The following is a 57,671-nucleotide window of genomic DNA, read 5'->3' on the forward strand; positions in this document are numbered from 1 at the left end:
CTATGGCCCTGGTACGAGCGCTGAACAAAATGACGAAAGCAGGTATGCCTGAAAGCGTGCGTATTGCCTGAAAACACAACCCGCTACGGGGGAGACTTACCCGAAATCTGATTTATTCAACAAAGCCGCTGTATCCCACATTGAGCGAGAACATTACCTTCAAAATATTTACTTCCGATTTGCATTGCCTCATCAAAAACAACGGCTGTAACATTATAAATGAGACCACTGTTCAGTACTTGCAAAAGAGCCTGTTCGAGACATCTCAAAGCCATCATTGTGGCCCCATAATTTTTCAAGGGTTTCAATGAGTGTTGATATCTGATATATGCTTTTGCAAAATCGAGAAAATCTTCATGCATTACATCTTTGGAGTTAAATGTTTTATGTCCAACCCCTATCTTTCTAAAGGTAACATACCCTTTCCAGACATATTGTTCCCAATCCTGAGTTTGGGTTAGTCCGGACAGTTGATAGCGACAAAATTTTATGAACTCATTATAATTTTCTTCTACAAGAATATGTTTTTTTGATTTGAACAAAATAATATTATTCATAGTTGATTCACCTCACTGCGATCAATCGGAATAAAAAACATACATTGATTGCAAGGAAATCCTGAATTCTGACTCTGGCATCTACTTGAAGAAAAAAATTTGAAATGACTACTCTTTTTCGATTTGATTCCGTTCATAAAAATATCAGCGACAAATGACAATTGTTCTGAAACAGCGGAATCAATCCTTTCAACACTGTCAGCATGATTTTTAATATAAATCCCCGCACTTGAAGTAGATGAATGATCCAATAATTCAGCTATAGTATTAACATTATGCCCATTCTTAGCCAGCATAGTTGCTATTGTATAACGAAGCCTACGAGGAGTAATATTTAGTATCGAACCGGTACGGTTGGATATTACATTCCCATTATTAACAATACTTTTCAATGCTACATTAGCAATTGTAGGCTTCGCATATAATTTATTATATTCCAGAAGAATTGAACCTGTTATGGATAAATCTGAGAGTTTTTCCTCATTTAAGAAAATAGGAACTTCTCGTTTAGAATAATCATCAAGAGTTTTTCCAAGAGCTTGCTCAACAAGTTTCACTGATTGATTAGCTTGCAATTGAACAATTGATGCAACCTCTGATATTATTGCAAGTTCTCGATATCGTAGTTCTTTACCCCGTTGTTTTACTCGTGGCACTGAAATTACATATTCTACTTTGCCATTATCTAAGTTCTTTTGAAGAAGGTCTTTATATTTCAACATAACTAACTGCTGAGGTCTTCTACCTGTAAGACTGATCAATAGTGATATTGCATAATGTGGCAGTGACAGTTCACCTTTTCTATATGCATGATTCATAGCCTTAATCAAAGAAGTATGTTCTTCTTTATTTAATGGTCCCTCTGTTGGATCATCTTGAAGCACAGACTGACCAGATTTTTTTATTTTTAGGTCCAAATGCTTTAACAGTTCTACCGCACTTTCATCTATTCCCGGATATCCTAACTCAAACCATTTAATCAAAAATGGTCGTAAAACGCGAAATGATGCTGAGGCTTTTGATAATTTCTTATTTTGATATTCAATTAGAACCTTATCATCAATATGAGTAGGAGATAGTTTACGGATAAGACTCTCCATATTTCTAACAATATTTTTCACATACAAATAGCTGTTGCTATTAAAATAATATTGTACTGTATATACAAAACCACAAACCAAATTTTCGTTCATAGCATATATTAAGTTTGTAAGATTGATTCCGTTATTTTCAATCGAACTGACGATTTTATGTTCATGCAAAGACATTTTATCAGATTTATTTTTAATTAAATTATTCATCAAATTCTCCTTTGAATAGTTGCTCTTGTTGTTCAAGTGCAGTTTTTTTCGATAGCTCATAAATATGCCTGCGATTATAAATCATTGAAGTTTCTGAACCCGGTCGCCATCCCATGATATAAGAACGGATTTGTTGCTCTTTTTCATCGGATATGTCCTGATTCTTGTCTATTGCTTTCGAAAACTCATAATTCCATGTATGTCTGAGTTTGTGACCTGTCAATCCCCCTAGAAGTGAGGAGGATTGACGAACAACACTCACCACTTTGTGATATGAAGAAAATGAAATAGGTTGCCCTTGAGTTTTTCCTTCCTTATAAGTAATAAACAGGAAATCATGTTTGTTAGAATTTTTTATGTTTCTTCGATCATTCAGAATATAATCTGAAATTTCAAACATGAGCTTTTTATCAGCAATTAATTTCCTCTCACAAGTTTTAACTAAAGGCTGATACACTCGCGGATCTGTTTTATCATTTGCTCTTCTTCTTATTGCAATTGTCGATTCTGCAAAATCTATATCACCAATTCGCAGATTCAAAAGTTCACCTGCTCTCAGGCCAAAGCAGTGTAATAGCAGGAATATTAGATTGTTTCTTTTTTGCACTTTTTCTGAAAAAGGATTTAATTTGCTACCCGGTGCAAGAATGCTAAACAAAGAATCCAATTGTTCATTATTTAAACTTTTTTCTATATCCATATTATATTTATCATTATTTCTCGGTTTCTTTCGTTTTATGTTGTTTATGAAATCTAAAATATATTTGAGAGTATCCTTCTGTCCTGTATGAGAAAGATGTATTTTGCACAGCCATTCCAGATAGTTAGCTATGGTTGTTATCCGAAAGTACTTAGTTGGTTTTTTGACATTTGAACTTCTAAAATTATCATTCTCGCCATCTCGAAAATTGAATGAAGTGAATTCGATCAAATCTTCAATTTCATGAGGAGCCAGAAATATCCTTTTCTGAATTCTTTCATCAATATTGATATTTTTTCTCATAAAGAATCGATATAACAATGAAATGCTCCCAGCGATAACCTTCATTGTTGATATAGACTCTGACCGATTCCTGACTTGTGTTGTTATATACAAGTTTGGATAATACAATGGCTCACCAGTATCTTTATTTACAACATGACAATATCTCTCACCATTTTCGAACATAAAAGAATCCACACAAATACTGCACATATTTTCCTCCTAAACTTTACAAAAAGTATAATTCCAATATATTAATAATAAGCATTTCGTAGATTTACAAATTTATTTGGATCGATTAAGATATTTATTTAAATTAAAACAGTGAGATAGACGATTATTCTTGTCAAATTATCATCTGGTAGATCTAGTTAATATTATGTACACCTAATACTTCGAAAACTATCTCACTGCCTTGCTAATGAACGGCAACCAAAATAATGTAAGTTATTCTGTAAAGTTTTAAGATGAATTATGCAGCCAAACTTTACATTTTCATAAAAAGCTCTTAATCCATTAGATATAAAATTATCCGCTTCGCTAGGAGTTTCAATTCATCAGGACATTTAATTAGAGATAACCAGGTCTCGTAAACATATATCTGTTTGCAAGCATTAAGCTCAGAGATCGAGTCTAAAGGTTCTCTCAGATTTCCTACAAGGTACTGACTGAGCCAGTAAATGATTTCTTTATTAAACTCGTTATTAGGTAAGTCATAAATCACTTCTTGGTCAAAGATCTTGTAAAAAAGATCTCCGCATAAATTGCACATATGGTTTTCTTCGCTTACAAATTCTTCGATATTCATAAAATCACTCCTAAGTTCAATTAAGCAACATTATTTCGACTTGTTTCGATAACAGACTGAATCCAGGTATCAATCTCACTTTCAACGAAAGCTACTGCACGACTTCCAATTTTGACAGGAGCAGGAAACTTACCATCGTTGATCAGACGATATATCCAGGCTTTTCCGTAGCCAGTTCGTTCGAGAACTTCTGGTAATCGTATTAGGCGGGTTGCTTGATTTTTCATTTCGTTATCCCTTGTCGTTGCGGTGAAGTCACTATACGAACAGTTGGGAAAAGAAAAGAGCGAAGCTCCTGAAGCGGAGGTTCTTCGTAGCTATGCAGGATGGTTTTCTCGAAGTTGGTGCCGTACAGAAAAGGGGAACTTGAGAGTAGCTGAAATTCCCCCGTTTTATAGCAAGTGTCAAAATGCCCGGTTTAAAGTAAAAATCGCAAAAAAAAGCACCATTCACAATGATGCCTTTAGTTAAATTTAACAATTAAAACAAATAGTTATACATGTAATTCTAATCAGATAGTTTCATTACATCAGAGACTTTCATTTGCTTCAAATGGCTATTTTTGTTCATGAAGTAATGGAATTGTCGGATAAAGTCAGTTGTGCAGGATTTAAGAGCCAAAGGCCTGTCGGTATCTTTGATTTGGCTAGACTGCCTCATTTCGCTTTCTTCGTCATCGTCTGTATATAGCAGTCTGGATAACCTGTCGTCAGAGACACGGATTTTTTTAACGGCTGCCCACACCAGGATATCCAGCATAGGTATCACACGATAACTGATGAGTTTCTTGATAGTTCCATACCCAAAGCGAACTGATTCTAAAGGATCTGGTTCGATACCTTTGATTTTACGCCACTGCGGTAATGCAGCTTTAAGCGACTCTGCAATCTCTTCGTCTGTGCCACTTGCCAAATCAATCTCGAACATGACTGTTCGTGAAAACTGATCTGGCATAATATCTGAAAGTGATTCCTCCCGAAGATCTCTGTTTATTGAATAATTGTCATCACCATCCCAAACAAAACCTCCGCGTTGCATAGCAATGATGCTCGTTTCAGCAAGGCGATCAAGAGTTGTTAGAAAAAAATGGGGAGGCTGAAAAAGTTTATTGGCAGGAGTCATGTATCCCAGTTGCCCTTCTTCAATTAAAAAAGGATTGCCACTGAAAATTTTTGAGAAGTAACCCATAAGAGTTCTGCTCTCAAACTCTTCCCGATACTCCTTAAAGAACAAGTTACGAGCCCATATCTCATGGTAAAACTGGAGCAATGAGAGGTCTTCAAATTTGCGATATGTATCAATCTTAAACCAACTCTTGATGTCTTTTGTGTGCTCTGGTGACCAGTTGTTCAAAATCCATTCCCCACCTATGCTGGTACTGCCCTACGGATAGAATTCAGTTTCGCTGAAAAACTACCGCATTCACTAATCGGTGAAAAGCAGATCGTGCTTGCGCAGTTCAGCTACTAGCAGGGAGTTGAACTGAAGAATTTGTTTCCTTTTGATACAATTCTCCAATCCGCTAATCGTGATAACCCATACCATTACGATTTATGGTTCCTTTTTAGAACCACACATAAAATTCAAAGTATAAATAACATTAAAAATCAATGGAATGAATGGCTAATTACAGGGACGCCAGCCCACCAAATAAAACAAGGGGTTACGTGAAAACGTAACCCCTTTTTTTGCCCATGTCCACATTACGTCCACTCGGCAAAACTTTGGCCAGCGCTAACTTCAGTAACCCCAGTTTTACATTTTTGCATCCAGTGCCCATATGCCGCTTGCCACGCCTCTTGTTCATCGGCAAAAGATGTTCTGCAATAGGCAACTACTCAATGCCTTTTGAACCAAACTCCGAGTACAAGGATGACCAGCTCTGTCGCTATATCCTTACAGCATTCCCGACCCCATAGGACAAATGGATTATGCAAAATTTCTATCATATTGATCAGCTGATTCAGGGTTATTTCAATCAGGATCATGACCTCATAAATGAGGGAGAGGATACTATTGAGGGCACTATTGAACGCTATAAAAAAACAGCCCCAGATTGGATGTTAAAAGAGTTAGCCGAAGAGGTCGATTGTTTTCTTAAGCTTTACGAAGACAGGCTGGATGAGCAATTCAAAAGCCGGTATGGATTTGATTTCTCACCTGAGTTGTGGGATTCAACCCCATTCGATTTCCTGATGACTGTGCGCAGACTTGCCCTTTCTTAGAAGTAGCTACAGGAAGACAAACCCGTAACGGCTTAACCGACCTCAGACCGGCAACAGCCGGTCTTTTTCTTTCTAAATATAAGTTAAGGGTGAACAGTTAAATCCAAAAAAGCTTTTTCTTGATGTGATCCATTCAAAAAACAGGTTTGCTTAACCACAGGAAACACTGCAACAAATCGCCATTGGCATACCCGTGAAAGTTGAATTTATAAATTATCAACAAAAAACAGCCTATTAATGAATTTATTCAGACTCCACCAGTCCAAAAATCCTCCATCGGTGATTACCAGAATCACCCGATGAAGTGCTGAAAGCCCGCACGGCGCAAGCTCTGCGGGCTTTTTATATCTGTCCCTTCCCGTCCAGCGCCCCCTCACACGCCAGCGCCAGCACCATCAGCGCCGTCTCATTCTCCTGCACCGATAACATCTCCATCCCCACCGGCAGACCGATACGGCTTACGCCGCACGGCAACGTTATAGCTGGCAGGCCGCTGATGGCGGCCAGTTCCGGCGCGCAGCCTGGCGGCATCTTCGCCATACTTTCTGGTAACCGTTGTACGGTGGGATACACAAATCCGTCGATGCGCTGCGCCTCCGCCACCTGGCAAAGGTTCTGCCGCAACAGGCGCTGAAAGCGACGCCCCGCCAGCCAGAGCGGAGTTTTCAGCGTGCTACTCGCCAGCATCTGACGTAGAAACGGCGCAAACTCTGGCAGGTAAGCGCCGGAGTCCACAATGCTTGTCAGTCCGGAGGGAGCGCCAGGCTGTTTGCCAAGCCAGTCGTCAATCGCCACGCGAAATTCATACAGGCTCAGGCATGTCGCCTGACTTACGTCGTCCAGCAAAGGTAATGATACCTCCACCAGCGTTGCTCCGGCACGACGCAACGTGTGCAGCGCCGACTGCCAGACCTCCAGCTGTACCTCATCCTCTCCCTGTAACGCGGTTACCACACCAAAGCGAACGCCTTTCAGCGAACGCACAGGAAGCGCAACCGGTGGCAAACCATGGATCACCGCATGCAGCAAGGCGGCATCTTCAACGCTATGTACCATTGGCCCAACGGTATCTTTGCTGGGCGAGAGCGGCGCCACGCCATCCAGCTGTGAACGGCGAAAAGCAGGCCGTAGCCCCACCAGCCCGGTATAGCTACAGGGAATGCGGATAGAGCCGCCGGTATCGGTACCCAATGCGCCATCCGCCATCCCCGCCGCCACCGCCGCGGCGCATCCTCCGCTGGAACCTCCGGCGGTGAGTGACGGGCGAAGCGGGTTTGCCACATCGCCCCCCAGCGAGCTTCGCGAGCGCACGTCAAAAGCAAACTCGGACATATTCGCTCTGGCGAGGATAATCGCTCCTGCCCTGCGCAACCGCTGTATAACAAGCGCATCCGACGTCGCGTTAAGTGAGGCCAGCGCCCGGCAGCCAAGAGTAATGGGCATCGGTGCGCAGGCAATATTATCTTTGACGATCAACGGCACGCCGTGCAGGGGGCCGATCGGCTCCCCGCGTCGACGCTGCTGCTGATGCTGTTCCGCCTGAGACATGGCGTCAGGGTTAACCCCGAGGATCGCGTTGAGCGCCCGGTGCTGCTGAATGACGTCGAGACGGCGGGCAATTTCCTCCGGGCAGTCGTCTGGCGGTATCAGGCGCTTCATAGTCTCAGGCTCCCTCGTGATGAAAACCGGGCAGAAGGCTGCCCGGGATACGTTTTAGTCCCGCATGCCGGTAGTAATGGCATCAATGTCCTGCGGACGCAGACGAATTTCCGCCGCCCGTCGGTGCCCCTGCATCCCCTCGGTACGGCTCTGGCGGATCGCCGGTTCTGCGATTGCCGGGATACCCTGCTCGTCAATCCACTGATGGGTACAGATTTTGACGTACGCCCCAACCCACAGACCACCGGTATAGCGTGCCGAAGCCATCGTCGGTAACGTGTGGTTGGTGCCGCAGCATTTATCAGAGAACACCACGCTGGCGTTCTGACCAATAAACAGCGAGCCATAGTTGCGGATCTTCGCCGCCGTCGCGTGCGGATCGCGGGTATGCACCTGCAAATGCTCCGTCGCCATATGGTCAGCAAACGCAATCAGCTGCGCTTCATCTTCGCAAAGCGCAATCTCACCCTGCCGGCGCCACGCCTCCCCCGCCGTGGCGGCCGTTGGCAGGCTGGCAAGCTGACGCTCAACCTCCGCCAGGGTACGCTCAGCGATATCCCGGCTGGTTGTCGCCAGCCCGACGCGGGTATGAATATCGTGCTCTGCCTGCGCCAGCATATCGGCGGCCAGAATGCGCGGATCGGCGCTGTCGTCAGCGATAGTGAAAATCTCGCTCGGCCCGGCGAGGGCATCAATGCCGACTCGACCAAACACCTGGCGTTTCGCTTCGTTAACGAAGGCGTTGCCTGGCCCAACGATTTTGTCCACCGATGGAATGCTCTCCGTTCCCCAGGCCATGGCCGCAATGGCCTGCGCGCCACCTACCCTGAAAATGCGGTGCGCGCCCGCCAGATGGCAAACCGCGATCATCGTCGGATGCGCTCCCGGCGGCAGACAGGCGATGATCTGTTCGCAGCCCGCCACCGTCGCAGGGACAATCGACATCACCGGCGCAGAGAGGATCGGGTAACGCCCACCCGGCACGTAGCAGCCCACCGTCTGCACCGGGATGATCCGGTGACCGAGATGCACGCCAGGCAGCGTCTCAACTTCCAGCGGCTGCATGGTCGCCAGCTGCGCCTGCGCAAAACGACGCACCTGATTAATAGCAAACTCGCTGTCGCGGCGCGTCTGGGCATCCATCCCCTGCAGTGCTTCGGCGATCTCCTGCTCGCTCACCTCAAACTGCGTCGGCACGGCGTTATCAAACTGCTGCGAAAAGGCTCTTAGCGCCGTATCGCCTTCGGTTTTCACGCGCTCGATAATGGCGCTGACCTTCTCCGTTAGGGAACGATCGGCCTGCGCATCCTGCCCCTGCGGGGCCTTAATCCAGCTCACCTGATTTAACATTTACGCGTCCTCCATCTGGCCGAGTTTGATTTGCGCCAGCAGCGCCAGGTGGTCATACACGACCCATTCATCAACAATTTTGCCGTTGACGATGTGGTAGTGCGACATGCCCATCACAAACAGTCGTTCTCCGGTCGGCTTGCCCAGTTCGCCGTAACCCAGGTGATGCCCTTCGATGATCCAGCGAACCGCCACTTTGACGCCGCCTTCATCGCACGGGTTGGAACAGATATGCTGCGGCAGCCACGCGCCGTCAGGGATCATCCCCACCAGCGCCAGCGTCTGATGGGTTACCGCCGCGGTGCCGTACAGCTCTTTCATCAGCGGGCCATGCCACTGCACGTTAGGGGCGTAAACCTCTTTGATTTTGCCGAACATCCGACGATTGTAGATCTCATGCAGCCAGCGCAGACACTGCTCTTCCGTATCGGTGTGTGCAATGGATACATCGCACTCCATCTCCGGCGGATATTGTCCCAGCATGCGGCCATTTTCGCCGATGTCCATCACGCGGAAGCCTTTATCAAACTGCTCCTTTGCCATATTAAATGCGATTTGATCGGTATTCAGGCCAAGCTGTTTCATTAACGACATGTTGTCGCTGACCACCCACTCCCGGTAAATTTTATTCTCGTGGATCATGCAATCTGCCACGGTACGGGTAACGAAGGTGCGGTTGGTCGGCTTGCCTAAATGGCTGTGCTGGGTATGCCGCCCGCTTCCCGTCACCAGGTGAGAGGTATAAAAACCGTCAACATCATTTCCGTTCCAGATAACCTGGGTTGCCATGCCGCGCCGCTCCGGGAAGGCAATTAAGCGTTGCAGCGTATCCTGTACCACCTGCTCACGGTTATAGAGTGTCCCCAGCGCGTTATACAGCACGCAGTTATGGGTATAGTGAGAATAAATTAAGCCGACATCGCGCTCGTCCCATATTTTATGGGTGCAGCGAACTATATAATCGACAATATCGGTATAGCAGTCATCAAAGCCGCGTAATGATTGCACGCGCGGTCTTTTTTTCCGGTACCAGATCGACAAAATCACGACGTTCCACCTGTAATACAGGTTCCTCTTTCAGCGATTTCACGCTGCTTTTTTCGGGTACGGCTGGTGCTTTATTTGTTGCTTCGGTGGAAGACATATAAACTCCTGCTCTGTTTTCAGACAATAAGAACCCGCACCCGTAAGTGAGGGTGAATTAAACTCGATTATTTTCGGCAGCCAGAATAAGGGGGCTGCCGCCCCTGTTAATTTACAATTTGCGACCAGATCGCTAATTCATCGATCCCCAGATATTCACGGAAAATTAAACCATCACGTAATTCAAGCTGGCTGATACCGGTAATTGATATGGGTTTACGGGTTGGCGCACCAAATTTGCCGTAACCGTCATGCCAGGTTAATAACGACCAGCGCAGGGAAAGCCGATTCGGCTCGTTAGGATCTTTACGCACAATCAGATGATGGAGCTGCGTTTCGCTGTCGGCAAATGAAGCGCGGTAGCCAGAAAGCTGTGCCCCAATTTCCTGCTCACCGGTGCAGAGGCAATGACCCGGCGCGTAAAGCGTCGCCGCCGGGTGATAGAGACCGGGCACCACGCCACTGTTACCGCCCGCCCACATGGTTAAGTAGCGCTCAACGACGCCTGCCAGCGCCCCTTCTACGTCGTCGCCCTCGGGCCCGCCCGCCCAGCGGGCATCCAGCGTCTCGGCAGAGACCGCCTCCACGCCAAGCTGCTGGCGCATGGTCGCCAGGTTAAAGGCAAATTCGCGGATATCCAGCCCCAGTTGCGCCACAATCGCAGCACGATCCTGAAGCAGCCACTCCTGGCGTACGGCCCCATCAACACAGATGCGATCGGCCCAGGTGCGGACCCAGACATTTTTCCCGGTCGGCGGGCCAAAAAATCCCTCCCCCTGATGCTGAATGCGGGCTACGGTACGCTGAGCCGCATAGTACTCGTCCCCCGGGTTCAGGCTGCACAGAATATCCTCCGTCAGCACCGCTCGCTGCGGGAAGCTGTGCATCGCCTCAAGCGTCAGGCGCATAAACTGGGAAAGCTCATGCAGCTGTTTTTCGGGGGTAGTGAAAACCACCGGCGTGGCGTAAAAATCCGCCAGCTGGCCGATATCTTTCTGCTCCCACACCACGTGCGTCAGCGTCAAAATGAACTGCTGGATAGAGTCGAATTGAGGGCTGAAGCCCCGCAATCTGGTCATGTGCGCTCCTTAGACTGGAATAGCGTTAAACCATTGGTTTCGATAACGCCGCTGCGTGGGCGACGCGCCGAGTGGCGTATCACCAGCGTACCGGGCACCGTAATCTGTTCAGGCTCTATGGTTCCGCTGTCAATTTGCTTCATTAACAGTTCCACCGTGGCATCTACCATCGCGCCGACCGGCTGCGACGCCGAGGTCAACGCATAAGAGGGCCAGCCGGAAGGGCCGATGTCGTCATACCCGACAATGGAGACCTCCTCCGGAATGCGCAAACCAAACTCATAGCGCGCCACATCCATTACCGTGACGGCCATATGATCGTTGGCGACAAAGACCGCATCCGGCGCTGGCGACGCCGAAAACAGGGTATAAGCCGCCCGGGTGGTTTGCTGAGCGTCGTAATTCCCGTGCACCACCCGCACATCGGTGATGCCATGTTCTTCCAGCGTGGAGATGAACCCGCGCTGGCGGGCGATATTGACCGGGGAATCCGCCACGCCGCCCACGTAGGCAAAACGCTTGTGCTCCCCCGCCAGCAGAAACTCGGCAATCTGCCGCGCGGCCGCTTCGTTATTACTGTTGACGCTGGAGGCCATGCCACTCTCTTCGCTGCGGTTAAACAGCACTACCGGGATCCCGGCGGCAAGACATTCCTCGGACAACTCCAGCGACAGCGTCACCGAGGCCAGCACAATGCCATCCACCCGGTACTGCATAATCTGGTCAAAAATACGGTCAACGTTACCGTCCCGGTCGCCAACGAACAGCAGCAGGTGATAGTTCAGCGTATCCAGCTTTTGTGCCAGCGCCTCCAGCACCTGCGAGTAAAAGGGGTTATCAAAGTAAGAAATGACGACACCGATAATGCGCGAACGCGCCGTGTTGAGCGAACGGGCTATCGCATTCGGGCGATAGCCCAACTCGCGCGCCGCCTTCAGCACTTTTTCACGCGTTGCCGGTGAAATGCTGGCCCCCGGCGTGAACGTTCGCGACACCGCAGATTGCGATACCCCCGCCAGCTGAGCGACCTGTTGGGATGTGACTGCTGCAAAAGTCTTACGTTTCATTACCCCTGATTCCTTATCAACGTCCTGCCCATTTGCGCGTGCTTCAAACGCCTCAGCAAGTGGGTGTTTTTTATACTTACACCACCTTTGCATGCGTATGCAACACAAAAAATTAAAATTCTCACAACAAGATCGAGATCACTTTACAAACATGAAACCTTTTCGTAACTTCAAATCTTGAATACGTATGCAAAGAGTTTTCATACCGTCAATGGTACCGGAGAGAACAGGAGTCGCCCAAAGGATTGAACCGGTAAACGTCGTCCCTGACTGGTTATAACCCATTAATTCTTAAGAGGTTCAAAACCATGTTTCAAGCACTGTTACGCCGTCGGGAAGCCCGGCTCTTTTTCATCATCAGCATCCTGTTCTTTATCTGCATCCATAGCATTGATGCATTCCTGGCCCCCATGATGATCAACCAGGGCATTGAGCCACAGATCATGGGCATCATCATGGGCGCATCCGGGCTGGCAACCCTTCTGATACGCTTCCCGTTAGGCATTATTTCCGACGTGGTTAAAAGCCGCAGGATCTTCATCCAGATTGGCCTGCTGCTGCCAATTATCGCCTGGCCAATTGCCTGGCTTGAACCCAATGCCATTACGCTGTATCTGGCGAAAGCGGCAGACGGCGTCACGGCGGCGACATGGGTGCTGTACAACATCCTGTTCATGCGTTACTTCGGTCGCAACGAAGCCCCTGCCGCCGTCGCGCTGCTGGCGCTGGCAGGGCCCATCGGCGTGTTTCTCGGCAACTGTATTGGCGCGGTGCTGATTCACTATTTTGCCAATAACATCGCCTTTTTTGTCTCCTGCATCTCCGCCCTGGTGGCGTTGATCCTGACGACCCGCATTCAGGACGTGCACGACCCGGTGCAGGCCCCCACGCTTAAAGCCTGCATCACCGGCGCGCGCCAGCAGCTGGCCGACCGTTCCGTCTGGCTGATTGGCATCCTGGCGACCGTCGTCATTCTGGTGCCCTTCGCCACCCGGGACACGCTGACGCCGGTCTACGCCGAACAGCTCGGCGCCCGGGCGGGGATCCTCGCGGTACTCGGAAACATCCACCTTCTGTTTTACGGGCTGGCCATCGCCCTGTGCAGCTCGGTGTTTTATCAGCGCCTTGGGCTGGTAAAAACCGCCGTGCTCGGCATCGTTTTACAGGTGATCTCCACCTTCGGCATTCCCTTTACCAGCAATATGTACGTCATTTACCTGTGGCAGGCGCTGGCAGGTTTTTCGTTCGGTATGGCCTTTGCCGCATTCATGTCGCTCAGCGTAGTGAATACCTCGTCTGATGAACAATCCACGCGAATGGGACTATTCCAGACCATTTATTCCTGCGGGATGTTTGTCGGGCCGGTAATGATGGGCGTAATGATGCAACATATTAACCTGTCGTCCGGTTATATATTGATTGCCGCCCTTTCCGTTGTGGCCGCTATTGCCACGCCGCTGTCCGCTCGATGGGTATATGCCCGTAAAACGCAAACCTCAGCCCAATTATTAAAAAACGGTGCGTACGCCGCCGCGCCGGATCAATAACCCACTCTGAAGTAAACACCCTTTCCCGGACTGCCGGGAGGACAACTGACATCTAAAAAGGTAAGGAGAAGCGTGTGTCCTGGAAATTAAAAACCGGTAAATCTACCGAAGAGCGCCAGCAAGCCAACCAGCAAATAAGAGAAACGGTTGAGCAAATACTTGCGGATATTGAAAAGCGTGGAAATAAAGCCATTCGCGAATTATCCATTAAATTCGATCGTTATGACCGTCAGGATTATCGTCTGACCCCCGCGGAGATCGACCGCTGCATAAAACAGTTAAGCCGCCAGGATATTCAGGATATTGAATTCGCCCAACAGCAGGTGGCGAATTTTGCCCGCGCGCAGAAAGAATGCCTGCGTGATCTGGAAATTGAAACGCGTCCCGGCGTTATTCTCGGGCATAAAAATATTCCGATTAACGCCGTGGGATGTTACGTGCCTGGCGGAAAATATCCCCTGCTCGCCTCCGCGCACATGTCGATTATCACCGCCAGCGTGGCGGGGTGCTCAAGAATTATCAGCTGTGCCCCGCCGTTTAACGGTCAGCCCGCCCCGGCGATTGTCGCGGCGCAAAAAATGGCTGGCGCAACGGAAATCTATGCCCTTGGCGGCATTCAGGCGATAGGCGCCATGGCGCTGGGCACGGACTCGCTGGCACCGGTCGACATGCTGGTCGGCCCCGGTAACGCCTTCGTCGCGGAGGCCAAACGCCAGCTGTTCGGCCGGGTAGGTATCGATCTGTTTGCCGGTCCGACGGAAACGCTGGTGATTGCCGATGACACCGTTGACGCGGAAATGTGCGCCACGGATCTGCTGGGCCAGGCCGAACACGGCGTCACCACCCCTGCCATCCTGCTGACGAACTCGCTCCAGCTTGCCAAAGAGACGCTCAGCGAAGTGGAACGGCTGCTGGAAAAGCTCCCTACCGCCGACATTGCCCGCCAGTCCTGGCAGGACTACGGGGAAATCATCGTCTGTGACAGCTACGAAGAGATGCTGCTGGAGGCAGATCGTATCGCTTCCGAACATGTTCAGGTGATGACCGACCGGGACGACTGGTTCCTGGCTAACCTGACCAATTACGGCGCGCTGTTCCTTGGGCCGCGTACTAACGTGGCCTATGGCGATAAGGTGATCGGAACCAACCACACCCTGCCGACGCAAAAAGCCGCACGCTATACCGGCGGCCTGTGGGTGGGCAAGTTCATGAAAACCTGCACCTTCCAGAAAGTCCTCAGCGACGAAGCCACCGCCGAAATCGGCAGCTATTGTTCGCGTCTGTCGTTGCTGGAGGGTTTCGCCGGACATGCCGAGCAGGCCAATATTCGCGTGCGCCGTTATGGCCAGACGGAGGTTCCCTACGCCACACCGGCCCCGGTCAGGGAAAAGGTGTAAGCCATGACGCTTTTGCAAACGCCCTCTTTCACCCTGCACGGCAAACGCGCGCTGGTAACCGGCGGGTCAAGAGGGATTGGCTTCGCTGCCGCCGTCGCCCTCGCACAGGCGGGCGCAGAGGTATGGATCGCCGCCCGGGGCCGCGAGGCGCTGGCGCATGCCGCAGGTGTGGCAGCGGAACACAGGCTCGCATTTCACCCGCTGGAGCTGGATATTACCGACGCTCAGGAGGTTGAGCGTGTGCTGGCGACATTGCCCACGCCCGACATTCTGGTGAACAGTGCCGGGCTGGCCCGCCACCAGCCGTTTCTTGAGGTGAACGAGGACAATTTCGATGCGGTGATGGCGCTTAACCTGCGCGCCACCTTTTTTGTCAGCCAGCGCGTGGCGCGCAGAATGCGGGCGGGCGGTAAGGGAGGGTCGATTATTCACATCTCATCGCAAATGGGACACGTTGGTGGCCCCGAGCGTAGCGTGTACTGTGCCTCCAAATTCGCGCTTGAAGGGTTAACCCGAACGATGGCGCTGGAGCTGGGCGATGCGGGGATCCGCGTTAATACGCTGTGCCCGACCTTCATTGAAACCGACCTGACGCGCCCGGCGCTTGCCGATCCGGCGTTCCGCCACTACGTGCTGGACAACATCAAGCTGCGCCGGTTAGGCAGGCTGGAGGACATTATGGGCCCGGTAGTGTTTCTCGCCTCAGACGCCGCCGGGCTGATCACCGGCAGTGCCCTGATGGTTGACGGCGGCTGGACGGCTACGTGAGGGATGCAATGGAATATCCGCTTCTGGACAATACCGATCTGCCACTGGTGCTGCTTGGTGGCACGCTTTGTAACGCCCGGCTCTGGCAGCCCGTTATTGAACGGCTGAATGTCGCAGCGGTGTCGTGTATTACGCTGACGGGTGCGGAGTCCGCGCCGCAGGCGTCACGGCGGTTATTAGAGGTTCTGCCGCCGCGCTTTCTGCTGGCAGGGTTTTCTCTCGGTGCCATAGTCGCGCTGCAAATGGCCGCCGACGCGCCAGAAAGAGTGAACGGGCTGACGCTGATTTCCGTTAATCCGTTGCCCGTTGCGCCAGACACCCTCGCTTCACGCCGGGAAGCGGTACGCACCGCACAGGCGCGGGGCCTGGCCGACTGGCTGGTCTCCTCGCTGTGGCAGAGCTATGTCGCCCCGTCACGTCTGTCCGATCGGATCCTGCAAGAGACTATTTGCCGAATGGCGCAAGAGTGCGGCATTGAGACCTTTGCCGGGCAAACGGAAATGGCCATTCACCGGCAGGACAACCGGACTGCGTTTAACGCCCTCTCCTGCCCCACATTACTTCTAAACGGCGCGCAGGACGTTATCTGCACGCCCCATCATCATCAGCTACTGGCCGCAGGCAATGCGAACGTGACCAGACATACGGTGGAGGCTGGCGGGCATTTTATTCCGCTGGAAACCCCGGATGAGATCGCGCCGCTGCTGCGTCAGTGGATAACGGAGTGCATACAGTGCGCAAAAACAGTTTAAAGACCGCATTTCTGGAAAATACTCCCATCATAAACGGCTGGCTGGCGATCCCGTCCGGTTATAGCGCGGAAATTATGGGCCATCAGGGTTACGACGCCGTCACCGTCGATTTGCAGCACGGCATGATTGATTTTGCCAGCGCGCTGTCAATGCTACAGGCGCTATCGGCCACGCCTGCCGTGCCGCTGGTGCGGGTGGCAGATAACGATCCGGCGCAAATCATGCGCGTATTAGACGCCGGCGCGTACGGCGTAATCTGCCCGATGATCTCCAGCGCGGAACAGGCTCGCCGTTTTGTCGCTGCCTGTCGCTATCCACCGCTGGGTGTTCGCTCCTTTGGTCCGGCCAGGGGTCTACTCTACGGCGGCAGTGATTATCCACAGCACGCTAACAACGAGATCCTGACGCTGGCGATGATCGAAACCCGCGAAGGGCTGGCTGATCTTGACGCCATCCTTGATACCGAAGGGCTGGACGGTGTGTTTATTGGCCCCAACGATCTCTCACTGACGCTGACCGGCAGCGCCAGCGCCGAATCCCAACATCCCGAAATGCTTGCTGCTATTGAGCGGGTGATTCACTGCTGCCGCCAGCAGCAGAAGATTGCCGGAATTTTCTGCACTTCCGGCGCGGCCGCCGCAGCGCGCATTGATCAGGGTTTTCAGTTTGTTACCCCTGCAAACGACGTCATGCAACTGGGTCGCGCCTCGCGTGAAGCCATTGCCCTCGCCCGCGGCAACGCTATCCCTACCACCGGTGCATCCGGTTATTAAAAGGAGAAATAATGAAAACCATCCATCTTACCCAGAGTCAGGCTCGAACACGGTTAATCGCCCCCGAGGACATGGTTTCCTGTAATCTTGCTTTTATTGATTGCAAGCTACCCGGCTCGCATCTCAAACAAAACTATTCCTTCATCGGCCCGGGTGTAACCCAGTCCAGCGAGCAGGTCGTCAATATTCCCGAGCCGCACGGCTTTAACATTGGCGCGGCGGCTATGCCGAAAGGGGTGACGAATAATCTGCATCTGCATTTCACCGCCGAGGTGTTCCTGATCCATGAAGGAACATGGCGTTTTCGCTGGGGTGCCAACGGCGAGCATGAAGCTGAATTTAGCGCACCCACTATCCTTTCAATACCGACCTGGATCTTCCGCGGTTTCACCAACGTCAGTAAAGAAGAGACCAGCGGTATGGTGTTTACGGTGCTCGGCGGGGACAACACGGGCGGCATCATCTGGCATCCTTCCGTGCTGGCGGCAGCCAGCGAATACGGAATGTATTTGAGTAAAGACAACATGCTCATCACACAGGAAACCGGCGACCCGCGGCCTGACCCCGCCGCGCTGCTGACGCCGCTGTCAGAGGAATATATTGCCGGGCTGCGTGACTACAGCGTTGAGGAGATGCGCCAACGTGCGGTAACCGGCGATGACCGCTGCTGGTCAGCCCAGGGACTGCTGGATTCGGTGCTGCCAGGACACGGCGGCGAAATTGCGCCGGTTATCGGTTTCGGCATTTCGCAGGATCGGGATTCCGCTCCCGCTATCGTGAGCCCGCACGGTTTTTCCGTCGAATGGCTGCGTCTCGCCGAGGATCACGTTGTGGGCCGCCATCTCTGCCCGGATATTCAGGTCATTATGGTCTTTAAAGGCCAGCTGGAGGTCACCTGGAACGAGGCGGGCGAAGAAGTGAGCGTTATCGCTCCGGAACGTTCAGTGATCTCTGTTCCGGCAAACAGCTGGCGTCGCTACCGCGCGGTTGACGGCAAAACGGAGTTTATTCTGACGACCCGCGGCGATCAGCGTAAGCGCCTCTACTGGGATGAAGCGATCCTGCAACAGGCGAGAGAACACAATCGCTGTCTCGATCCCGATGGCTACGTAGCCGATGCCGACATCCTGCCTGCCACGGCCCGTCGGGCCGGTGCGATACTGGAGACATGCAACAGCAACAAAACCTGAATTATCCGTTGAGCTCACTTGCCGGATCCGCTGCGTTCGTTGAGAGGCATGCCAGCCTGCATTTTCAGCCTGTTAACGAACCAGCGTCCGGCCGGGCCGGGCGGATGTTCCTCCAGGTGCACCGCCTGCATGGAAAAACCGGGCCCGACGTCGGGCTGCATCGGCACGTTCAGCGTAACCAGTTTTCCCGCTGCGAGATCTTCCTCGACCATTGGCAGCGGCATATAACCCCACCCCAGTCCGGCACGCAGGAAGGCGTGCTTCGCGCCCATATCCGCTAAATGCCATGTCTTTGACGACATGACGCCAAAGCTTCGGCCCACGGTGAGAGAGGAGCGATCGGTCAGCACCAGCTGGACGTGTTCCTGTAAAAGTGAACGAAGGATCGGACCGGACGCGTTCGCCAGCGGATGCTCAGGGGAGACAACGGCCACCGCAGGCACGCTGAGAAGGAATTCTGAGATGCATCCCGCCGGAAGATGCGGCAGCGATCCGGTTATCGCCACCCGGCAATGACCGTCCAGTAAAGGCTGGAACACCGCCCCCAACGCTTCCACATACAAACGCAGCGGGGTGTCAGGAAATGCCTGCTGAAACGCCTGCACCGCAGCGGTGAGCTGCGCTACGGGAAACATCACGTCGACGGACACCGCCAGTTCAGGCTCAAGACCTTCGGCTAAGGTGCGCGCCTTAGCCTTAAAGGCGTCCATCCCGGCAGTGGCAAGACGCGCCGCTTCCAGCATGGCGACGCCCGCCTCCGTCAGCGTCGGATAACGCCCGGTACGATCGAATAATGGAAACCCGACCTGTGCCTCAAGGTTTGCCAGCGTCGCGCTGACAACCGACTGCGCGCGCCGCAGCCTGCGACCGGCGGCGGAAAAACTCCCTTCATCAACGGCAGCAATAAAGGTGCGGAGTTGATCAACAGATATACCGTCCAGCATGTATCGCTCCAGCAGATGGATCCCATCTAATTATATAGGCTATTCAGATAGGTCAAAGATTACTACTCTCAGTGCATGTTCACTACTCTTCAATAAAGGAAATACAATATGAAAACGACTACTGTAGGTATCATCGGCGCTGGCGCTATCGGGCAAGCCTTTGCAGAACAACTGGTTAAAGCGGGCATGAACGCTATTCTGAGTAACAGCCGCGGGCCGGAAAGCCTGACTGCGGTGGTTGAGAAACTGGGCCACGGGGCTCGCGCTGGCACCGTAGAACAGGCCGCCCAGGCCGACCTCGTTTTTGTCAGCACAAACTGGGACAAAACCGAGGCCGCGTTACGCGGCATCAACTGGGAGGGGCGTATCCTGATCGACGCGACCAACCCGGTCATACTGCCAGGCTTCACGCTGGCTGAACTGGGCGGAAAAAACTCAAGCCAGGTGGTGACACAGTGGGCTCCGGGTGCACGCGTCGTTAAAGCCTTCAATACTCTCCTTGCAGGGGTGCTGGCTCAGGATCCGGCGCAGGCGGGTGGCCGTCGTGTCGTCTTTATCTCCGGAGACCATCCTGACGCAAAGGCGGAAATAACAGCCTTAGCCGGGCAACTGGGCTTCGCAAGTATTGATTTAGGCAGCCTGGAGGTTGGCGGTACGCTACAACAATTCCCCGGAGGGCCTCTTCCGGCGGTGAACCTGGTGCAACTGGCATAGCTAAAGGCAACGATAAATATGACGCAGCGTACTTCCGCAGAGACCTTTGAAGAATACCTTCCCGGCAAGCTGATCAGAGAACATCGGGCGCAATCTTCCCGGGATGTATTCGTGCAAATTCTGGCGCGCAGACACGTGCAGGAAAACGTCATTATTCCGGCAGTGCCGGAGCCTTTTATCGTCTGGATCCTCTCAGGTAATGCCGTCGTTGAGGAGCGTTCCCCCGGTGAGCCGTGGTTAGCAAACCGCGTTACCGCAGGCGATTTCTTTCTCACAACGGCGGCTTCTCCTACTGAAATGCGCTGGCACGCCGGGCCAGATACGCCTTTCGTCGTTATGCATGTTTATATGGGAGTGGCTATGATGCAGGAGTATGAACTGCGGGAAGTCTCCGGCGCGCGCGACGACACGCTATCCGCCCTGCTGGAGCAGATACGTCAGGAGCTGTATCTGCAAAATCCACCCAGCGGCCCGTTTGTTCAGGGCATTGCGCAGGCGCTGGCAGTACATCTGATTCGCACCTATGGCACACATGCGAAACGACACCGCGGGGGCTTGCAGGCATTTAAGCTGCACCGGGTCTTCACGGCAATGCGTGAAGGGTTAGCCCAGCCATTTGACCTGGCACGCCTGGCTGAACTGACCGATCTTAGCGAATACCATTTTAGCCGCGCCTTTAAACAGTCAACCGGACTTTCCCCTTCTCACTACTTTATCCGGCTACGCATGGAGGAGGCGCGTCGCATGCTATCGGAAAGCAATGATTCCATTATCAATATTGCACTGAACGTCGGATACACCAGCCCCAGCCACTTTGCTGCCGTATTCCTCAGGCATAACGGCGTGACGCCCTCCCACTATCGCAGCGATGCCGTTCGCAGCAAAAGCCCGACAGTTTGAGCAAAAGCCCGCGCGAAGCGATTGCCAGAAAGATCCATTATTGACCCGTACTTCAGACATTCTTTCTGAAGCGTTGAAATCAACTCTCAAGAGGATCAACTATGGAACTCAACGGTAAAGTCGCGCTCATCACCGGTGCTTCAAGCGGAATTGGTGCCTCCACGGCCAAAAAGTTAGCGGAACAGGGCGTCAGGGTGGGTCTCGCCGCCCGCCGTCTGGATCGTCTTCAGGCGCTGGTGTCTGAAATTGAGGCTGCTGGCGGGGAAGCCATGGCGCTGGCTATGGATGTCACTGACCCGGCCTCAGTTAATAAAGGGGTGGAGGCACTGCACAAACGCTATGGCCATATTGATATCGCCTTTAATAACGCCGGGCTGATGCCGATTTCGGATATCGCCAGCCTCCGGGTTGACGAGTGGCATCGAATGGTAGATGTAAACGTAAAGGGCCTGTTTAACACGGTCGCGGCCGTATTGCCGATTATGCAGTCACAGCGCTCGGGTCATATCATCAATACCTCGTCGATCGCCGGGCGTAAAACGTTTCCCGGACTGGGCGTATACTGCGCGACGAAGCACGCGGTTGCCGCCTTCTCGGATATTTTGCGTATGGAGCTGGCCCCTCAGTTCAACATTCGCGTCACCTCGCTTCAGCCGGGTGCCGTTGAAAGTGAATTATTCGAGCATATCAGTGACGAAAATTATCGTGCACAGATGGAACAGCTGAAAGAGAAGATGACGTTCCTGAAAGCCGATGATATCGCCGACTCGATTCTTTACGTATTGCAGGCACCGGAACATGTGGACGTGGCAGAGCTGTTTATTATGCCGACCGAACAGCCGTGGTAAGAGGGTGAAGCGGGTCAGGCTGGTGCCTGACCCGCTACGTTAGTTTGCAGAGGCCGTAGGTCTGATGGTGATTTCGGTGGTATCGACACTCTCAGGCGCCTCGATGATGTGGCGCACGGCGCGAGCGATATCAGCCGGTTTGAGAGCAATAGCCCGGTACGCATCCATCACCGCCATGGTTTCTTCGTGCGTAATGGTCGAGGCCAGTTCGCTTTCCACTACCCCAGGGTTGACGCAGGTCACACGGATGTTCGAACTTTCCTGGCGTAAACCATCGGAAATGGCCCGTACCGCAAATTTGGTCGCGCAATAGACGGCGGCCGTGGGCACGACGGCCAAGGCACCAATCGAGCCTATATTGACGATCTGCCCCGAGCCCTGGGCTTCCATAATCGGCAAAACAGCACCAATACCCCACAGTACGCCCTTGATATTTACGTCAATGGTGCGCTCCCATTCATCCTGCTTGCCAGCCGAAAGCGGAGAGAGAGGCATAATGCCCGCGTTGTTAATAAGTACGTCAATGCGGCCCCACTTATCCCGTGCTGCCTGAACGAAGGCGGCCATCGACTGGCGGCTGGTAACGTCTAATACCTGAGCCTCTGCCTCCCCTCCTGCGCTGCGGATTTCATCAGCCAGAGCGTGGATGCGATCCAGCCTGCGTGCACCCAGGAACACTTTTGCGCCAGCCTTGCCGAGCTCTCTGGCGATACCTTCTCCGATACCGCTGGAGGCGCCGGTAATTAAGATGACTTTGTTCATGTTTTACTCCTTCAGTTGAGTTCACTGCAATCATAGATACAGACCATTGTTTCTTGTATCCTGCCTTTACTGGACTCACTGGTTAGCAATGTTAAACAATGAAAATCGATCTTAATTTGTTACCGCTTTTTCTGGCGGTCGCCGAAGAACGCAGCTTCAGCGCTGCCGCCGGGCGCCTGGGCATAACCCGTTCCGCTGTCAGCCAGGGAATAAGACGTCTCGAAGATGGGTTTCAGACCCTGCTGGTGATGCGCACCACGCGCTCGGTAAGGCTCACCGAAGCGGGTGAACGGTTGCATAAATCGTTGCTGGGGCCCATCGCCAACATTGAGGCGGCCTTTGACGATGTTATCTCGGACAGCATACCGCGCGGACAGCTCAGGATCGCTGTCACCTCAATTGCGGAAGCGTTTCTTTCGGGCCCACTGCTCGCCTCGTTTACGGCCGCGCATCCTGCGGTATCGCTTGATGTTTTCGTGTCAGATGAGGAATTCGATATCGTGGCAGCGGGCTATGACGCCGGGGTGAGGCTGGGCGAAGTTATCGAAAAAGACATGATCGCTATTCCCCTTACGGGCCAGCAGCGTGAACGGGTGGTGGCTTCACCTTCCTATCTGGCGACACACTGCGCACCGACGCACCCCCGTGAACTGGTCGCTCATCGGTGTATCGGCTGGCGCCCTTCCCCGGACGTTGCCCCCTATCGCTGGGAGTTTGAGGAAGCAGGCGTCCCTTTCGATGTGGCAATTGAACCACAAATCACCACTAACGATCTGCGTCTTATGCTCAGCCTCGCGCTGGCCGGCGGTGGTATAACCTTTGCCACGGAGGACACCTTCACACCGTACATTGAATCAGGACAGCTGGTTTCCTTACTGGATGCGTTTCTTCCATCTTTTCCTGGTTTTTATCTCTATTTTCCCCAGCGCCACAATATGGCCCCCAAGCTCAGAGCCCTGATCGAGCACATCCGCCAGTGGCGACAGCTCCCCGCCACGCAGCCGACACTGCGTTAAATGGTTCCAACCCTGAATGCAGATTTTCCTCAATCTACTGCATCCCTTTGATGAGCATCAACGACAGCACGTCATTACCATGGAAAATGACAACGGACACGATGGGCAGGACTTCACACAAGGATGGAACCTTAAAAATGTACAGACCAATAGTTGTTATCCTCTTTATTCTTTTGACATTAGCTGCCCTCGTGGAAATCGGCATAATTTCTTTAGGCTAATACCGATAGCCTCTGAAAGGCCACGCTTGCGGCCTTTTATTTATTAAACATGAGAAGAAAATACGTAATTTTTTTGAGTAGCAGAAATTAACCCGCCCGTAAAAATATATTTTATAAATGAGAGAGTTTTAAATATATCATACACCAGATATTTTACCCTAACTTAAACTACAATTAAGCAGCAATTAAACCTAACCAAAATTAGATATTTATCGCATATTATAATTATTAATATCGCCCCACCAGCACCGTTTTAAGGGTTGCACCTTTTACGCCGAAACCCTTTATCCACGCGCCCTCATAGCTAACGAAATATATTCACGCTATCAATTAATCTCCCCTGCAATAGCCGCATTGGGTTTACGAACACTTAATTTGCGTATTCAGACATTTATAGCTATATCATTTTTATAACGAAATAATTTAATACCTGCACAAATAATAAGGCTTATAAATCGCAAACATATAAATAAACAACTATTTCCTGTGTAAATAATTAGCTTTGCCCTGAGGTTGCCACTTTTAATCCTGGCGGGCATCGGTCGCGCTAAACAAAGTAACGGTAAATCCTGTTTATTAAACAGTATTTTCGCCGGGAGCGCGTTCATCCCTTCAGAAACGATGGCTTTGTTTGACACGCCGTAACCAATCACTCTGCTGGAGTAATAACTGTATGAGCCAAATATCTGTTATATCTAAATTAACTGGCGTGGAAACGACCACGGAAGGGACACAGATAACACTCGATCACTCCTCAATCGTTAAGCTTAACGTGGATCGAGCCAACATCGCAGATTACTCCCGCAGCGGAAACGATCTGGTGATTACCCTCAATTCGGGCGAAGTGATTACCCTCAAGAATTTCTACGTTACTGATGCGCAGGGCGTAAGCCAGCTGGTGCTTGAAGAGAGTGACGGAGCGCTGTGGTGGATTGAAGATCCAACCGGTGCCGCGACCTATGAATCCATCGCCTCCACTGATGCATTACTGGCGGCGTCAGGGAGTGATGCTGGTGGCGCCGCTGCGTGGCCCTGGGTGCTGGGTGGCCTGGCCGCCGCAGGTGGGATTGCTATTGCGGCGGGAACCGGCGGTGGAGGTGGCGGAGATGACGATAACAACAACCCGAATCCCGGTAATCCGGGAAATCCTTCCGAACCTGATACTACGCCTCCGAATGCTCCCACTAATCTTCAGGTCTCACCTGACGGCAAAACCGTAACAGGTACGGCTGAACCGGGCAGCACGATTACCCTTAAAGATGCCGATGGCAACACCATTGGAACGGGCAAGGTCGGCAGCGACGGCAAATTTACTATCGATCTCGGTACGCCGCTCACCAACGGGGAGCAGATCACCGCCACGGCCACCGACCCGTCCGGCAATACCAGCCAGGGTGGTCAGGTCACAGCACCGGATCTCACCGCGCCGGATGCACCTGCCAATCTGGAGGTTTCGCCTGACGGCAAAACCGTGTCCGGTACGGCTGAGCCGGGCAGCACCGTGACACTGAAAGATGCCGATGGCAACACCATCGGAACGGGCAAGGCTGGCAGCGACGGGAAATTTACTATCGATCTCGGCACGCCGCTCACCAACGGGGAGCAGATCACCGCCACCGCCACCGATCCGTCCGGCAATACCAGCCCGGGCGTTCACGTCACGGCACCGGATTCAACCGCGCCGGCTGCCCCCGAGATTGTCACCGTCAATGATAACGTGGGCACCGAGGCGGGCCCGCTGAGCAACGGACAACGCACGGACGATGCACGCCCGACGTTCAGTGGCATCAGTGAAGCTGGCACCGTTATTACCTTCTATGACAACGGCAAGCCGATCGGCACCGCCACGGCCGATGCTACCGGGAAATGGAGCTTTACCCCGTCGACCAACCTGTCTGAAGGAAACCACGCCATTACCACCACCGCGACCGATGCGGCAGGCAATACCAGCCCGGCGTCCACGGCGGTGACCCTCGTGGTGGATACGGTCGCACCAGGCGCCCCGGCCATCACCGGCATGACCGACGACGTTGCGCCCAATACCGGCGTGCTCGGAAGCGGAAGCACCACTAACGATCCGCGCCCGCAGCTCACCGGCACGGCGGAAGCGGGCTCTACGGTCACCATCTATGATAACGGCATTGCCATTGGCACAGCGGTTGTAGGCAGCAACGGAAGCTGGAGCTTTACGCCGTCGGTTAACCTGAGCGAAGGCAGCCACCAGCTTACCGTACGCGCCACCGACATCGCCGGTAACACCGGTCCGGCCTCGCCGGCCTTTACCGTAACGGTGGATGTCACCACCCCGCCGGTGCCGACAGGATTTATCGTTAACGATGACACCGGAGGGCTGAAAGGCACGATTACCGCCGGGCAGTTTACCGACGAGTCGCAGCCCCGCCTGACGGGCCGAGGAGAACCAGGCAGCACGATTACGGTTTACGATAACGGCGTTGCGATTGGCAGCACAACGGTTCTGCCGAACGGTACCTGGAGCATCACGCCGACAACGCCGCTGGCAGAGGGTGCACATTCGATTACCCTGCGCGAAACCGATGCGGCAGGCAACCAGAGCGGCCTGTCTCAGCCGATCAACTTTACCGTCGATCTTACGCCGCCAGACATGCCGGAGGCGACGCTCAATTCGACAGGCACGCAAATCACCGGTACTGCCGAGCCGGGCAGCAAAATTGTCATCACCAACAACGCCGGGGTGCAAATCGGGACCGCCACTGCCGACAGCAACGGCAACTACGTCGCCGACCTGAACCCTGCACAAGTGAACGGCGAGATCATCTCCGTGGTCGCCTCCGATGCCGCAGGCAACCAGAGTTCCCCGGCGCTGGTTAACGCAGCGGACATCACCGCGCCTGCCGCACCGGGTAACCTGGTGGTGGCGGAAGACGGGGCAAGCGTCAGCGGAACCGCCGAGCCAAACAGCACGATTATTATTAAAGCGCCGGACGGTACGATTATCGGCCAGGCCACCGCCGGTCCGGACGGCACCTTTACCATCCCGATTTCGCCAGCCCAGACCAACGGCGAAGCCCTTGAAGTGACGGCCACCGACGGCAGCGGCAACACCAGTCCGTCCGGCTTTGCCGACGCGCCAGACAGCACGCCACCGCTGGCACCGGAAAACGTGGTGATCTCTGCCGACGGCACCACGGTAACCGGTACAGCCGAGCCGGGCAGCACCGTCACCATTCGTGAAAATGGCGTTAAGGTCGGGGAAGCGGTCGCCGACGATCAGGGTAATTTCAGCGTTGATCTGATCCCGCCGAAAGCCAACGGCGAAGCCCTGACCGCAGATGCCACCGATACCGCCGGAAACACCGGCCCGACCGCGCCGTTTGACGCGCCGGACATCACCGCGGCACAAACCCCGGTCATCACAGGCGTGGAGGATGATGCGCTCGACGTCACCGGTCCTGTCAGCCAGAACGGTCTCACCAACGACAAAACCCCGACCATCAACGGAACGGGCGAGCCCGGCACAACGATCACCCTCTACAGCGGCACCACTGAAATCGGCACTGCGGTGGTTGGGCCTGACGGCCAGTGGTCCATTACGCTGGAAACGGATCTTCCCGACGGCGGGCACGTGCTGACGGCGACGGCGGTTGACGCCAACAATAACCTCAGCGGGACATCGAACACCTGGAGCATCACGGTGGATACCGCCGCGCCGGGCGCTCCAGCCATTACGCAGGTCATTGATGACGTACCGGGCCGCACGGGGCCGCTCGACAACAACCAAATCACCAACGACACGCTCCCGACGCTGAACGGTACCGGCGAGCCGGGCTCCACCGTGACGATCCGCCTGGACGGACAGGATATTGGTACTGCCATTGTGAACAACGGTGGCGCATGGACCTTCACGCCCACTACCGCATTAGGGAACGGGCAGCATACGTTCACCGTCGTCGCGAGCGATGCGGCCGGCAACACCAGCGCATCATCACCCGGCTTTACCTTTACCGTCGATACCACTCCGCCACCGGCGGCCACCCTTGACACCGTCTCCGATAACATCGGCACTGTGCAGGTTCCGCTTAACAGCGGGGATACTACCGATGACACGCTGCCGCAGCTGCAGGGAACCGCACCGGAAGGCACCACCATCACTATCTATGACGGGACCACCCTGCTCGGCACGGCCGTGCTTGACGGCAGCGGCGGCTGGAGCTTTACGCCAATCACGCCGCTGACGGACGGCCCGCATTCGCTGACGGTCCACGCGACGGATGAGGCGGGTAATACCACCATCTCGCCACCGTTTGAGCTGGCGATCGACACGACCGCGCCTGCAACGCCGGATATTCCTGAGATCACCGTGAACCCGGACGGCGCCACACCGGGGACGGCTCTGAATCCTGGGGAGACCACCCGCGATACCACACCAACCCTGAGCGGCTCGGGCACGCCGGGAGATACCGTAAGCATTTACGATGGCGCAACCAAAATAGGTGAAGCCGAGATCGATGGCGACGGTAACTGGAGCTGGACACCGGAAGATCCGCTCCCTGACGGCACCTACGATCTCTCCCTGACGGTGACTAATCAGGACAGCGCCGGGAACGAAAGCGCACCGTCCACGCCAGTGACCATTACCATTGATACCGACGCGCCGGGCCAGCCGGGGATCCCGACGGTGACAGACAGCGTAAGCCAGATCACCGGGCCAGTGGACAACGGCGGAACCACCAACGATCCGCGCCCGGTACTGAGCGGCACCGGTACGCCGAATGACGTCATTACCATCTATGACCAGGTGGGTACAGGCGAGCCGCAGGCCGTGGGCAGCGTCACGGTGGACGGTAGCGGTAACTGGAGCTGGCGTCCTGAGAGCAACATTGGCGAAGGGACGCACCAATACACGGCGACCGCCACCGATGAAGCCGGCAATGAATCTCTGCCATCAACCGGTATCACGATAACGGTCGACACCCTCGCCCCGGATACCCCGCTCATCGGTTCCATTGGCGGCGCTCAGAATGGAGGCTCAACCAACGATAACACACCTGTCATTGGCGGAGGCGGCACGACCGGCGAAACGGTGATTATCTACAACAACGGCGTGGAAGTGGATCGCGTTGAAATCGCCAATGGCGAGTGGTCATACACCCTGCCGACACAAACCGATGGCCCGCTGAATATCACCGTCGCCGCGGTGGACGACGCGGGTAACCTGAGCCCGGTCAGCCCGGTCTTTAGCGTGACGGTCGATACGCAGGCACCGACCGTGCCGCAAATTGACGCCGTCTCTGACAGCCAACTGACCAACAGCGTGCTTTACACCCGCGACGGTACCCCAACCCTCACCGGGATTGGCGAGCCGGGTTCGAGCGTAACCGTTTCTGTAGATGGCACGCCGTCTCCGGTGGTCGTGGTGGTTCAGCCGAACGGGACATGGTCCTGGACAGCCGACCCCGCGCTTGCGGAAGGGCCGCATACCTTCTCGGTTGCCGCAAGTGACGCGGCGGGGAATACCTCCGCCAGCTCCGGCGATCTCAGCGTGACGGTGGATACGCTGCTTCCTGCAACGCCAACCAATATCACCATTGCCGCAGAGGGCACGCCACTGACCGGTACGGCAGATGACGGAACCACGGTGACGGTGCGTGACGCCGGCGGCAATATCATCGGGACCGGGGTCGCGACGGGAGGCATCTTCTCCATCGCCCTCTCCCCGGCCCAACTGGATCCCGCGACGCTGACGCTGTTCGCCACGGACGCCGCAGGTAATGCAAGCCCGACAACCACCTTTGACGTACCGGACTCCCCGCTTATTCTGCCAGCGGTGCCGGTGATTACGGCAATCAACGATGATGCCGATCCCGTCACTGGCGATGTGAAAGACAAAACCACCAATGACACCACGCCTACCCTTACCGGCACCGCCGATCCGGGTAGCGTCATCACCATTTATCTGGATGGGGCGCTGGTTCCGCTGACCGAAATTGTTGCGGATACAGACGGCAACTGGAGCTATACGCCTCTACTGCCGCTCGCGGAAGGCCCACACACCTTCGCCGTCACCGCCACGAATACCGGCACCGGCGCGACCAGCGGGCAGTCGCCGATCGCGACCGTCACCGTCGACCTCACCGATCCGACCGCACCAGCCATCGGTGCGGTGACCGATGACGTAGGCCCGGTCACCGGCCCAATCGCTGACGGGCAGAGCACCAACGACAACCGTCCTACCCTGACCGGAACAGGCACGGCCGGGGACACCATTACGGTGTACGATGACGGCGACCCGCTGGGCACCGTTGTTGTCGGTCCGACCGGCAGCTGGAGCTACACGCCGCCTGCGCTGGACGACGGCAGCCACACCCTGACCGTGACCGCCACCGACCCGGCAGGCAATGAGAGCGCCCCGTCGGCCGGGATCACCATCGTTGTCGACACCGTCTCTACCACGCCGGTAATTACCAGCGTGACGGATAACGCAGGGAATGCGGCAACGCCTGTCCCAAGCGGCGATCCAACCAACGACACTACGCCAACCCTGACCGGTAGCGCCGAGCCGAACAGCGTCGTCGCCATTTTTGATGGCGCTACGCAAATTGGTACGGTGGCAGCAGACGGCACCGGTGCCTGGACATTTACTCCTGAAACCGCCCTCGGCGAAGGGACGCATGACTTTACTGTCAGAGCGACGGATCCGCAGGGCAACGTCAGCCAGCCGTCCAACGCCTGGAGCGTCGAAATCGATCTGACTGCGCCACAGGTGCCGACGATCGTTACGGTCAGCGACAATGCCCCGGGAGGCACAACCGGCCCGCTTACCGCCGGGCAGGTGACCAATGACACCACGCCAACCCTCAGCGGCTCCGGCCAGGCGGGTACCATCATTCACGTGCTGAATAACGGCGTGGAGATTGGCACCACCACGGTCGACGGCAGCGGCAACTGGACCTTTACGCCGGATCCGGTACTGACTGACGGGACGTATAACCTGCGCGTTAACGCCAGCGATGATGTCGGAAACGTCTCCGCCAACTCGCCAGTGTTCGCCTTTACGGTGGATACCGCCGGGCCTGCGGCCCCGGTGGTTACCACGGTAATAGACGATGTCAGCCCGGGAACGGGAACCCTCGCCAGCGACGGCTCCACGAACGACACCCGTCCAACCTTCAACGGTACGGGGGAAGTGGGCGCAACGGTACACGTTATTGTCGATGATGTGGAAATCGGCACGGCGGTCGTCAACGCCCAGGGTAACTGGACCTTCACGCCGACCACCGAACTGGGCGAAGGGCCGCACGTTATTACCTTCAACGCCACCGATGCCGCAGGCAATACCGGGGTCACCTCACCACCGTTCAACCTGACGGTGGATACCTCGGTGCCTGAGGCACCGGTCTTTACCCCGGCCACTGACGATGCTGGTACCGTGCTGGGCCCGGTCGCCTCGGGACAAAGCACAGACGACACCACGCCAACACTGAACGGCACCGCGGCGGCCAACGCGACCATCACCATTTATGAAAGTGGCCGTGAAGTGGGTACCGCCGTGGCGGACGCAAACGGCGTATGGAGCTTTACCACCGGTACGCTGGCAAACGGCAGCCACACCTGGACCGCCACGGTAACCGATGCCGCGGGCAACGTCAGCCCTGCCTCACCAGGCTTTACGCTGGTGGTAGATACGGCTGCGCCTGTCGCGCCGGTTATCACCCAGGCGATTGACGACGTTGGCACCATCACCGGGGCAATAGGTTCCGGCCAGACCACCAACGATCCTCTCCCGCGTCTGGTGGGGACCAGCGAGCCGCTGGCCACCGTGAATATTTATGAGGGCACCACGCTGGTGGGCACCGGTACTGCCGATGCCGATGGCAACTGGACCGTCGATATCACCGTGCCGCTGGACAGTGGGTCACACACCTTTACCGCAGAAGCAACGGATCAGGCGGGTAACACCAGCACGTCGTCCGCCGACTTCAGCCTGACCATTGACACCACACCGCCAGCGCTGCCGGTGCTGACCAGCATCACCGACGATGTCGGTAACGCCGCTGCGCCTGTCGCCAACGGCGGGTTAACCAACGACGCGCGGCCAACGCTCACCGGTACGGCAGAAGCCGGCGCGACGGTCACCATCTTTGATAATGGGGTACAGATTGGCACCGCAGTCGCCACCGGCGGCGCGTGGAGCTTTACGCCTTCCACCCCGCTGGCTGACGGGTCGCATAATCTGACCTTCTCCGCCACCGACGCGGTGGGCAACGCCAGCGCGCAGACCGGCGGTTACACCATTAATGTGGATGCCACCGCCCCTGTCGTACCGGCAATCACCTCGATTGAGGATGATGTGGGGACCGTCACCGGACCTGTTACTGGCACCAACCCAACCAACGACACCCGTCCGACCTTAAACGGTACGGCAGAAGCCAATGCCACCGTACGTATTTACGACGGCACGACGCTGGTGGGGACTGTCACTGCCGATGCCAACGGCAACTGGACGCTGCCGCAAACCAGCACCACGCTGACGGAAGGCGCGCATAACTTCACCGCAACCGCCACCGATGCCGCGGGCAATACCAGCGTGGCTTCACCGATTATCACGATTAACGTTGACCTGACGCCGCCACCAGCCCCAACCGGGCTGGCGGTGATCACCAACGGGACGCAGGTCACCGGTACAGCAGAAGCGGGAAGCACCGTCACCATCACCAGCAGCACCGGAACCGTGCTTGGAACGGCCGTCGCGGACGGTAGCGGAAGCTTCAGCGCCACCATCACCCCTGCACAGACCGCCGGTGAATCCCTGATCGTCTTTGCTACCGATAAGGCCGGTAACGCGGGTATCACCACCTCCGTGATTGCCCCGATCACCACAATCCCGAACGCGCCTGTTATCGCCAATATTGACGATAATGTTGGCACGGTGACGGGCAACCTGACCAACGGGAATACCACCGATGACACCACGCCAACCCTGAGCGGCACGGCGCAGCCGAACACGACCATCACCCTCTATAACAACGGGGTGCTGATGGGCACGGTCACCGCGAATGCCAGCGGCAACTGGAGCTTCACCACGCCGGTGCTGAGCGAAGGCCCGCATGCCTTCACCGCCACGGCGAGCAACGGCTCGGGCACCAGCCCGATTTCCACGTCGACCACCGTCATTGTCGATCTCACTGCGCCAACGGCTCCAACCGGGACCTTCAACGCAGACGGCAGCGTACTGACCGGTAGCGCTGAAGCGGGCAGCACCGTCACCATCCGCCTGGCGGATAATTCAACGGTCACCGCCACGGCGGACAGCAACGGTTCCTGGAGCTACACCTTCCTCAATAAACAGACGGAAGGTCAGACGCTGCAAATCACCGCCACCGATGCGGCAGGCAACGTTTCGCTGCCCGGCTCAGCCCTTGCGCCGGTGGTGCCGCTCTCTGCCAGCACCAACGCTGAAGAACTGGCGCTCACGACCACCGCCACGGTGACCAACTCGCAGTACAGCGACTATGGTTTCCTGCTGGTAGGCGCCTTAGGTAACGTGCTGACGCTGCTCGGCAACGATACCGCGCAGGTAGGTTTCACCGTCGGCAACGGCGGCAGTGCGGATATTGCCGTGAACGCCAACGCCACGGGTGCCGTTCTTTCCCTGCTCAATACCCTTGAGCTGGTGGTACAGCGCTTCGACGCCGCCAATAATACCTGGACTACCGTGGTCGATACCGGGCAGCCGCAGTTCGCTGACCTGTTGACCCTCGGCGCGACGGGGGTGTCGCTGAACCTGACCGGGCTGGCGAATGGTCAGTATCGCGTCCTGAGCTACAACACTAACCTGCTGGCAACCGGCTCTTACACCAGCCTCGATGTGGCGGTGAAAGAGACCAGCGCAGGCACCGTGTCCGGCGAGACCAGCGTTGTCGGGAACGTCATCACTGACGTGGATCCAACCGCAGGCAGCGACAACGCCCCGGCGGGCACCACCGTCACTACGGTCACCAACGCCCAGGGCACCACCACCAGCGTTACGGCTGACGGCACGGTGATTCAGGGGCAATACGGCACGCTGACCATCAACCTGGACGGCAGCTATACCTATAACCTGACCAACACCAGCGCCGCCGTCATTGGCCGCACGGAGAACTTTACCTACACCATCACCCATAACGGCACCAGCGCCTCGGCAAATCTGGTTCTGTCGCTGGGCGAAGGCACTACCAGCAGCGGGATCGTGGCCGTGGACGATACCGCCTCGCTGACCTTCGACACCACCGTGGAGGCGATCAACAACGGCACCTCGTCGCAGGGCGGCTTTACCCTGGTGGGGATCAACCTTGGCAATACCCTGGGGCTGAACCTGCTGGACGATCTGGCCAACCCGATCATCTATAACGTGGAAGAAGGCACCACCCGCACCATGACCGTTCAGGCCTCCGTGGGCGGCGTCGCGCTGGCCTCGGTGTTCGACCTCTACATCTATAAGTTCAACAATGCGACGCAGACCTTCGAGCAGATGCGCGTTGAACCCGGCTGGCTGCGCGCGCCGCTGCTGGGCGGCACTTCCCCGCAGCTGACGTTGAACCTGCCCGCTGGCGAGTACCTGTTCCTGCTCAATACGGCGGCGGGGATCACCGCGCTGACGGCCTACACGCTGAACGTCTTGCAGGATCATGTCTACAGCGTGGCAAGCGTGAGCGAGAGCACGACCGGGGATGTGCTGGCGGATGATATTGCGCCAGCAGGTTCCGTGGTCTCCGACGTTAACGGCGTGGCGGTGAACAGCAGCGGCCTGACGGAGATCACCGGCGAGTACGGTACGCTGCGGATCAACGCAGCCGGGGAGTACACTTACACCCTGGACAGCGGAGTCGGCGCTGACAGCATCAGCACCCCAGATACCTTCGTCTACACCATCACCGCGCCGAACGGCTCGAAAGACACGGCATCGCTGAACATCACCCCGACCGCGCAGCCAATGGACGCGGTGAACGATGTCAGCACGGCGATGGACGTGAACTCGGTGCACCGCACCGCCGCATACTCGGATACCACCGTCGGGTCGGCGAGCTGGAACGCCGCGCTGCTTGCCTCAACCCAGGGCAGCGGAAGCGGGACCTTCGTGGTGGATCCTAATACTGCACTGCATAACGTGGTTCTGTCGTTTAACGTCGCCTCGCTGCTGACCCTTACCGGGTTAACGGTCGACTGGACACTGACCAACGGCACCACCACCCTCAGATCCGGCTCATTTAACGGCGGGCTGCTGCTGGGCGGCAGGGCGACGATCAACCTGACGGGCCTCGATCTGGAAGCGGGAACCTATACGCTGAACTATACCGGCAGAATGGGACCGCTGGGGGTGGGAAATATCACCGTTACCCCAAGCGTCACCGGGACCAGCTACTCCCTGTCGCAGTTTGACGCCACGGGCACCCACACCGTTGACGGCAATATCTTCGACGGCACCGGCTCCGCGGGCGCGATGGACCAGCTGCACTCGGTCGATACCCGTCTCAGCATTACCGGCTACGACGGCGTAACCACCACGCTGGATCCTTACACCGGCAGCACGCAGGTAAACATCACGGGCCACTACGGCACGCTGGCGATTGCCGCAGACGGCAGTTACACCTACACACTCAACCCGGGGATATCGTTCTCTACCATCACCAGCAAGGAGGTCTTTAACTACACCCTGACCGACGCCAACGGCACCCGGGATACCGCCTCGCTGACCATCAATATGGCACCGAAATTTGTCAGTTCGGAACATAACGATGTGATTAGTGGCACGGCCTACGGCGACACGCTGATTTATCAGGTGTTGAACACTACGGCGGGTAACGCCACCGCAGGTAACAGCACGGGTGACCACTGGACGAACTTCTCCCTATCGCAGGGAGACAAGATCGACATTGGCGATCTGCTGGTGGGCTGGAACGGTAGCGCGTCGACGCTGGGGAACTATGTCTCTGTTTCACAAAGCGGTAACAATACTGTGATCTCCATCGACCGTGACGGCACGGGAGCCGCCTACACTAAATCTACGCTCGTTACGCTGGACAACGTTCAGACCACCTACGACGAGCTTGTAAACCAGCAACACATCATTACTTGATAGCACCTGCAAGAAATGACCCGGGCGCGCACAGCGCCCGGGCATAAACAAAAAAGCAGTACTTTTTTATTAGGGACAAGACATGGGAAAGAAGATGCCTTACTGGTGGCTCTCGTGCTGCCTGATATCTGTGCCCGCTATCGCGGCAAACCCTGCGGCGATGATTAATACCGGACAATTAAGCGAAACGCAGGAACTCCCCTCTTTAAATGGCCGCGTGGCGCCCGTAGCCAGCAAAGCCGCCCCCGGCACGCTACAGCTGGATGAAGCCGTAAACCGCGCCGTGACCTGGCATCCGGCCATCAGTGAAGCCGTCGGCAAACTTTATCAGCAGAGCGAAAATGTGGACGTCGCCAAATCGAAATATTATCCGCAAATTAACGCCGGCATGGATAACGGCTATAGCCACGACGGCGACGATAATGGCTTTACCCCCTCGCTGGTGCTTTCGCTTTCGCAAATGCTTTACGACTTCGGCAAAGTCGCAAGCCAGGTGCGCGCCGAAAACGCGGGCGTCGCCCAGCAGCAGGCCAACGTGCTGGTGAGCATCGACACTATCGCCCACGATACCGCCATCGCTATGGTGCAGGTGCAGACCTGGCAGCAGATGGTCGAGACCGCTAAAGAACAGCTGGACGCCCTGACCTCCATCGGCACACTGACGAAGCTGCGTAATGACGAAGGCGCCACGTCGCTCTCTGACGTGGTGCAGACCGATGCCCGTATCGAAGGCGCGCGAGCGCAGCTGATGCAGTATCAGGCCAGCCTCGACAGCTCACGCGCCACGCTGATGAGCATGCTGGGCTGGGACGGCCTGAACGCGGTCAGCAATGAATTTCCGCAAAGTCTGGCCCGCAGCTGCGATATTGCCGAGCCGGACGATCGCCTGGTGCCCTCGGTTTTAGCGGCCTGGGCGCAGGCCAACGTCGCGCAGGCCAATCTCGACTATGCCAACGCGCAGATGACCCCTACCGTCTCGCTGGAGCCGGAAGTCCGCCACTATCTTAACGACCGCTACTCAGGCAACGAAACGCGGGACCGCACCCAGTACTCCGCGTGGGTAAAAGTGCAGATGCCGCTCTATCAGGGCGGCGGCCTCACCGCCCGGCGTAACGCCGCCGGACACGCGGTGGAATCGGCCCAGTCCACCATTCAGCGCACCCGTCTTGAGGTGCGGCAAAAACTGCTGGAAGCGCGCAGCCAGGTGATGAGCCTGATGAGCACGCTTCAGATCCAGGGCCGCCAGGAAGCGCTCAGCGCCCGTACCCGCGAGCTGTATCAGCAGCAGTATCTCGATCTTGGTTCCCGCCCGCTGCTCGACGTGCTCAACGCCGAGCAGGAGGTGTATCAGGCGCGCTTTACCCAGCAGCAAACCGCCGGACAGCTCCGCCAGCTTCAGCTGAACTGTTTCTACCAAACCGGGCGCATACGTCAGGTGTTCGATCTTGAAAACCGCACCATCCAGACCGTGGAGATCCAGCCATGAAGCAACGCGATATTCCGCAGGGTGAAAACATGACGGATGAGGCGCTGGAGCAGTGGGCGCAGGCGTTTGGCTATGTGGCGACGCGCTATCGCGTTGCCTGCTCGCCAGGCTCGCTGATCGCGGGCGCACCGTGGCTGAAAGGCAAACCGATGGTGCCCGCGCTGACGCAGCTCACCCGTGAAGCCGGGCTGACGTTCCAGCTGCTGACGGCCGATCAGCACGCTATCAACAGCTGGCGTCTGCCGGTGGTGGTAGAGCTGAACGACGGTAAAATCGGCGTGATCGATAATTTCGACGGCGAGGATACGCTTGAAGTCAGCTTTTTCGACGACAGCACGCACACCAACCGCCTGTCGATGAGCGCGATGCTGCCCGCCATCCGCCACGTCATCGCCCTGCGTCCGCTGGCGGCGCTGAAGGACAGCCGCGTGGACGCCTATATCTCAAAATACCGCCCGGACTGGCTCTACCGGCTGGTGATGCGCGACCTTCGCCCTTACAGCTGGGTGATGCTGGCGGCGCTGTTTATCAACGTGCTCTCCCTCTCCGGCATTGTCTTTTCCATGCAGGTGTATGACCGGGTGATCCCCGCCCAGTCCTACCCGACGCTCTACGTACTGACCATTGGTGTACTGATCGCCACGCTGTTTGGTTTTATGCTGCGCGTGGCGCGCGGGCACATTATGGATCTGCTGGGCAAACGCTCGGATATGCGCGTCTCGGATCGGGTCTTCGGCCACGCGCTGCGGCTACGCCACAGCGCCATTCCGCGCTCCACCGGCAGCTTTATCTCCCAGTTGCGCGAGCTGGAGCAGATCCGCGAGATGGTCACCTCCTCCACCATTTCCACCATCGTCGATCTGCCGTTCTTTATCCTGTTTGTGATTGTGCTGGCGATCATCGCCCCGCAGCTGGCGTGGATCGCCCCGGTGGCGGCGGTGATAATGGTCCTGCCTGGCCTGCTGCTGCAAAAGAAACTGGCAGAGCTGGCGAAGCAGTCGGCGCATGAATCTACCCTGCGCAACGCGGTGCTGGTGGAGAGCGTGCAGGGGCTGGAGGACATCAAGCTGATGCAGGCGGAGAACCGCTTTTTGCAGCAGTGGAACAGCTATATCCAGATCACCGCCGAATCCGGCCTGCGCACCCGCGAACTGACGCAGAACCTGATCAGCTGGGGGATGACCATTCAGAGCCTGGTCTATGCCGGGGTGATCGTGGTGGGCGCGCCGATGGTGATCGACGGCACCTTAACCACCGGTTCGGTGGTGGCCGCCTCGATGCTCGCCTCACGGATGATCGCCCCGATGGCGACGCTGTGCGGCGTGCTGGCCCGCTGGCAGCAGGTGAAGGCGGCCAAAGAGGGGCTGGACAGCATTATGCAGCTGCCGACCGAGAACCAGCGCGAAGAGACGCCGATCCGCCAGGACGTGCTGCGCGGCCACTATCTTTTCGAGCAGGCGCAGTTCCGCTATCACCCGGAAGATCCCCGCATGGCGCTGCGCATTAACCGCCTGGAGATCAAAGCGGGCGAAAAAGTGGCGATCCTCGGGCGCAACGGCGCGGGTAAATCAACCCTGTTGCAGGCGATGGCGGGCGGGATGGATCTGGCGGGCGGTGAACTGCGGCTCGACAACCTCAGCCTGCCGCATCTGGACGTGGCTGACGTGCGGAGAAACGTCGGCTTTATGACCCAAAATGCCCGGCTGTTTTACGGCACCCTGCGCGAGAACATCACGCTCGGCATGCCCCGCGCCACCGATGAAGAGATCTTCGAGGTGCTGGAGATGTGCGGCGCGGCCAGCTTTGTGCAGAAGCTGCCAAAGGGGCTGGATTACCCGATTATGGAAAATGGCGTCGGGCTGTCCGGCGGGCAGCGGCAGTCTATTCTGCTGGCGCGGATGCTGCTGCGCGACCCGAATATCGTGCTGATGGATGAACCGACCGCCTCCCTTGATGAACATACCGAGCGGGAATTTATTCAACGTCTCGGGGCGTGGCTCGGCAACCGCACGCTGGTTGTCGCGACCCACCGCGTGCCGGTACTGGAGCTGGTGGAGCGCGTGGTGGTACTCAAAGATGGCATGCTGGTGATGGACGCGCCAAAAGCGCAGGCGCTGAACAACAGCCGTATGCAGCAACAGCAGCAGGCAACCGGACGGGAGTGGAATAATGAAAATCAATCAGCGTGACGTTGCCGCAGTAGAAGATCTGGATAACGCGCTCGACTCCGAGAGCGGTTATACCGGCGCCCGGCGCATCGTTTTCTTCTCCCTGCTGATGTTTGTGGTGCTCGGCGTCTGGGCGTGGTTCGGGGTGCTGGATGAAGTCTCAACCGGCACCGGAAAAGTGATCCCCAGTTCACGCGAGCAGGTATTGCAGTCGCTGGATGGGGGGATCCTCACCGAGCTGAACGTACACGAAGGGGATCAGGTGCAGGCCGGACAGGTGCTGGCGCGGCTGGATCCTACCCGCTCGGAATCTAACGTCGGCGAAAGCGCGGCGCGTTACCGCGCGTCGCTGGCCTCCAGCGTGCGCCTGTACGCCGAGGTGAACGATCTCCCGCTGAAATTCCCGCCTTCCCTGGCGAAATGGACCGACCTGACCGCCGCAGAAACGCGGCTTTACAACTCTCGCCGCGCCCAGCTGGAGGATACGCAGCGTGAACTTCGCTCCGCGTTAGCGCTCGCCAATAAAGAACTGGCGATCACTCAACGGCTGGTGAAAACCGGTGCCGCCAGCCACGTGGAAGTGCTACGCCTGCAACGGCAGAAAAGCGACCTGGAGCTGAAGCTCACCGACGTGCGTTCCCAGTATTACGTGCAGGCCCGTGAAGCGCTGTCTAAGGCCAACGCCGAGGTGGATATGGTGTCAGCGATCCTGAAAGGCCGCGAGGATTCCGTTACCCGCCTGACGGTGAAGTCGCCGGTGCGCGGGATCGTGAAAAACATCAAGGTGACCACCATCGGCGGCGTCATACCGCCCAACGGCGAGTTAATGGAGATTGTGCCGGTGGACGATCACCTGCTGATTGAAACCCGCCTCTCGCCCCGGGATATCGCCTTTATCCATCCTAATCAGGAGGCGCTGGTGAAAATCACCGCCTACGATTACGCGATTTACGGCGGGCTGCACGGAGTGGTGGAGACCATTTCGCCGGACACCATTCAGGACGAAGCGAAGCCGGAGGTGTTCTACTACCGTGTATTCATTCGCACCAGCCAGGATTATCTGGTGAACAAGGCGGGCAGGCACTTTTCGATTGTGCCGGGGATGATTGCGACGGTGGATATTAAGACCGGGGAGAAAACGGTGCTGGATTATCTGATTAAGCCGTTTAACCGGGCGAAGGAGGCGCTGAGGGAGCGGTAGTCAAACGCCGGGTGGCGGCTTCGCCTTACCCGGCCTACACCGCTGTTCCGAGTGATGAGGATCCAACACACCTAACATGATCTCCATCACCAATCTGCTATAGTAGCCCAAATTCATTTTTCAGGAAGAAATCATGCGCCAACGAACCATTGTCTGCCCCATCATCCAGAATGACGGAGCCTACCTGCTATGTAAAATGGCCGACGATCGCGGTGTATTCCCCGGTCAGTGGGCACTCTGCGGTGGTGGAATGGAACCAGGCGAAACCATGGAACAGGCGCTGCGCCGTGAAGTCCGTGAGGAGCTGGGCGACGCGCTGGACATTATCGACGTCAAGCCCTGGGCTTTTCGCGATGACATCAGGGTCAAAACTTACGCCGAGGGTACCACCGAGGAAATTTATATGATTTATCTGATCTTCGACTGCATCAGCGCCAATCGGGATGTTACGTTTAACGACGAGTTTCAGGAGATCGCCTGGGTTTATCCGGAATCGTTAAGAGAGCTGGATCTCAACGAGGCCACGCGCATTACCTTTACGCAAAAGGGCCTTCTTTAATCGCCCACTGCCCCGGCGTTTTACCGGTCCACGTTCTGAAAACTTCAATAAATGCGCTGACGCTACTGTATCCGCACGAGAGCGCAATCCACCCCACCGGCTTCCCCGCCGCCAGCCACTCCATCGCCTGCATGACGCGCGCCAGCTGGCGCCAGTTGACGAAGTTCATCCCCGTCTCCGCGCTAAACCGCCGGTTGAATGTACGTACGCTCATCCCGGCACGGCTGGCATGGCTTTCCACCGTCTGATTATCATCGACGGATTGCAGCAGTTTCCTGACCACATTTTTCAGCCGGGGATCGGTCGGTACGGGCAGATAAAAGCGGACCTGAGACGCCAGAGCCAACTCCTCCAGCAGCAGGATGAGCTTTCGGGGATCGTATTCACTCCCGGCAACGCTTAAACGGGAAAACAGTGCATCGGTAAAATCGTCCGACTCGAAAAGCGTGGCCTCTTCCGGAAGCCCTTCACAATGGGCAGGGTCAAGATAGACAGCACAACCTTCAATCGCACTTTCCGAAAAGGCAGCGTGCTGCTGACCAGGCGGGATCCAGCCGATATGTTTTGCGGGTACCACCGAACGCCCCAGCGGCGTCTCAATCACCAGCAGCCCCGCAGCAATGCGCCAGAGCTGGCCGGCATGATGGCTGTGCCACGGGGTGTGATAGCCGCCGGGATGAACAAGCCTCTCAGTTGTCAGCATGAATTTGACCGAAAATCGTTATTCTTCGACTTATTACAGAAACTACGCCTTATGCTGTCAAGGATAATAGCGGCTCAACATCACGAGGAGCTAACATGACCATCATTACATCCCTGATAAACCAGCCCGACAACACCGCGCAGCGCGAGCAAATGGCCTGTCTGTTAACCCGCTTATTCAATGGCAATGTAGATCCGGCAGAGGTGTTTACGCCCGACTACCAGCAGGTTACGGACGGTCACATGCTTGATTATCAGGGATTTATGAAACACCTGAACCATGTGCGTGCGCAGATCCGCGAGATTACGTTTACCGTGGAAGCGTTATGTTGCCATAACGAATGTGTGGCAGACCGGCACAGAGTGGCCGTGACATATCCGGATGGTCGCCAGGCAGAATTAGAGGTGTATATGTTTGCCACGCTGCGCGAGGGGAAAATTTGTCGGATCCATGAAGTCACACAGGCGCCAGACGACGATGCATTTGACCGCACCCTCGCCCACGCCATGCAATAACCTTACCCTACACGGGAACAGCGCATAACGGCATCTGCCATTATGCGCATCCGCTTACAGGGAAATTTTCAGACGTCGAACCGCTTCTTTAAGCTGCTCATCCGTTGGGGTAACGAAAGACATGCGCAGCGTGGTGTGGTCCGGCTCGTTGCAGTAGAAGAACTCACCCGGCACAAACACGACGCCGTTGCTCAACGTTTTTTCCAGCCATTTCGTCGTATTGATGCCGTTATTCATTTTCGCCCACAGGAACATGCCGCCCTTTGGCTTATGGAACGACATCACATCGCCCAGCTCCGCTTCCAGTTCACTGGCAAAGGTCTGGTATTTCTGGCGATAGGCTTCGCGGATCATTTTAATCTGATTCGCCAGACGACCGGTTTTCAGATATTCGTACGTCATCAGCTGCGACAGCGTGCTGGTGTGCAGATCGGTGGTTTGCTTGAGGTTCACCACCGCACGCTTCAGCCACTCCGGCACCAGCACCCAGCCCACGCGGGTGCCCGGCGCGAGGATTTTAGAGAAGGTGGAGGTGTACACTACGTTATCCTCATTGCCGATATCTTTGGCATGAGCAATCAGCGGGCGGAACGCTTCCTCGGTATAGTTGATTTCGCTGTACGGATCGTCTTCGATAATCACGAAGTCATAGCGCTTCGATAATTCCACCAGCTGTTTACGACGCGCCTCGGAGAGCGTCACGCCGCCCGGGTTACCAAAGGTTGGCACGATATAAACCGCTTTGATGGTTTTGGTTGCCACCAGCGCTTCAAGTTCATCTACTTTCATGCCGTCGCCGTCGGTGCCGACGGATTCAAAATTCGCCTGTGCCAGGCCAAAGACCTGCAACGCGGCGAGGTAGGTCGGACGCTCAACGACGACCGTATCACCCGGGTTAATTAACGCACGCGCCAGCACGTCAAGCGACTGTTGAGAGCCGGATGTAATGACCACGTCATCGGCTTTACAGGCGATGCCGCGACCTTCACAGATGCGTTGGATCTCTTCGCGCAGCCCCGGGACGCCTTCCGTCAGGCCGTACTGGAACGCTTCGCCAAAATGCTGAGACAGCACGGCATCAGCGGCAATTTTTAAACCTTCATGATCGAACAGATCCGGGTTTGGAATACCGCCCCCCAGCGAAATCACGCCTGCCATTTTGCTATGTTTTAATAATTCACGGATGGCAGAGGATTGCAGGCCCTGCGCGCTGCTGGCGAGTTTGTTTGCAGACATTCTTTACTTACCTTCTTTTTTTATATTGTGCCCAATCTTAGCAGAATATGGGCAATAAATTCCGTTAGCTTAGGCAGCGGACGCAAATCCTGGCGCCACAATAAATGCACCGGCCTCGGCGCGGGCGTAAACGCTTCCAGAACCCGAACCAGCCTGCCGCTTGCCAGCTCTTCAGCCACCAGCACTTCCGGTTGCAGCAATAGTCCTGCCCCGGCTCGCGCCGCCATGCGTAAGCCGTAGCCGTCATTGCATCGTAAGACGGCATCACGCTTCCAGCGCACCTCGCCTTCCACACCCGGCAGCCGCCACTCGTTACGCGCCGTCCATACCGTGTGCGACAGACACAGGTGATCCACCAGATCGGCTGGCGTTTGCGGCGTACCGTGACGCGCCAGATATTCCGGCGCGGCGCAGATCGTCATGTTGTAGGGACACAGGTATTTCGCCACCAGATCCTCATTTCGGATCTCCCCGATGCGAATGGCCAGATCGACCCCTTCCTCCACCAGATCCACCATTCGGTTGGTGAGATCCAGTTCGATGCGCACTTGCGGGTAGCGCTGTAAAAACGTGGCCGTCAGAGGCGCGATAACGCAGCCGCCAAACGAGGTGGGTGCCGTCACGCGCAGGGTGCCGGCGGGCGTGGCTCGCAGACGTTCAACTGCGTTTTCAGCAATCGAGACCTGCTCCAGCACGCGCCTGGCCTCTTCGAAATAAACGCGTCCGGCGTCGGTCAGGCTCTGGCGACGGGTGTTGCGTTCCAGTAGCCGCGTGCCGAGCTGCGATTCCAGCAACGCAATATACTTCCCGACCATCACCGCCGACATCTCCAGCCGGGCCGCCGCGCCGGTGAAGCTGCCGCTTTCCACCACCGCGATGAACGTCTCCATCCCGCGAAGCTTATCCATATTCCAAACCTCTGGTTAGTAATCTTCTAACGTTAGCCCAGTTTATCTGAGTTTTTATTTATTAAAGAATGAAGGCTCACAACATAAGGAGTCTGCTATGAAAATCGTCATTATTGGTGCCAGCGGTACGGTCGGTCGTGCAGTCACAGAAGAGTTAAGCCAACGCCACGAGACGATCCGCGTGGGTCGCACGCAGGGCGAGCATCAGGTGGATATCACCTCGCAGGCGAGCGTACAGGCACTGTTCGAAAAGATCGGCCCGGTGGATGCGATTGTCTCCGCCAGCGGTGGGGTACACTTCGGCCCGCTCGCAACCATGACCGACAGCGAGTTCAACCGGGGCTTGCAGGATAAGCTACTGGGGCAGGTTCGTCTGGCGCTGACCGGCCAGCACTTCCTGAACGAAGGCGGCTCGATCACGCTGATAAGCGGGATTGTGGCGCACGAACCGATTGCTCAGGGCGTCAATGCCACCACCGTAAACGCGGCGCTGGAAGGGTTTGTGCGCGCCGCGGCCTGTGAACTGCCGCGCGGGATCCGCATTAACCTGATCAGCCCGACGGTGCTGACGGAATCCGTCGAAGCATATGATGGCTTCTTCCCGGGCTTTGAAAGCGTTCCCGCTGCGACCGTTGCGCAGGCCTACCGCCGCAGCGTGGAAGGGGTACAGAGCGGACGGGTATATAAAGTCGGCTATTAAGCCTTACGGGCGGCGATCAGCACCAGCATCGGGCGTTCCGCCTCTTCGGCCAGCGCGGGCCAGGCGTCAACCTGCGCCTGCGTTGGTCCCCACTCATTGACTTCACTTATCGTCAATCCGGCCTTGATCAGCGCGTTAAGCGTGGTACCCAGCGTGCGGTGGTATTTGATTACCCCCTCTGCCAGCCAGTTGCTGACGCGCTTGCCTTCGTCCTGATAATGGTTCACGCCCCAAAACCGCTCACCGTTGTCCTCGGTGAGCCAGCCCTGACGGGTGGCGCAGGTATAAATCGGGTGCTCCATCGAGAAAACCAGGCTGCCGCCGGGTTTAAGCGCACGCTGCACCCTGGCGAATAACGCGTCCAGTTCCGGCAGATAGTGCAGCGCCAGCGAGCTGTAGACCAGATCGAGACTGTTTTCGCGAAGCTGAAGAGATTCCAGATCGCTACGCTGATAGTGGATCTGCGTGTCATCCGTCAGTTCTGCCGCGCGGGCGAGCATCTTTTCAGAGATATCGACGCCCGTGACGTCACAAGCGCCCAGCTCGCGCGCCACGCGGCAGAACCAGCCGTAGCCGCACCCAAGATCGATAACCGATGTGCCGGTTAAATCCGGCAGCATCGCCTTAAGCGCAGGCCACTCTGGCGCGCCGTCCAGCCCCTGAACCGAGCGCGGAAGCTGGGCGTAGCCTTCAAAAAAAGCCGGGTTGTCGTAGATGTTTTGTGCCATGGCAGATCCCTCTTTAAGAATGTGCATAGCAGTATACTGCATTGTCGGGTGGCGGCTTCGCCTTACCCGACCTACAAAATCTCCGAACCGTAGGCCGGGTAAGCGCAGCGCCACCCGGCACCACATTAGCCCACAGAGCCCCAGACCAGATTCCCCTTGTGGAACGTCGCGGTACGCGGAGAGATACGCGCCACGGCCTCGGCGGAACAGGAGGCATCCACCAGCACGAAGCTGGCGTCGTCCTGCGCTTTAGGCCACACGCGCTCACCTTTGTCGTTCAGCGGCAGCACGTCGCCGGTGGCGATGCCCAGCGCCCGCGAAAGCGTCTGTTCGTTCGGGCGAATATAGAGCTGGGCGTAGAGGTTGGCTTTCTCCAGCATGTCCCCCAGACCGTACGGGGACCAGTGGTCAATCACGCTGTCGGTACCGGTCATGACAAACACGCCTTTTTCACGCAGCTGCTTCAGCGGCATGTGCAGGGTGCCAATCGGCACGGTCGAGGCGATGGTCACCTGCTGCGCCGCCATGCGGGTGGCGATCTCATCCACCTGCTGTTCGTTAAGCGTCGCCAGCGCGAAGGCGTGGCTGATGGTCAGCTTCCCCTTCAGCGCCGGCGTTTTCTCCACGGTTTCTACCATGTAGTTCACCGCCGCCACGCCCGCCGGGCTGGTTTCGTGCAGGTGAATATCCACCCCTTTGTTGTAATCCAGCGCAATCTGGAACATGGTGTCGAGGGATTTCTCCATCGCGCCGTCGACGCTGGTTGGGTCCAGCCCGCCCACGTAGTGCGCCCCCGCCTGCATCGCCTCGCGCATCAGCTTTTCAGAATTCGACAGCAGCAGACCGTGCTGCGGGAAGGCAACGATTTCACAGTCAAAACCTGGGCTTCGGCGCGCCAGTACCGCCTGCAAATTTTCCAGGTTTTTCAGGCCGGAAACCGGCTCTATGTTGCAGTGGCTGCGGGCGATGGTGGACCCTTTGGACTGGATCAGGTCGATCAGCTTTTCGGCGCGTTCTTGCGTGTAAGGCTGTAATTCCGGCAGCAGCTTCTGCTCCAGGCGGATCATGTCCTGAATGGTGGTACCCGCCGGACGGTTCAGGGAGCGCCACGGGCCGCCATAGAAGGTTTTGTCCAGATGGATGTGCATGTCGCGCATCGCCGGGAGCATCAGCTTTTTGCCCGCGTCGAAGTGCGGCAGGGCCGCATCGGCGTGGCTGTTGTTATCGCGCAGGGCGACGATTTTCCCGTCTTTGATCTCAAGCGTTTTCAGCTCGGTGCGGGTACTTGTCGCCACGCTGCCGTCGAAGTTAAACCCGGCTTCCAGCAGCACGTTGTCGAGATAGTAATGTTTTGCGGTGATGTTCATCGGTTTACCCGTCACGCAGGTTGCCTTAGCAGAATCGGCAGCATACGCGACGGAACCCGTAGCGCCAAAAAGCGCGCAGGCGGTAACCATTTTACCGCTCTGGCTAATAAACTCGCGGCGGCTTTTATTCTCACTCATCTTATCTTCCTTCGTTAACAATGTGGGTACCCGTTTCACCGCGCAGCGCTGCGGGCAGGCAGTCCGGCGAGGTGATGATCACGCGCCTGCCGCCATGGCGTAAAAATTCCAGCGAAGCGACGATTTTTGGCAACATGCTGCCCGCCGGGAAGTGGCCTTCATCCCTGTAGCGCGTCATCTGCGCCACGTTGACGGTATCCAGCGCCTGCTGGTTCGGCTTGCCGAAGTTCACGCACACTTTCTCCACGCCGGTGGTGATCACCAGCACGTCAGCGCCGATCTCGCGCGCCAGCAGCGCGGTGGAGAGATCTTTATCTATCACCGCGTCCACGCTCTGATAATCGCCCTGGTCACTGCGCACCACAGGAATGCCTCCGCCGCCTGCGCCGATCACCACAAATCCTTTCTGCGTCAGCGCCTTGATGGCATCCGCCTCAACAATGCGCCGCGGCTGCGGTGAAGCTACCACGCGGCGATAGCCCCGGCCTGAATCCTCGACAAAATGCCAGTCCGGATGCGCAAGTTGCAGATCGTCGCGCTGCGCCTCGCTGAAGAACGCGCCGATGGGTTTCGTCGGGTGCATAAAGCCAGGATCATTTTTATCCACCTCCACCTGCGTGACGACCGTGACCGCTTTTTGTTCCCCGCGCGCCGCCAGGCGGTTGTTGAGCGCCTGCTGGATCAGGTAGCCGATCCCACCCTGGGTATCTGCCACGCAGTTTGCCAGCGGGGTCAGCGGCAGCCCTTCCCGCTCGTGGGCGATCTCGGCGCGGCGCAGATCCAGCCCCACCTGCGGGCCATTGCCGTGGGTGAGCACGATGTCATAGTCCGAGGCCAGCATTTCGAGCACCGACTCAGCCACCGCTTTGACCGCCTGCGCCTGATGCTCAATCGACTGGCTGGCGTTGTCTTTGATAATGCTGTTGCCGCCGATGGCAACGACCATTAGCTCTTTCATTTTGTTTCCTTTAAAAGGTGCGTTCTGGCGCCCTCACCCTGGCCCTCTCCCACTGGGAGAGGGGGATTAACAGAGATATCGAGAACATGCTTCACCACAAACATCCCGCCCATCATCAGGTAGGCCGTAACGAACATCAGGGAACTGCCCTCGGCAAAGCCCACCACCGGGGCGTGGATCACGCCAAACAGCGCCAGCAGCGCGCCTCCTGCGGCGGCGACGGCCCCGCGCAGCGGTTTGTTGATGATGGCGAAGATGGCGATACAGCCCCAGAGCATGCTGGCGAGCGGCGCGCCGTTGCCGAGATGCATCAGGCCTTCGTAGTAGATCCCCTTGCTGTGCAGCACGTCGGTGCCAATTTTCGCCGCGCTGGTCCCCGCCGCGCTCATCACGCTGTTCATCATGGTCAGCGCCCAGTTGGCAATCCACGGGAACAGGCAGATGAAGATGACGGGCACTTCCACTTTCGGGGTTTCCCTCACCACCTGGTTGGCGGTGACAACGCCGATAAACACCAGAATCGGCACGATGGCGGTCATCGGTATGATGGCGAGCATAAAGGCCCCCAGCCCGAACAGCGGCACGATGAACATGGTCACGCCGGACGCCAGGGTGTAGCCGATGCTGGCGCCCATCGCCTTCCAGCCAGGATGGCCGACGTAGACCGTGACCGGGAACGGATTGCCCATCAGGCAGCCGAGCATGGAGGCCAGACCGTTCGCCAGCATTACCTTGCGGGTCGGGTATTCATCCCCCGCCGCATGGGCGCTTTCGATGTTCTCCAGGTCAAAGATGTAGTTCGCCAGCCCCAGCGGTACGGCGGACGCCAGATACGGCAGCGCATGCGGCAACCCCTGCATAAAGCTGTCCACATGCACTTCCGGCGGGTTAAAGCCGAAGGATGACATGGACGCTTTAATGGCATCCGGGCTTTGCAGGCCGGAGATCCACGCAAGCAGAGTACCGGCAATCAACAGCAGCAGGCCGGTCGGGATGCGGGCGAAAATCGGCTTTTTACCGAACCAGTTAATGAAGATCAGCAGCAGGACGATAAACGACACGGTCGGCGCTTCGAACGCCTGCAACATCGGGTTCATCGCCAGCAGGAGCAGGCCAAGACCGGACAGGCACGACAGCAGCACGGTACGCGGGATCATCTTGCGGATGGTTTCCCCCAGGAAGGAACCGCCCGCGAGGATCATCGCTTCCACAAAGCACCACACCAGGCCAATCTGAATCGCGAAATCCGCATCGCCGGTTTGCTGGTAAACCGGCATTAAGACCAGGAAGGTCACGGTAAAAATCGACGGCGCGCTCGGGCCGGACGGCAGCGCGGTGACGTCCGTTCGTCCGGTGGCGCGCGCCATTTGCAGGCCAAACCACGTATAGCAAAGACTCGCCACCAGCACCGCCAGCCCGAAGGCTGGCGCGATGCGTCCATAAACAATCTCCTTCGGGATGCCGACGACAAAAATGAGCAACCCCATCATGGTCAGCAAATTGGTCAGGTTGTTGGTCATCAACCCGAAATAAGCTGCCCAGTCACCTCTTTTCCACTCCAGTTTCATGTTTTTCATGGATGCATACCTTATAGAACGTAGCGATCGCGGAAGGTTAACAGCGCCTTTTCAAAACAGCTAAACGGCGGGTGAACGATGCCCGCCCCAATCATGCCGATACCGGCGTCCTTATGGGCAATGGCGGTATTAATGACCGGCAGAATGCCGCTGCCCGCGACCTTCGTGATGTCGATGGCGGACGGGATGCCCATAAACGACAGCAGCGGAATGGTGACGTTCGGGTTTTCGCCGAGAGTGATTTCGCGCATCTGGCGGGAGAAATCGATGGCTTCCTCCACCGTGCCGCCCACCAGCGCCACGATTGCCGGGGCTGTCGCCATCGCAAAGCCGCCGATGCCGTAGGTTTCGGTAATCGCGCTATCGCCGATATCCAGCCCGGAGTCTTCCGGCTTATAGCCCGCGAACATCGGGCCGATCACCTGCTGCGCCGGGCCGGTGAACCACTGCCCCGGCAGGCCGGAGACGCGCAGGCCGAACTCGTAGCCGTTGCGCGCCATGGTGGTGACGACGGTGCTGTACTCAATGCCGTGGGCGGCATCCAGCGCGGCCTTACACATTGCCATCCACGTCGGACCGGAGAAGTAGTCGCTGCTGGCGACAAACTCGAACACTTCACGCTGCTGCGTCACCGGATAGCCCGCCTGGATCAGCCCCGGCGTCAGCGCCTGGATAAGCAGCGTGGTGCCCGCGTTGTTGCGGTTGTGGCACTCGTCGCCCATGTGCAGCGCCTGGGCCAGCATCAGGCGCAGGTCGATTTCGCCGATAATCTTCATCGCGTCGCGCAGCATTGGGCCGAGCACGTCGCGCATCCAGTTCAGGCGGTCGATCACGCTCTGATCGTTGGCCCCCATGCGCAGGATCTTCGCCATCTGCTCGCTGAGGTTGGTGAAGGCGCGGTTGCCGTAGGTTTTGTTCTCAACGATGTGCATAAACATCGACGCGGAGGTGACGCCCGCCATAGAGCCCACACAGTCGTGCTCGTGGCACGGCGAGAAGGTGATGTCGCCTGAAGCCGCCAGCCTTGCGGCGTCCTCCAGATCCGTCGCCAGCCCTTCAAACACCAGCGCGCCGGTGACCGCGCCCTTCATCGCCCCACACATGTTTTCCCAGGTAACAGGCGGACCGGCATGCAGAATGGTGGTGCGAGTCATGCCCGGCACCACGTTGATGGCCTGGTCATAGCCCACCAGCACCGGATGGGACTGAATAATGCGCTCAAGGGCAATGTTGTTCGCGGCGGCAATTTTCTCCGCCAGCGGTTTTTCCGCCAGCCGATCCAGCGCGTCCACCACCTGCATATTGCCCTGCCCCGGCGGCGTCCAGTCGAGCTGGGTCACGGGAACGTGCTGTTTTTTGAGGTCGTCGCTGAACATCGCAATCCCGACGTTAATCACGTTCAGCGGTTGGTTGAATAAGGTCGTCATTATGCTCTCTCCCCTTTGCAGACAAATTCGCGTGCCAGTAATCCGGTATTGGTGCTGCTGCTGGCCCAGATGACGCCTGCGTCGGTCAGCAGCTGGCACTGCTGGGCCAGCGACTGCGGATCCTGATCGGTGCCGAGCACGTAGCCGAGAATTTCCAGCGGACGGTTGTCGGCTTTCGCGATTGCCTGTGCCTCTTTGATCGCCTCGATCATCACCCCCACCGGATCCTCGTGTTCGCCAAAGCCCAGCACGAAGTCCATCACGATGACGCCCACCTGCGGATCGCGCGCCTCCTGTAGCAGGCGGCTGATGCGGTTGGTCGGGTCGATCATCGGGTGTGGTTTGCCGTTGGTGAAATCGTCGTCACCGAAATCAAGGAAGGTGTGGGCCTGGCTGACGCTGATGTCCTTCAGACGCCTGGCCGGATCCGGCTGGATGTTGCTGTAAACATCGTCAAACTTCTCCAGCGCGGCAAACATCGCTTCGTCGCACAGGGTGCCGCCGCAGAACAGGCCGCGAATGTACTTCTGCCGCGGCGTCAGGCGGGCGCGCACCTCTTCGATCAGCGGCCAGTTGAGCGGATGTAAATCCAGGGAGTCTTTTTTAATGCCGGTAAGCAGCACCGCTTTCAGGGCCGCCTCTTTGGTGCCACGAGCAAACTGCAAGCCGTCTTCATTGGCTGGTGGTTCGTTGCGGCCCAGGAAGCACACAACCACAGGTTTGCGGCAGGCGCGTGCCCGGGCCAGCACTTTCTCTGCCACCGCGGGTGCAGGCGGTTTGGAGATGAGCGCTATCACCCGGGTCGCGTCGTCCGCCTCCAGCATGTCGATGGCGTCGAGCATCATCAGGCCGCCAATCTTCTCGCTGAGATCGCGCCCGCCGGTGCCGATCAGCTGCGACACGCCGCCGCCGAACTCGTGAATGCGCACGCTCAGCTCCTGGCTACCGGTGCCGGAGGCGCCAACGATGCCAATTGGCCCGCGACGTACCGCGTTGGCAAAGCACAGCCCCGCGCCGTTGATAATGGCGGTGCCGCAGTCCGGCCCCATCATTAGCAATCCTTTGTCATGCGCCAGCTGCTTCAGCGCCAGCTCGTCGTCGAGCGACACATTATCGGAAAACAGCATCACGTTGAGATCGTTTTCCAGCGCCTGGCGCGCTTCGCGGGCGGCGAAGGTGCCGTTGACGGATATCACCGCAAGGTTGCTGTCCGGACGATGGGTTTTGGCGCTGGCAATCGTCGCGTAGCGTGCTTCATGGGAGCCAGCGCTCTCTTTACGCGTAAATAACGCTTCAATGGCGGCAAGGGTTTCCTCATTCGCCGCGTCGCCTTTAATAACGATCATCAGGTCGCCGTTTTTCGCGTCCGCTAATTCCGGCGTTAATAGCCCGAGGTTTTTTAATACCCCTTTGTTCATTTCCGTCGCCATCGCCACAAACGCCTGCTCGATGCCCGGCAATTTATTGGCTTTGGTGGAAACCGACATTAAGGAAACCGAATCGAAATACGTATTCTTTTTTATGACGATTTTGGTTGGCATTATTTTCACCTGTTTAAGATAAAAGGGGGCCGCCGTCGTGCTAAATGCACGTCGGTAACAATGCGTTTTTTGATTCACGGCCAGCCAGGGGAAGGCTGACCGAATGCGCTATGCGCCTGCCGCCAGCAGCAGGTCTGCGATCGCGTTGAAGCCTTTTTCCCGCGCCAGTTCGAGCGGGGTTTTGCCGTATTTATCAGTCATGTGCGGATTCGCGCCGTGATCCAGCAGCAGCTTCACAATTTCCTGCTGCTTTGCGCCGCCGTCGTTTAACACGATGGCCTCAAGCAGCGGCGTCCAGCCGACAAAATTGGTGTGGTTGACGTTAATGTCGGTTTTTTCCAGCAGCTCGCGCACGATTTCAACGTGCCCTTTTTCACTGGCGGGGGTAATGCCCACGCCGCCAAAGCGCGTCAGACGGTCGAGATCCGGATCCGCCGGAAGGACAATGCGCAGCAGGGTTAAATCATTGGTCAGGCAGCCGATCAGGAAGGGGTTAAAACAGGTCTGGTCCTGTTTATCAATATCCGCCCCGGCGGCAATTAAAAATCCCACACAGGCGTAATGCTTTTTCAGGCTGGCAATAATAATGGCGGTTCTTTTCTGGCGGTTGGTCGCGTTAATATCCACGCCTTTTTCCAGGCAGGCTTTTAGCGCGTCGATATTACCCTCTTCTGCCGCCAGCAAAAATTCTGTAACCAGTGCAGTTGCAGACATATTCAGACTCCCTATGTTTCACTTCTGATGACCTGAGAATAGCAACAGCCTGGTCATAAAAGAATCCGCTTAAAAATGATTCATCGACACGCAATTCATTGTTGAGTTAAATTCAACTGTCCGGCAAAAACGTGCGTCTGTGCAACCTTTTTCTTATGGTTTACCGCTTTTACGCGCCTCGGGCTGCATTATCCTTATGAATGAAAAAGCCTTACACAGCGCGGCTCTACGTAAAAACCCAGAACTGTGACCGACATCAACTATGATGTAACGCCGGTGTTAAAATATGTTCAAAACTGATGGTAACCAGGAGCCATAATATGAATTCCATCTTTACCGAAGAGAATTTGCTGGCCTTCACCACCGCGGCACGCTTTGGCAGTTTTAGCAAAGCGGCTGCCGAGCTGGGCGTGACCACTTCCGCCATCAGTTACACCATCAAACGTATGGAGACCGGGCTGGACGTGGTGCTGTTTGTACGCAACACGCGCAGCATTGAGCTGACCGAATCCGGTTTTTATTTTTATCGTAAAGCGACCGACCTGCTGAATGACTTTCATGCCATCAAGCGCGGGATTGATACCATTTCGCAGGGCATTGAGACGCGGGTGCGCATCTGCATTAATCAGCTTTTGTATACGCCACGCCATACCGCGCGTTTGCTCCAGGTGCTGAAAAAACAGTTTCCTACCTGCCAAATCACGGTGACGACCGAGGTGTATAACGGCGTCTGGGATTCCATCATTAATAATCAGGCCAACATCGCCATTGGCGCGCCGGATACGTTGCTGGATGGCGGAGGCATCGATTACACCGAGATAGGCGCGATCCGCTGGGTATTTGCCATCGCGCCCACGCATCCGCTGGCGTTCGCCCCGGAGCCCATTTCCGAAAGTCAGCTGCGTCTGTATCCCAATATCATGGTCGAGGACACCGCGCATACCATCAACAAGAAGGTCGGCTGGCTGCTTCACGGTCAGGAGGCGATTCTGGTACCGGACTTTAACACCAAGTGTCAGTGTCAGATCCTGGGGGAGGGTATTGGATTTTTACCGGAGTATATGACGCGTGAGGCGATGGAGGACGGGCTGCTGGTAAAGCGGCGAATCAATAATCCGCGCCAGGACTCGCGCATGCTGCTCGCCACGCAGCATGCGGCGACCGGTCAGGTCACGCGCTGGATCAAACAGCAGTTTGGCCCCGAGGGCGCGCTGACCCGGATCTACAGTGATCTATTGTGGCGTACCTAGCTTTTCGTCTGAACCCAAAACGCGTGGATAAGACCCGGGAAGTAACCCAGGATGGTCAGAAGGATGTTCAGGATAAACGCCCAGCCCAGTCCCTTGCCAAGCAGCACGCCCAGCGGCGGGAGAATAATCGTAAAAACAACGCGCCAAAAACCCATAAATAACTCCGTGCAAGCTAACCAATTGAAAATTATAAAAGACACTTCTCTAAGCGTAGCCAGTTTACGGGTAACTGCCATTCGTCTCTCGCGCTTTTACCTGCCTTTACCCTCTTTACACTGGCTGAAACCCTGCCTTAAATGCTCTACTGTTCTGAAATTGACCGTAAGGAAACACAATGTCTCTTCCTCTTATTTCGCCGCAGCAGGCAAACGCGCTTATTGCTGAAGGCGCCAAACTTATCGATATTCGCGACCCCGACGAGTATGCCCGCGAGCATATTCCAGCGGCGCACTCCATTCCGCTGGATTCGTTACCCGGCGGGCTTAACGCAGCGCCGGGAGAAACGGTGATTTTCCACTGTCAGTCTGGCGCAAGAACCGCAAACAATGATGCTCGTCTTGCCCGGGCAGCGTCCCCTGCGAACGCCTTTGTGGTTGAGGGAGGCATTCAGGGCTGGAAGCAGGCCGGTCTGCTGACCGTTGAAGATAAATCGCAGCCGCTTCCGCTGATGCGTCAGGTGCAGATCGCCGCCGGGCTGCTGATTCTCTGCGGCGTGGTGCTGGGTTACAGCGTCTCCAGCGGCTTTTTCCTGCTAAGCGGTTTTGTGGGCGCCGGGCTGCTGTTCGCCGGAGTGACAGGTTTTTGCGGTATGGCGCGACTGCTGAAAGTGATGCCGTGGAACCGACGTACCTGATAAGGGGTATCTGAAAGATTAGGCTGTACCCCGCCCCGGACGTGGGCTATGGTGAAGATCGTGACAATGATGAGGAGGTGCTATGTTTTCTGTTGGTGATTATGTCCAACCGCGTCAGGGCGGTCCGAAACTGAAAGTGCTCGAAGTGAATGGTGAAAACATTGTGGCCGTACAGGCCAGCAATGAGCAGGGCGAGAAATATCACCTGAAAGCGGCGGACGTAGTTCTGTACTCCGAAGAAGGTGACTTTGGCGTCTGCTAAGTCAATAATCGGGCGGAATACACCGCCCGAATAATCATCAGATCAGGAAATCATCCAGCGATTTACCGTTTGCCAGTGCGTTCGCAATTGGCTTTGGCGTACGTCCCTGACCGGTCCACGTTTTCTCTTCACCGTTCGCGTCGATGAAACGATATTTCGCCGCACGCGCTTTACGTTTTTTAGCCGGCTGGCCCGCATGAGCCAGTTCTCCGCCTAACAGATCGCTCGGGGAAATACCGTCTGCCTTCATCAGTTCCAGCAGAGCATTAATTTTATCCTGCTGTTCAGCGCGCTGGCGCTCTAATTCAGCCTGCTCGCTGCGTTTTTCTTCTGTGACAATCCGAACTTTTTCCAGCACTTCTTCCAGAACATCCATGGATAATTCACGCGCCAGCGCCCGGAGGGTACGGATATTATTAAGATTCTGTAACGTTAAAGCCATAATAATGAGAAACCTTTCTTCGTGTGTATAACATAAATCAGGCAACAGAATAATTGATTTTTGTTCTGATATCTACCCACTCTGTCGTTTTGACATTATTGTAAATGTTTTAGAATATCCCGTTAATATAACCCCGAATTACCTGTCAGTTTTAATGCGTAATATTCCGTCCTGCACCTGGTCAAAAATCCCTGTTTAATGCCGTTCAACAAACCGCCCGGCATCCTCCGAATAACAAACGTTATACGCTTGCTCAGATAAGCTAATAGTTTGATTTCGTTTAATAAAACGGTGAATGGGAAAGAAAATAACGACTCGCACAAAAAACAGCCAACTTTAGAGAATTTTATGGACAAAGCGCCCATAAATAAAAATTAATCACTACTTGTTAGTTAAAAGCCAGAGGGATACGCTATACACTCAAAACAAACCAACCTAAAGCACTAAACGCCGCAGGTAAAAACGCCACTTTTTTGTCCTGTTCGAGGAGTTCAGACATGTTCTCACCGCAGTCTCGCCTGCGCCATGCGGTAGCGGATACGTTCGCGATGGTCGTTTACTGTTCCGTCGTAAACATGCTGATTGAAATTTTCCTGTCCGGAATGACCTTTGAGCAGTCCCTCTCATCGCGCCTGGTGGCCATTCCGGTGAATATCATGATTGCCTGGCCGTACGGAATGTATCGCGATGCGGTGATGCGTTTCGCCCGGCGTATTAGCCCGGCAGGTTGGGTAAAAAACCTGGCGGACGTGCTGGCTTACGTGACGTTCCAGTCCCCGGTGTATGTGGTTATTTTGCTGACGGTGGGCGCAGACTGGCATCAAATCGCCGCCGCGGT

Annotated in this window: 48 protein-coding genes and 1 pseudogene (1 of these 49 running past the window's edge); 23 read left to right on the forward strand and 26 right to left on the reverse strand. The window is 56.0% G+C overall.

What is annotated here, in order from left to right; translation table 11 throughout:
• Window positions 1-71: hypothetical protein (locus C3451_RS24590; RefSeq protein WP_223349232.1), on the forward strand; the 71-nt coding region annotated here is incomplete at its 5' end.
• Between the two features lie 57 nt (window positions 72-128).
• Here the strand turns inward: C3451_RS24590 and C3451_RS18630 are convergent.
• The 6 genes and pseudogenes from C3451_RS18630 to C3451_RS18655 form a co-directional block, all read right to left on the reverse strand.
• Window positions 129-557: pseudogene (locus C3451_RS18630) on the reverse strand (DNA-binding protein); the annotation flags it as partial.
• Window positions 554-1,858 carry a tyrosine-type recombinase/integrase gene (locus tag C3451_RS18635; RefSeq protein ID WP_008322896.1) on the reverse strand — a complete coding sequence of 435 codons (1,305 nt, stop codon included), beginning with the start codon at window positions 1,856-1,858 and terminating at the stop codon, window positions 554-556. The gene C3451_RS18635 and the pseudogene C3451_RS18630, both read right to left, overlap by 4 nt.
• Window positions 1,851-3,053: a site-specific integrase gene (locus C3451_RS18640; protein WP_124304377.1), complete on the reverse strand. Its 1,203-nt coding sequence runs from the start codon at window positions 3,051-3,053 to the stop codon at window positions 1,851-1,853. Before C3451_RS18640 ends, C3451_RS18635 begins: the two co-directional genes overlap by 8 nt.
• A 295-nt stretch (window positions 3,054-3,348) precedes the next feature.
• Entirely contained in the window at window positions 3,349-3,648 is a 300-nt protein-coding gene (locus C3451_RS24595; protein ID WP_001019190.1) for a hypothetical protein, read from the reverse strand.
• Window positions 3,649-3,668: 20 nt separating this feature from the next.
• Window positions 3,669-3,875 (reverse strand): AlpA family transcriptional regulator, encoded by a 207-nt coding sequence (locus C3451_RS18650; protein WP_000795663.1) that lies wholly within the window; start codon window positions 3,873-3,875, stop codon window positions 3,669-3,671.
• 280 nt (window positions 3,876-4,155) lie between these two features.
• Window positions 4,156-5,001 (reverse strand): DUF6387 family protein, encoded by an 846-nt coding sequence (locus C3451_RS18655; protein ID WP_001067212.1) that lies wholly within the window; start codon window positions 4,999-5,001, stop codon window positions 4,156-4,158.
• Window positions 5,002-5,579: 578 nt separating this feature from the next.
• Between C3451_RS18655 and C3451_RS18660 the strand changes: the two genes are divergently transcribed.
• Window positions 5,580-5,873 carry a contact-dependent growth inhibition system immunity protein gene (locus C3451_RS18660; RefSeq protein ID WP_023298414.1) on the forward strand — a complete coding sequence of 98 codons (294 nt, stop codon included), beginning with the start codon at window positions 5,580-5,582 and terminating at the stop codon, window positions 5,871-5,873.
• A 342-nt stretch (window positions 5,874-6,215) separates the two neighbouring features.
• Here C3451_RS18660 and C3451_RS18665 read toward each other — a convergent pair whose 3' ends face one another.
• The 6 genes from C3451_RS18665 to C3451_RS18685 form a co-directional block, all read right to left on the reverse strand.
• Window positions 6,216-7,532 (reverse strand): amidase family protein, encoded by a 1,317-nt coding sequence (locus C3451_RS18665; protein WP_045623179.1) that lies wholly within the window; start codon window positions 7,530-7,532, stop codon window positions 6,216-6,218.
• A 54-nt stretch (window positions 7,533-7,586) separates the two neighbouring features.
• Window positions 7,587-8,882: a histidinol dehydrogenase gene (gene hisD / locus C3451_RS18670; protein ID WP_045623177.1), complete on the reverse strand. Its 1,296-nt coding sequence runs from the start codon at window positions 8,880-8,882 to the stop codon at window positions 7,587-7,589.
• Window positions 8,883-9,890, reverse strand: coding sequence for an ester cyclase (locus tag C3451_RS18675; protein WP_240034217.1), 1,008 nt, complete (start codon window positions 9,888-9,890; stop codon window positions 8,883-8,885).
• A complete protein-coding gene (locus C3451_RS24600) occupies window positions 9,868-10,026 on the reverse strand; it encodes a hypothetical protein (protein WP_240034218.1) in 159 nt (52 codons plus the stop codon). The genes C3451_RS18675 and C3451_RS24600 overlap by 23 nt, the downstream gene beginning before the upstream one ends.
• A gap of 106 nt (window positions 10,027-10,132) precedes the next feature.
• Window positions 10,133-11,104 (reverse strand): nuclear transport factor 2 family protein, encoded by a 972-nt coding sequence (locus C3451_RS18680; protein WP_045623175.1) that lies wholly within the window; start codon window positions 11,102-11,104, stop codon window positions 10,133-10,135.
• Complete coding sequence (locus C3451_RS18685) at window positions 11,101-12,171, reverse strand: LacI family DNA-binding transcriptional regulator (protein ID WP_023298419.1); 1,071 nt, start codon at window positions 12,169-12,171, stop codon at window positions 11,101-11,103. The genes C3451_RS18680 and C3451_RS18685 overlap by 4 nt, the downstream gene beginning before the upstream one ends.
• Window positions 12,172-12,479: 308 nt before the next feature.
• Between C3451_RS18685 and C3451_RS18690 the strand changes: the two genes are divergently transcribed.
• From C3451_RS18690 to C3451_RS18715, 6 genes are all read left to right on the forward strand, one after another.
• Window positions 12,480-13,718 carry an MFS transporter gene (locus C3451_RS18690; RefSeq protein ID WP_022649095.1) on the forward strand — a complete coding sequence of 413 codons (1,239 nt, stop codon included), beginning with the start codon at window positions 12,480-12,482 and terminating at the stop codon, window positions 13,716-13,718.
• A gap of 74 nt (window positions 13,719-13,792) precedes the next feature.
• Entirely contained in the window at window positions 13,793-15,115 is a 1,323-nt protein-coding gene (hisD, locus tag C3451_RS18695; RefSeq protein WP_022649096.1) for a histidinol dehydrogenase, read from the forward strand.
• Between the two features lie 3 nt (window positions 15,116-15,118).
• Window positions 15,119-15,883: an SDR family oxidoreductase gene (locus tag C3451_RS18700; protein WP_063139162.1), complete on the forward strand. Its 765-nt coding sequence runs from the start codon at window positions 15,119-15,121 to the stop codon at window positions 15,881-15,883.
• A gap of 8 nt (window positions 15,884-15,891) precedes the next feature.
• Complete coding sequence (locus C3451_RS18705; RefSeq protein ID WP_023298422.1) at window positions 15,892-16,635, forward strand: alpha/beta hydrolase; 744 nt, start codon at window positions 15,892-15,894, stop codon at window positions 16,633-16,635.
• On the forward strand, window positions 16,617-17,408 hold the full coding sequence (locus tag C3451_RS18710; RefSeq protein ID WP_022649099.1) for an aldolase/citrate lyase family protein: 792 nt from the start codon (window positions 16,617-16,619) through the stop codon (window positions 17,406-17,408). Before C3451_RS18705 ends, C3451_RS18710 begins: the two co-directional genes overlap by 19 nt.
• A gap of 11 nt (window positions 17,409-17,419) precedes the next feature.
• Window positions 17,420-18,598 carry a hypothetical protein gene (locus C3451_RS18715; RefSeq protein ID WP_032625878.1) on the forward strand — a complete coding sequence of 393 codons (1,179 nt, stop codon included), beginning with the start codon at window positions 17,420-17,422 and terminating at the stop codon, window positions 18,596-18,598.
• Between the two features lie 14 nt (window positions 18,599-18,612).
• Here the strand turns inward: C3451_RS18715 and C3451_RS18720 are convergent, their stop codons facing one another.
• On the reverse strand, window positions 18,613-19,542 hold the full coding sequence (locus C3451_RS18720; RefSeq protein WP_045623170.1) for a LysR family transcriptional regulator: 930 nt from the start codon (window positions 19,540-19,542) through the stop codon (window positions 18,613-18,615).
• A gap of 108 nt (window positions 19,543-19,650) precedes the next feature.
• Here C3451_RS18720 and C3451_RS18725 point away from each other — a divergent pair, with 108 nt between their 5' ends.
• From C3451_RS18725 to C3451_RS18735, 3 genes are all read left to right on the forward strand, one after another.
• A complete protein-coding gene (locus C3451_RS18725) occupies window positions 19,651-20,256 on the forward strand; it encodes an NADPH-dependent F420 reductase (RefSeq protein WP_023298426.1) in 606 nt (201 codons plus the stop codon).
• An 18-nt stretch (window positions 20,257-20,274) separates the two neighbouring features.
• A complete protein-coding gene (locus C3451_RS18730) occupies window positions 20,275-21,156 on the forward strand; it encodes a helix-turn-helix domain-containing protein (protein ID WP_052952382.1) in 882 nt (293 codons plus the stop codon).
• A gap of 101 nt (window positions 21,157-21,257) precedes the next feature.
• A complete protein-coding gene (locus C3451_RS18735) occupies window positions 21,258-22,004 on the forward strand; it encodes an SDR family oxidoreductase (protein WP_022649104.1) in 747 nt (248 codons plus the stop codon).
• 39 nt (window positions 22,005-22,043) lie between these two features.
• Here C3451_RS18735 and C3451_RS18740 read toward each other — a convergent pair whose 3' ends face one another.
• Window positions 22,044-22,766, reverse strand: a complete 723-nt coding sequence (locus C3451_RS18740; RefSeq protein WP_063139161.1) for an SDR family oxidoreductase — start codon at window positions 22,764-22,766, stop codon at window positions 22,044-22,046.
• A 98-nt stretch (window positions 22,767-22,864) separates the two neighbouring features.
• Between C3451_RS18740 and C3451_RS18745 the strand changes: the two genes are divergently transcribed.
• From C3451_RS18745 to nudI, 6 genes are all read left to right on the forward strand, one after another.
• A complete protein-coding gene (locus C3451_RS18745; protein ID WP_045622892.1) occupies window positions 22,865-23,782 on the forward strand; it encodes a LysR family transcriptional regulator in 918 nt (305 codons plus the stop codon).
• An 894-nt stretch (window positions 23,783-24,676) separates the two neighbouring features.
• Window positions 24,677-36,100: a BapA/Bap/LapF family large adhesin gene (locus C3451_RS18750; protein WP_124304378.1), complete on the forward strand. Its 11,424-nt coding sequence runs from the start codon at window positions 24,677-24,679 to the stop codon at window positions 36,098-36,100.
• An 82-nt stretch (window positions 36,101-36,182) separates the two neighbouring features.
• Window positions 36,183-37,586 (forward strand): TolC family outer membrane protein, encoded by a 1,404-nt coding sequence (locus C3451_RS18755; protein WP_063139160.1) that lies wholly within the window; start codon window positions 36,183-36,185, stop codon window positions 37,584-37,586.
• A complete protein-coding gene (locus C3451_RS18760) occupies window positions 37,583-39,775 on the forward strand; it encodes a type I secretion system permease/ATPase (RefSeq protein ID WP_063139159.1) in 2,193 nt (730 codons plus the stop codon). Before C3451_RS18755 ends, C3451_RS18760 begins: the two co-directional genes overlap by 4 nt.
• A complete protein-coding gene (locus C3451_RS18765; RefSeq protein ID WP_022649110.1) occupies window positions 39,756-40,955 on the forward strand; it encodes an HlyD family efflux transporter periplasmic adaptor subunit in 1,200 nt (399 codons plus the stop codon). The genes C3451_RS18760 and C3451_RS18765 overlap by 20 nt, the downstream gene beginning before the upstream one ends.
• A gap of 133 nt (window positions 40,956-41,088) precedes the next feature.
• On the forward strand, window positions 41,089-41,514 hold the full coding sequence (nudI, locus tag C3451_RS18770) for a nucleoside triphosphatase NudI (RefSeq protein WP_045622888.1): 426 nt from the start codon (window positions 41,089-41,091) through the stop codon (window positions 41,512-41,514).
• Here the strand turns inward: nudI and C3451_RS18775 are convergent.
• Window positions 41,492-42,217, reverse strand: coding sequence for a helix-turn-helix transcriptional regulator (locus C3451_RS18775; RefSeq protein ID WP_045622887.1), 726 nt, complete (start codon window positions 42,215-42,217; stop codon window positions 41,492-41,494). The genes nudI and C3451_RS18775 overlap by 23 nt on opposite strands.
• A 95-nt stretch (window positions 42,218-42,312) precedes the next feature.
• Here C3451_RS18775 and C3451_RS18780 point away from each other — a divergent pair, with 95 nt between their 5' ends.
• On the forward strand, window positions 42,313-42,732 hold the full coding sequence (locus tag C3451_RS18780; RefSeq protein ID WP_045622886.1) for a nuclear transport factor 2 family protein: 420 nt from the start codon (window positions 42,313-42,315) through the stop codon (window positions 42,730-42,732).
• A gap of 54 nt (window positions 42,733-42,786) precedes the next feature.
• Here the strand turns inward: C3451_RS18780 and C3451_RS18785 are convergent, their stop codons facing one another.
• The gene (locus C3451_RS18785; RefSeq protein WP_022649114.1) at window positions 42,787-43,968 is read right to left on the reverse strand and encodes a PLP-dependent aminotransferase family protein; all 1,182 of its coding nucleotides are present in this window, start codon (window positions 43,966-43,968) and stop codon (window positions 42,787-42,789) included.
• A gap of 20 nt (window positions 43,969-43,988) precedes the next feature.
• The gene (locus tag C3451_RS18790; RefSeq protein WP_045308444.1) at window positions 43,989-44,876 is read right to left on the reverse strand and encodes a LysR substrate-binding domain-containing protein; all 888 of its coding nucleotides are present in this window, start codon (window positions 44,874-44,876) and stop codon (window positions 43,989-43,991) included.
• 97 nt (window positions 44,877-44,973) lie between these two features.
• On the opposite strand from C3451_RS18790, the gene C3451_RS18795 reads away from it, so the two are divergent.
• Window positions 44,974-45,576, forward strand: coding sequence for a short chain dehydrogenase (locus tag C3451_RS18795; protein ID WP_032625906.1), 603 nt, complete (start codon window positions 44,974-44,976; stop codon window positions 45,574-45,576).
• On the opposite strand, the gene C3451_RS18800 is transcribed toward C3451_RS18795, so the two are convergent.
• The 7 genes from C3451_RS18800 to C3451_RS18830 all read right to left on the reverse strand — a co-directional run bounded on the left by C3451_RS18800 (window position 45,573) and on the right by C3451_RS18830 (window position 54,026).
• Window positions 45,573-46,304: a class I SAM-dependent methyltransferase gene (locus C3451_RS18800; RefSeq protein WP_045622885.1), complete on the reverse strand. Its 732-nt coding sequence runs from the start codon at window positions 46,302-46,304 to the stop codon at window positions 45,573-45,575. The genes C3451_RS18795 and C3451_RS18800 overlap by 4 nt on opposite strands.
• A 125-nt stretch (window positions 46,305-46,429) precedes the next feature.
• Complete coding sequence (locus C3451_RS18805) at window positions 46,430-47,809, reverse strand: amidohydrolase family protein (RefSeq protein ID WP_045622883.1); 1,380 nt, start codon at window positions 47,807-47,809, stop codon at window positions 46,430-46,432.
• A gap of 1 nt (window position 47,810) precedes the next feature.
• Window positions 47,811-48,767 (reverse strand): carbamate kinase family protein, encoded by a 957-nt coding sequence (locus C3451_RS18810; protein WP_023298439.1) that lies wholly within the window; start codon window positions 48,765-48,767, stop codon window positions 47,811-47,813.
• On the reverse strand, window positions 48,764-50,344 hold the full coding sequence (locus C3451_RS18815; RefSeq protein ID WP_022649120.1) for a hypothetical protein: 1,581 nt from the start codon (window positions 50,342-50,344) through the stop codon (window positions 48,764-48,766). Before C3451_RS18815 ends, C3451_RS18810 begins: the two co-directional genes overlap by 4 nt.
• 11 nt (window positions 50,345-50,355) lie before the next feature.
• On the reverse strand, window positions 50,356-51,771 hold the full coding sequence (locus C3451_RS18820) for a DUF1116 domain-containing protein (RefSeq protein WP_045622880.1): 1,416 nt from the start codon (window positions 51,769-51,771) through the stop codon (window positions 50,356-50,358).
• Complete coding sequence (gene fdrA / locus C3451_RS18825; protein ID WP_124304379.1) at window positions 51,771-53,312, reverse strand: acyl-CoA synthetase FdrA; 1,542 nt, start codon at window positions 53,310-53,312, stop codon at window positions 51,771-51,773. The genes C3451_RS18820 and fdrA overlap by 1 nt, the downstream gene beginning before the upstream one ends.
• 108 nt (window positions 53,313-53,420) lie before the next feature.
• A complete protein-coding gene (locus C3451_RS18830; protein ID WP_045622877.1) occupies window positions 53,421-54,026 on the reverse strand; it encodes an ankyrin repeat domain-containing protein in 606 nt (201 codons plus the stop codon).
• A 320-nt stretch (window positions 54,027-54,346) separates the two neighbouring features.
• Between C3451_RS18830 and C3451_RS18835 the strand changes: the two genes are divergently transcribed.
• Window positions 54,347-55,276: a LysR substrate-binding domain-containing protein gene (locus tag C3451_RS18835; protein WP_022649124.1), complete on the forward strand. Its 930-nt coding sequence runs from the start codon at window positions 54,347-54,349 to the stop codon at window positions 55,274-55,276.
• Here the strand turns inward: C3451_RS18835 and C3451_RS18840 are convergent.
• Window positions 55,273-55,431, reverse strand: coding sequence for a YqaE/Pmp3 family membrane protein (locus C3451_RS18840; RefSeq protein ID WP_003862203.1), 159 nt, complete (start codon window positions 55,429-55,431; stop codon window positions 55,273-55,275). The genes C3451_RS18835 and C3451_RS18840 overlap by 4 nt on opposite strands.
• Window positions 55,432-55,610: 179 nt before the next feature.
• On the opposite strand from C3451_RS18840, the gene C3451_RS18845 reads away from it, so the two are divergent.
• Both C3451_RS18845 and C3451_RS18850 read left to right on the forward strand, forming a co-directional pair.
• Window positions 55,611-56,129, forward strand: a complete 519-nt coding sequence (locus C3451_RS18845; RefSeq protein ID WP_022649125.1) for a rhodanese family protein — start codon at window positions 55,611-55,613, stop codon at window positions 56,127-56,129.
• 82 nt (window positions 56,130-56,211) lie between these two features.
• Window positions 56,212-56,391, forward strand: a complete 180-nt coding sequence (locus C3451_RS18850; RefSeq protein WP_006811690.1) for a hypothetical protein — start codon at window positions 56,212-56,214, stop codon at window positions 56,389-56,391.
• A gap of 37 nt (window positions 56,392-56,428) precedes the next feature.
• Here the strand turns inward: C3451_RS18850 and stpA are convergent, their stop codons facing one another.
• Complete coding sequence (gene stpA, locus C3451_RS18855) at window positions 56,429-56,833, reverse strand: DNA-binding protein StpA (protein ID WP_022649126.1); 405 nt, start codon at window positions 56,831-56,833, stop codon at window positions 56,429-56,431.
• A 497-nt stretch (window positions 56,834-57,330) separates the two neighbouring features.
• On the opposite strand from stpA, the gene alaE reads away from it, so the two are divergent.
• Window positions 57,331-57,671, forward strand: partial view of an L-alanine exporter AlaE gene (gene alaE, locus C3451_RS18860; RefSeq protein ID WP_022649127.1) — the 5' portion only. 109 nt of this gene lie beyond the right edge of the window; the window shows 341 of its 450 coding nt (coding positions 1-341); it begins with the start codon at window positions 57,331-57,333; its stop codon lies beyond the right edge, outside the window.

The organism is Enterobacter sp. 301B (assembly GCF_003850715.1).
In the GTDB taxonomy this organism is placed as follows: domain Bacteria; phylum Pseudomonadota; class Gammaproteobacteria; order Enterobacterales; family Enterobacteriaceae; genus Enterobacter; species Enterobacter intestinihominis.

Coding starts and splice junctions, on each gene's coding strand:
- C3451_RS18725 (WP_023298426.1), top strand. CDS start 19,651: ATGAAAACGACTACTGTAGGTATCATCGGCGCTGGCGCTATCGGGCAA.
- C3451_RS18755 (WP_063139160.1), top strand. CDS start 36,183: ATGGGAAAGAAGATGCCTTACTGGTGGCTCTCGTGCTGCCTGATATCT.
- C3451_RS18640 (WP_124304377.1), bottom strand. CDS start 3,053: ATGTGCAGTATTTGTGTGGATTCTTTTATGTTCGAAAATGGTGAGAGA.
- C3451_RS18750 (WP_124304378.1), top strand. CDS start 24,677: ATGAGCCAAATATCTGTTATATCTAAATTAACTGGCGTGGAAACGACC.
- C3451_RS18820 (WP_045622880.1), bottom strand. CDS start 51,771: ATGACGACCTTATTCAACCAACCGCTGAACGTGATTAACGTCGGGATT.
- C3451_RS18705 (WP_023298422.1), top strand. CDS start 15,892: ATGGAATATCCGCTTCTGGACAATACCGATCTGCCACTGGTGCTGCTT.
- C3451_RS18635 (WP_008322896.1), bottom strand. CDS start 1,858: ATGAATAATTTAATTAAAAATAAATCTGATAAAATGTCTTTGCATGAA.
- fdrA (WP_124304379.1), bottom strand. CDS start 53,312: ATGCCAACCAAAATCGTCATAAAAAAGAATACGTATTTCGATTCGGTT.
- C3451_RS18740 (WP_063139161.1), bottom strand. CDS start 22,766: ATGAACAAAGTCATCTTAATTACCGGCGCCTCCAGCGGTATCGGAGAA.
- C3451_RS18690 (WP_022649095.1), top strand. CDS start 12,480: ATGTTTCAAGCACTGTTACGCCGTCGGGAAGCCCGGCTCTTTTTCATC.
- C3451_RS18790 (WP_045308444.1), bottom strand. CDS start 44,876: ATGGATAAGCTTCGCGGGATGGAGACGTTCATCGCGGTGGTGGAAAGC.
- C3451_RS18850 (WP_006811690.1), top strand. CDS start 56,212: ATGTTTTCTGTTGGTGATTATGTCCAACCGCGTCAGGGCGGTCCGAAA.
- C3451_RS18650 (WP_000795663.1), bottom strand. CDS start 3,875: ATGAAAAATCAAGCAACCCGCCTAATACGATTACCAGAAGTTCTCGAA.
- C3451_RS18745 (WP_045622892.1), top strand. CDS start 22,865: ATGAAAATCGATCTTAATTTGTTACCGCTTTTTCTGGCGGTCGCCGAA.
- C3451_RS18730 (WP_052952382.1), top strand. CDS start 20,275: ATGACGCAGCGTACTTCCGCAGAGACCTTTGAAGAATACCTTCCCGGC.
- C3451_RS18830 (WP_045622877.1), bottom strand. CDS start 54,026: ATGTCTGCAACTGCACTGGTTACAGAATTTTTGCTGGCGGCAGAAGAG.
- C3451_RS18735 (WP_022649104.1), top strand. CDS start 21,258: ATGGAACTCAACGGTAAAGTCGCGCTCATCACCGGTGCTTCAAGCGGA.
- C3451_RS18660 (WP_023298414.1), top strand. CDS start 5,580: ATGCAAAATTTCTATCATATTGATCAGCTGATTCAGGGTTATTTCAAT.
- nudI (WP_045622888.1), top strand. CDS start 41,089: ATGCGCCAACGAACCATTGTCTGCCCCATCATCCAGAATGACGGAGCC.
- C3451_RS18835 (WP_022649124.1), top strand. CDS start 54,347: ATGAATTCCATCTTTACCGAAGAGAATTTGCTGGCCTTCACCACCGCG.
- C3451_RS18785 (WP_022649114.1), bottom strand. CDS start 43,968: ATGTCTGCAAACAAACTCGCCAGCAGCGCGCAGGGCCTGCAATCCTCT.
- C3451_RS18720 (WP_045623170.1), bottom strand. CDS start 19,542: ATGCTGGACGGTATATCTGTTGATCAACTCCGCACCTTTATTGCTGCC.
- C3451_RS18775 (WP_045622887.1), bottom strand. CDS start 42,217: ATGCTGACAACTGAGAGGCTTGTTCATCCCGGCGGCTATCACACCCCG.
- C3451_RS18715 (WP_032625878.1), top strand. CDS start 17,420: ATGAAAACCATCCATCTTACCCAGAGTCAGGCTCGAACACGGTTAATC.
- C3451_RS18760 (WP_063139159.1), top strand. CDS start 37,583: ATGAAGCAACGCGATATTCCGCAGGGTGAAAACATGACGGATGAGGCG.
- C3451_RS18685 (WP_023298419.1), bottom strand. CDS start 12,171: ATGAAACGTAAGACTTTTGCAGCAGTCACATCCCAACAGGTCGCTCAG.
- hisD (WP_045623177.1), bottom strand. CDS start 8,882: ATGTTAAATCAGGTGAGCTGGATTAAGGCCCCGCAGGGGCAGGATGCG.
- C3451_RS18845 (WP_022649125.1), top strand. CDS start 55,611: ATGTCTCTTCCTCTTATTTCGCCGCAGCAGGCAAACGCGCTTATTGCT.
- C3451_RS18700 (WP_063139162.1), top strand. CDS start 15,119: ATGACGCTTTTGCAAACGCCCTCTTTCACCCTGCACGGCAAACGCGCG.
- stpA (WP_022649126.1), bottom strand. CDS start 56,833: ATGGCTTTAACGTTACAGAATCTTAATAATATCCGTACCCTCCGGGCG.
- C3451_RS18665 (WP_045623179.1), bottom strand. CDS start 7,532: ATGAAGCGCCTGATACCGCCAGACGACTGCCCGGAGGAAATTGCCCGC.
- C3451_RS18795 (WP_032625906.1), top strand. CDS start 44,974: ATGAAAATCGTCATTATTGGTGCCAGCGGTACGGTCGGTCGTGCAGTC.
- C3451_RS18680 (WP_045623175.1), bottom strand. CDS start 11,104: ATGACCAGATTGCGGGGCTTCAGCCCTCAATTCGACTCTATCCAGCAG.
- C3451_RS18815 (WP_022649120.1), bottom strand. CDS start 50,344: ATGAAAAACATGAAACTGGAGTGGAAAAGAGGTGACTGGGCAGCTTAT.
- C3451_RS18840 (WP_003862203.1), bottom strand. CDS start 55,431: ATGGGTTTTTGGCGCGTTGTTTTTACGATTATTCTCCCGCCGCTGGGC.
- C3451_RS18805 (WP_045622883.1), bottom strand. CDS start 47,809: ATGAGTGAGAATAAAAGCCGCCGCGAGTTTATTAGCCAGAGCGGTAAA.
- C3451_RS18800 (WP_045622885.1), bottom strand. CDS start 46,304: ATGGCACAAAACATCTACGACAACCCGGCTTTTTTTGAAGGCTACGCC.
- C3451_RS18765 (WP_022649110.1), top strand. CDS start 39,756: ATGAAAATCAATCAGCGTGACGTTGCCGCAGTAGAAGATCTGGATAAC.
- C3451_RS18780 (WP_045622886.1), top strand. CDS start 42,313: ATGACCATCATTACATCCCTGATAAACCAGCCCGACAACACCGCGCAG.
- C3451_RS24600 (WP_240034218.1), bottom strand. CDS start 10,026: ATGTCTTCCACCGAAGCAACAAATAAAGCACCAGCCGTACCCGAAAAA.
- C3451_RS18810 (WP_023298439.1), bottom strand. CDS start 48,767: ATGAAAGAGCTAATGGTCGTTGCCATCGGCGGCAACAGCATTATCAAA.
- C3451_RS24595 (WP_001019190.1), bottom strand. CDS start 3,648: ATGAATATCGAAGAATTTGTAAGCGAAGAAAACCATATGTGCAATTTA.